54 protein-coding genes (2 of these 54 cut by a window edge) are annotated in these 57,671 nt (G+C 39.1%); 23 read left to right on the top strand and 31 right to left on the bottom strand.

The window, feature by feature from the left end:
* The 4 genes in view from H4O18_RS14415 to H4O18_RS14430 are tightly spaced (at most 1 nt apart) and all read left to right on the top strand, a layout consistent with a single transcriptional unit that may run on beyond the window.
* Positions 1-475, top strand: the 3' portion of a protein-coding gene (locus H4O18_RS14415; RefSeq protein WP_187585769.1) for an LUD domain-containing protein. It extends 137 nt beyond the left edge of the window; only the last 475 of its 612 coding nucleotides appear in the window; the start codon falls outside the window, past its left edge; its stop codon occupies positions 473-475.
* A gap of 1 nt (position 476) precedes the next feature.
* On the top strand, positions 477-1,280 hold the full coding sequence (locus tag H4O18_RS14420; RefSeq protein ID WP_187585771.1) for a phosphatidate cytidylyltransferase: 804 nt from the start codon (positions 477-479) through the stop codon (positions 1,278-1,280).
* Complete coding sequence (locus H4O18_RS14425; RefSeq protein ID WP_187585773.1) at positions 1,270-1,944, top strand: phosphatidylserine decarboxylase family protein; 675 nt, start codon at positions 1,270-1,272, stop codon at positions 1,942-1,944. Before H4O18_RS14420 ends, H4O18_RS14425 begins: the two co-directional genes overlap by 11 nt.
* Complete coding sequence (locus tag H4O18_RS14430) at positions 1,934-2,203, top strand: acyl-CoA-binding protein (RefSeq protein ID WP_187585775.1); 270 nt, start codon at positions 1,934-1,936, stop codon at positions 2,201-2,203. Before H4O18_RS14425 ends, H4O18_RS14430 begins: the two co-directional genes overlap by 11 nt.
* 63 nt (positions 2,204-2,266) lie before the next feature.
* On the opposite strand, the gene H4O18_RS14435 is transcribed toward H4O18_RS14430, so the two are convergent.
* On the bottom strand, positions 2,267-3,535 hold the full coding sequence (locus H4O18_RS14435) for a sterol desaturase family protein (RefSeq protein ID WP_187585777.1): 1,269 nt from the start codon (positions 3,533-3,535) through the stop codon (positions 2,267-2,269).
* 241 nt (positions 3,536-3,776) lie between these two features.
* On the opposite strand from H4O18_RS14435, the gene H4O18_RS14440 reads away from it, so the two are divergent.
* Positions 3,777-6,419 carry an ATP-binding protein gene (locus H4O18_RS14440; protein WP_187585779.1) on the top strand — a complete coding sequence of 881 codons (2,643 nt, stop codon included), beginning with the start codon at positions 3,777-3,779 and terminating at the stop codon, positions 6,417-6,419.
* Here the strand turns inward: H4O18_RS14440 and H4O18_RS14445 are convergent.
* The gene (locus H4O18_RS14445; RefSeq protein WP_187585781.1) at positions 6,394-7,080 is read right to left on the bottom strand and encodes a LytR/AlgR family response regulator transcription factor; all 687 of its coding nucleotides are present in this window, start codon (positions 7,078-7,080) and stop codon (positions 6,394-6,396) included. The genes H4O18_RS14440 and H4O18_RS14445 overlap by 26 nt on opposite strands.
* 111 nt (positions 7,081-7,191) lie before the next feature.
* On the opposite strand from H4O18_RS14445, the gene H4O18_RS14450 reads away from it, so the two are divergent.
* The 3 genes from H4O18_RS14450 (at position 7,192) to H4O18_RS14460 (ending at position 10,518) form a co-directional block, all read left to right on the top strand.
* Positions 7,192-8,703 (top strand): vanadium-dependent haloperoxidase, encoded by a 1,512-nt coding sequence (locus H4O18_RS14450; RefSeq protein WP_187585783.1) that lies wholly within the window; start codon positions 7,192-7,194, stop codon positions 8,701-8,703.
* 101 nt (positions 8,704-8,804) lie between these two features.
* Positions 8,805-9,194, top strand: a complete 390-nt coding sequence (locus H4O18_RS14455) for a doxx family protein (RefSeq protein WP_222942420.1) — start codon at positions 8,805-8,807, stop codon at positions 9,192-9,194.
* Positions 9,195-9,369: 175 nt separating this feature from the next.
* Entirely contained in the window at positions 9,370-10,518 is a 1,149-nt protein-coding gene (locus H4O18_RS14460; protein ID WP_187585787.1) for a hypothetical protein, read from the top strand.
* An 8-nt stretch (positions 10,519-10,526) separates the two neighbouring features.
* On the opposite strand, the gene H4O18_RS14465 is transcribed toward H4O18_RS14460, so the two are convergent.
* Together H4O18_RS14465 and H4O18_RS14470 are read right to left on the bottom strand one after the other, a co-directional pair.
* Positions 10,527-12,098 (bottom strand): SDR family NAD(P)-dependent oxidoreductase, encoded by a 1,572-nt coding sequence (locus H4O18_RS14465; protein WP_187585789.1) that lies wholly within the window; start codon positions 12,096-12,098, stop codon positions 10,527-10,529.
* A gap of 224 nt (positions 12,099-12,322) precedes the next feature.
* Positions 12,323-12,916 (bottom strand): hypothetical protein, encoded by a 594-nt coding sequence (locus H4O18_RS14470; RefSeq protein WP_187585791.1) that lies wholly within the window; start codon positions 12,914-12,916, stop codon positions 12,323-12,325.
* Between the two features lie 213 nt (positions 12,917-13,129).
* On the opposite strand from H4O18_RS14470, the gene H4O18_RS14475 reads away from it, so the two are divergent.
* Positions 13,130-13,474, top strand: a complete 345-nt coding sequence (locus tag H4O18_RS14475; RefSeq protein ID WP_187585792.1) for a HopJ type III effector protein — start codon at positions 13,130-13,132, stop codon at positions 13,472-13,474.
* Positions 13,475-13,541: 67 nt separating this feature from the next.
* Here the strand turns inward: H4O18_RS14475 and H4O18_RS14480 are convergent, their stop codons facing one another.
* From H4O18_RS14480 to H4O18_RS14550, 15 genes are all read right to left on the bottom strand, one after another.
* Positions 13,542-14,303, bottom strand: coding sequence for a glucosamine-6-phosphate deaminase (locus tag H4O18_RS14480; protein ID WP_187585794.1), 762 nt, complete (start codon positions 14,301-14,303; stop codon positions 13,542-13,544).
* A 10-nt stretch (positions 14,304-14,313) separates the two neighbouring features.
* A complete protein-coding gene (locus H4O18_RS14485) occupies positions 14,314-15,555 on the bottom strand; it encodes an Nramp family divalent metal transporter (RefSeq protein WP_187585796.1) in 1,242 nt (413 codons plus the stop codon).
* 74 nt (positions 15,556-15,629) lie between these two features.
* Positions 15,630-16,799 (bottom strand): N-acetylglucosamine-6-phosphate deacetylase, encoded by a 1,170-nt coding sequence (locus tag H4O18_RS14490; RefSeq protein ID WP_187585798.1) that lies wholly within the window; start codon positions 16,797-16,799, stop codon positions 15,630-15,632.
* A 101-nt stretch (positions 16,800-16,900) separates the two neighbouring features.
* Entirely contained in the window at positions 16,901-17,731 is an 831-nt protein-coding gene (locus tag H4O18_RS14495; RefSeq protein ID WP_187585800.1) for a 3-keto-disaccharide hydrolase, read from the bottom strand.
* On the bottom strand, positions 17,728-18,720 hold the full coding sequence (locus H4O18_RS14500; protein WP_187585802.1) for a Gfo/Idh/MocA family protein: 993 nt from the start codon (positions 18,718-18,720) through the stop codon (positions 17,728-17,730). Before H4O18_RS14500 ends, H4O18_RS14495 begins: the two co-directional genes overlap by 4 nt.
* Before the next feature lie 9 nt (positions 18,721-18,729).
* Positions 18,730-20,082: a Gfo/Idh/MocA family protein gene (locus tag H4O18_RS14505; RefSeq protein WP_187585804.1), complete on the bottom strand. Its 1,353-nt coding sequence runs from the start codon at positions 20,080-20,082 to the stop codon at positions 18,730-18,732.
* Between the two features lie 57 nt (positions 20,083-20,139).
* Entirely contained in the window at positions 20,140-21,225 is a 1,086-nt protein-coding gene (locus tag H4O18_RS14510; protein ID WP_187585806.1) for a DUF6807 domain-containing protein, read from the bottom strand.
* A gap of 9 nt (positions 21,226-21,234) precedes the next feature.
* Positions 21,235-22,302, bottom strand: a complete 1,068-nt coding sequence (locus H4O18_RS14515; RefSeq protein WP_187585808.1) for a LacI family DNA-binding transcriptional regulator — start codon at positions 22,300-22,302, stop codon at positions 21,235-21,237.
* A gap of 189 nt (positions 22,303-22,491) precedes the next feature.
* Positions 22,492-23,253: a CDP-alcohol phosphatidyltransferase family protein gene (locus H4O18_RS14520; RefSeq protein ID WP_187585810.1), complete on the bottom strand. Its 762-nt coding sequence runs from the start codon at positions 23,251-23,253 to the stop codon at positions 22,492-22,494.
* 209 nt (positions 23,254-23,462) lie between these two features.
* Positions 23,463-24,467, bottom strand: a complete 1,005-nt coding sequence (locus H4O18_RS14525) for a Gfo/Idh/MocA family oxidoreductase (RefSeq protein WP_187585812.1) — start codon at positions 24,465-24,467, stop codon at positions 23,463-23,465.
* 178 nt (positions 24,468-24,645) lie between these two features.
* Positions 24,646-25,932 carry a PAS domain-containing sensor histidine kinase gene (locus tag H4O18_RS14530; protein WP_187585814.1) on the bottom strand — a complete coding sequence of 429 codons (1,287 nt, stop codon included), beginning with the start codon at positions 25,930-25,932 and terminating at the stop codon, positions 24,646-24,648.
* Positions 25,932-26,246: a circadian clock KaiB family protein gene (locus H4O18_RS14535; protein WP_187585816.1), complete on the bottom strand. Its 315-nt coding sequence runs from the start codon at positions 26,244-26,246 to the stop codon at positions 25,932-25,934. Before H4O18_RS14535 ends, H4O18_RS14530 begins: the two co-directional genes overlap by 1 nt.
* Complete coding sequence (locus H4O18_RS14540) at positions 26,243-26,551, bottom strand: circadian clock KaiB family protein (protein ID WP_187585818.1); 309 nt, start codon at positions 26,549-26,551, stop codon at positions 26,243-26,245. Before H4O18_RS14540 ends, H4O18_RS14535 begins: the two co-directional genes overlap by 4 nt.
* Before the next feature lie 26 nt (positions 26,552-26,577).
* Positions 26,578-28,005: a circadian clock protein KaiC gene (kaiC, locus tag H4O18_RS14545; RefSeq protein WP_187585820.1), complete on the bottom strand. Its 1,428-nt coding sequence runs from the start codon at positions 28,003-28,005 to the stop codon at positions 26,578-26,580.
* 635 nt (positions 28,006-28,640) lie between these two features.
* On the bottom strand, positions 28,641-31,271 hold the full coding sequence (locus tag H4O18_RS14550; RefSeq protein WP_187585822.1) for a valine--tRNA ligase: 2,631 nt from the start codon (positions 31,269-31,271) through the stop codon (positions 28,641-28,643).
* Between the two features lie 198 nt (positions 31,272-31,469).
* Here H4O18_RS14550 and H4O18_RS14555 point away from each other — a divergent pair, with 198 nt between their 5' ends.
* Positions 31,470-31,856 carry a DUF1573 domain-containing protein gene (locus tag H4O18_RS14555; RefSeq protein ID WP_187585824.1) on the top strand — a complete coding sequence of 129 codons (387 nt, stop codon included), beginning with the start codon at positions 31,470-31,472 and terminating at the stop codon, positions 31,854-31,856.
* A 201-nt stretch (positions 31,857-32,057) separates the two neighbouring features.
* On the opposite strand, the gene H4O18_RS14560 is transcribed toward H4O18_RS14555, so the two are convergent.
* Positions 32,058-33,395: an aspartyl protease family protein gene (locus H4O18_RS14560; RefSeq protein ID WP_246474302.1), complete on the bottom strand. Its 1,338-nt coding sequence runs from the start codon at positions 33,393-33,395 to the stop codon at positions 32,058-32,060.
* Positions 33,396-33,546: 151 nt separating this feature from the next.
* On the opposite strand from H4O18_RS14560, the gene H4O18_RS14565 reads away from it, so the two are divergent.
* The 9 genes from H4O18_RS14565 (at position 33,547) to H4O18_RS14605 (ending at position 42,507) form a co-directional block, all read left to right on the top strand.
* Positions 33,547-34,737 carry a pyridoxal phosphate-dependent aminotransferase gene (locus H4O18_RS14565; protein WP_187585826.1) on the top strand — a complete coding sequence of 397 codons (1,191 nt, stop codon included), beginning with the start codon at positions 33,547-33,549 and terminating at the stop codon, positions 34,735-34,737.
* Entirely contained in the window at positions 34,737-35,753 is a 1,017-nt protein-coding gene (murB, locus tag H4O18_RS14570) for a UDP-N-acetylmuramate dehydrogenase (protein ID WP_187585828.1), read from the top strand. The genes H4O18_RS14565 and murB overlap by 1 nt, the downstream gene beginning before the upstream one ends.
* Before the next feature lie 197 nt (positions 35,754-35,950).
* On the top strand, positions 35,951-36,520 hold the full coding sequence (locus H4O18_RS14575) for an RNA polymerase sigma factor (RefSeq protein ID WP_187585830.1): 570 nt from the start codon (positions 35,951-35,953) through the stop codon (positions 36,518-36,520).
* Between the two features lie 84 nt (positions 36,521-36,604).
* A complete protein-coding gene (locus H4O18_RS14580) occupies positions 36,605-37,363 on the top strand; it encodes an anti-sigma factor (protein ID WP_187585832.1) in 759 nt (252 codons plus the stop codon).
* 79 nt (positions 37,364-37,442) lie between these two features.
* Positions 37,443-37,646 carry a membrane or secreted protein gene (locus H4O18_RS14585; RefSeq protein ID WP_187585834.1) on the top strand — a complete coding sequence of 68 codons (204 nt, stop codon included), beginning with the start codon at positions 37,443-37,445 and terminating at the stop codon, positions 37,644-37,646.
* Between the two features lie 33 nt (positions 37,647-37,679).
* Positions 37,680-38,246 (top strand): RNA polymerase sigma factor, encoded by a 567-nt coding sequence (locus H4O18_RS14590; protein WP_187585836.1) that lies wholly within the window; start codon positions 37,680-37,682, stop codon positions 38,244-38,246.
* 82 nt (positions 38,247-38,328) lie between these two features.
* On the top strand, positions 38,329-39,204 hold the full coding sequence (gene lipA / locus H4O18_RS14595) for a lipoyl synthase (protein ID WP_187585838.1): 876 nt from the start codon (positions 38,329-38,331) through the stop codon (positions 39,202-39,204).
* Between the two features lie 70 nt (positions 39,205-39,274).
* Positions 39,275-40,285: a type I glyceraldehyde-3-phosphate dehydrogenase gene (gene gap, locus H4O18_RS14600; RefSeq protein ID WP_187585840.1), complete on the top strand. Its 1,011-nt coding sequence runs from the start codon at positions 39,275-39,277 to the stop codon at positions 40,283-40,285.
* A 23-nt stretch (positions 40,286-40,308) separates the two neighbouring features.
* Entirely contained in the window at positions 40,309-42,507 is a 2,199-nt protein-coding gene (locus H4O18_RS14605; RefSeq protein ID WP_246474304.1) for a tetratricopeptide repeat-containing hybrid sensor histidine kinase/response regulator, read from the top strand.
* On the opposite strand, the gene lpxK is transcribed toward H4O18_RS14605, so the two are convergent.
* Entirely contained in the window at positions 42,504-43,508 is a 1,005-nt protein-coding gene (lpxK, locus tag H4O18_RS14610; RefSeq protein WP_187585842.1) for a tetraacyldisaccharide 4'-kinase, read from the bottom strand. The genes H4O18_RS14605 and lpxK overlap by 4 nt on opposite strands.
* Before the next feature lie 49 nt (positions 43,509-43,557).
* Between lpxK and H4O18_RS14615 the strand changes: the two genes are divergently transcribed.
* Together H4O18_RS14615 and H4O18_RS14620 are read left to right on the top strand one after the other, a co-directional pair.
* Positions 43,558-44,652 carry a Nif3-like dinuclear metal center hexameric protein gene (locus H4O18_RS14615; protein ID WP_187585844.1) on the top strand — a complete coding sequence of 365 codons (1,095 nt, stop codon included), beginning with the start codon at positions 43,558-43,560 and terminating at the stop codon, positions 44,650-44,652.
* 2 nt (positions 44,653-44,654) lie between these two features.
* Positions 44,655-45,434: a zinc ribbon domain-containing protein gene (locus H4O18_RS14620; RefSeq protein ID WP_187585846.1), complete on the top strand. Its 780-nt coding sequence runs from the start codon at positions 44,655-44,657 to the stop codon at positions 45,432-45,434.
* A gap of 74 nt (positions 45,435-45,508) precedes the next feature.
* Here the strand turns inward: H4O18_RS14620 and H4O18_RS14625 are convergent, their stop codons facing one another.
* Together H4O18_RS14625 and H4O18_RS14630 are read right to left on the bottom strand one after the other, a co-directional pair.
* Positions 45,509-46,849, bottom strand: a complete 1,341-nt coding sequence (locus tag H4O18_RS14625) for an FAD-dependent oxidoreductase (protein WP_187585848.1) — start codon at positions 46,847-46,849, stop codon at positions 45,509-45,511.
* 320 nt (positions 46,850-47,169) lie between these two features.
* Positions 47,170-47,718, bottom strand: coding sequence for a ClpP family protease (locus H4O18_RS14630; RefSeq protein ID WP_187585850.1), 549 nt, complete (start codon positions 47,716-47,718; stop codon positions 47,170-47,172).
* Between the two features lie 287 nt (positions 47,719-48,005).
* Here H4O18_RS14630 and H4O18_RS14635 point away from each other — a divergent pair, with 287 nt between their 5' ends.
* On the top strand, positions 48,006-48,692 hold the full coding sequence (locus H4O18_RS14635) for a hypothetical protein (protein ID WP_187585852.1): 687 nt from the start codon (positions 48,006-48,008) through the stop codon (positions 48,690-48,692).
* A gap of 10 nt (positions 48,693-48,702) precedes the next feature.
* Here H4O18_RS14635 and H4O18_RS14640 read toward each other — a convergent pair whose 3' ends face one another.
* The 3 genes from H4O18_RS14640 to H4O18_RS14650 form a co-directional block, all read right to left on the bottom strand.
* On the bottom strand, positions 48,703-49,851 hold the full coding sequence (locus H4O18_RS14640) for an MFS transporter (RefSeq protein WP_187585854.1): 1,149 nt from the start codon (positions 49,849-49,851) through the stop codon (positions 48,703-48,705).
* Positions 49,852-49,881: 30 nt separating this feature from the next.
* The gene (kynU, locus tag H4O18_RS14645) at positions 49,882-51,153 is read right to left on the bottom strand and encodes a kynureninase (RefSeq protein ID WP_187585856.1); all 1,272 of its coding nucleotides are present in this window, start codon (positions 51,151-51,153) and stop codon (positions 49,882-49,884) included.
* A gap of 66 nt (positions 51,154-51,219) precedes the next feature.
* A complete protein-coding gene (locus H4O18_RS14650; protein WP_187585859.1) occupies positions 51,220-51,684 on the bottom strand; it encodes a GNAT family N-acetyltransferase in 465 nt (154 codons plus the stop codon).
* A gap of 41 nt (positions 51,685-51,725) precedes the next feature.
* Between H4O18_RS14650 and H4O18_RS14655 the strand changes: the two genes are divergently transcribed.
* Positions 51,726-52,367: an O-methyltransferase gene (locus tag H4O18_RS14655; RefSeq protein ID WP_187585861.1), complete on the top strand. Its 642-nt coding sequence runs from the start codon at positions 51,726-51,728 to the stop codon at positions 52,365-52,367.
* A gap of 599 nt (positions 52,368-52,966) precedes the next feature.
* Here the strand turns inward: H4O18_RS14655 and H4O18_RS14660 are convergent.
* The 5 genes from H4O18_RS14660 to H4O18_RS14680 all read right to left on the bottom strand — a co-directional run.
* Complete coding sequence (locus H4O18_RS14660; RefSeq protein ID WP_187585863.1) at positions 52,967-53,521, bottom strand: phosphatase PAP2 family protein; 555 nt, start codon at positions 53,519-53,521, stop codon at positions 52,967-52,969.
* A gap of 1 nt (position 53,522) precedes the next feature.
* The gene (locus H4O18_RS14665; protein WP_187585865.1) at positions 53,523-53,804 is read right to left on the bottom strand and encodes a Sec-independent protein translocase subunit TatA/TatB; all 282 of its coding nucleotides are present in this window, start codon (positions 53,802-53,804) and stop codon (positions 53,523-53,525) included.
* A 311-nt stretch (positions 53,805-54,115) separates the two neighbouring features.
* Positions 54,116-56,425: a M1 family metallopeptidase gene (locus H4O18_RS14670; RefSeq protein WP_187585866.1), complete on the bottom strand. Its 2,310-nt coding sequence runs from the start codon at positions 56,423-56,425 to the stop codon at positions 54,116-54,118.
* 59 nt (positions 56,426-56,484) lie between these two features.
* Positions 56,485-56,994, bottom strand: a complete 510-nt coding sequence (locus H4O18_RS14675) for a DUF6702 family protein (RefSeq protein ID WP_187585868.1) — start codon at positions 56,992-56,994, stop codon at positions 56,485-56,487.
* 287 nt (positions 56,995-57,281) lie between these two features.
* Positions 57,282-57,671, bottom strand: the 3' portion of a protein-coding gene (locus H4O18_RS14680) for a carboxypeptidase-like regulatory domain-containing protein (RefSeq protein WP_343065466.1). The gene runs 414 nt beyond the window's last position; only the last 390 of its 804 coding nucleotides appear in the window; the start codon falls outside the window, past its right edge — the gene reads right to left on this strand; its stop codon occupies positions 57,282-57,284.

Raw genomic sequence — 57,671 nt, forward strand, 5'->3', positions numbered from 1 at the left:
TGGAAAGTTCTTGTATTGCGATTCGATCAATGAGGTATTTACCAATTTGGACAATATAATTATTGAGAATGAATGGCAGGACCAGACCTTTTTTTCGATGGATAAAAGGTTGGAAGATAAATTTTCAAAACAAGAAATAAATTTCACCGATCACCCCAATAAGAGCGAAATATTCTTTACCACCTGTGAACATTTGATTGCCCAGAACGGCTCCATCTTAGTTTGCTCCAATCAATTAAAAGAAAGAAAACTTCACGAATTACCTGCAAATGTTATTGTTTTTGCCACCACCAGCCAAATGGTAGAATCTATTGGGGAGGGACTTAAAACAATAAAAAAGAAGTATAAAAATGTAATTCCGGCCAACATTACCACCATAAAACATTTTCAACCAACGGCTGAAAATTCTGACGATTTCTTAACTTACGGAAGTAGTTCTAAAAATCTTTACCTTTTACTTCTGGAAGACTTATAACATGAGAGAAATTTTAAGGCGCTTACTTACAGGTGCGGTCTATGTAATTTTACTACTTTCCGCCGTATTTCTAAGCACCGATGCGTTTGACTTTTTGTTTATGACTTTTGGTCTCGCCTGTCTCTACGAGTACAAACGCATGATCAAACTTCCTGGCTACCACATTTTTATTGCTTATTTGGCACTCTGGTGGACATATATATATCTGATTAATGATAAGATTCTCATTAATATTTTGATGTTCATTACAATATCCATTAATTTTATACTGTTGTACTACCTCTTTTCAGGAAAGGAAAAATTGTTCAACTCTTTGCAAAAATTTATAATTGGTTTGTTTTATATAGGGGGAGGTTGTATTTTCCTAACTATGATTCCCTATAAGGATAATGAATTTGCACAGTTTCTGATCATGGGAGTATTTATCCTTATTTGGGTAAACGATACTTTTGCCTACTTGGTTGGCAAAAGTATAGGTCGTAATAAATTGTTCCCTTCCATTTCCCCCAAAAAAACAATAGAGGGAGCAGTAGGAGGTTTTGTTTTTGCATTGGCAGCATCATATTTTTTGTCGAAATATGAAACCAATATTTCGCTGGTGCAATGGTTAATTCTGGCATCGGTCATTGTATTGACAGGAAGTTTGGGCGACCTTATAGAATCTAAATTTAAAAGAGCCGCAGGCGTCAAAGATAGTGGAGCCATTTTGCCGGGACATGGTGGAATGCTGGATAGATTGGACAGTTTAGTGTTTGCTGCACCTTTTGCATATTTAACTTTAATTATTTTTTCGCATGTTTCATAGAGAAGGACAAAAAATCATTATAACAACCTTTATTATAGTTTGTTCCATTATAATATTGGCCAATTTTTTCGTGTACATCACGTGGCTAAAATTTGTTCTTCAAATTACCTCACTGGTAATACTTATTCTAATCCTACAGTTCTTTAGAAATCCCAAACGAAATGCATCCAAAAGTTTTGATGAAATATTAGCGCCTGTAGATGGTAAAGTGGTTGTTATTGAAGAAGTGGAGGAAACAGAATATTTTAAGGACAAACGTATCCAGGTATCAATTTTTATGTCTCCGATTAATGTGCATGTTACTAGATACCCGGTAAGTGGACTTATTAAATTCTCCAAATATCATGCTGGAAAATATCTAGTAGCCTGGCACCCTAAGTCCAGTGAGGAGAATGAAAGAACTACAGTAGTCATAAATACCCCAAAGTTTGGGGACATACTATACCGCCAAATCGCCGGCGCTATGGCCCGCCGTATTGTTAACTATGCGGAAGTTGGGGAAAGTGTTCATCAGGGCGAAGATGCTGGATTTATTAAATTTGGCTCTAGAGTAGATTTGTTCTTACCTTTGAATAGTGCAATTACCGTAAAACTGCACCAAAAAGTAACAGGGGCAAAAACATGTATTGCAACTACAAGGGTTCAAAAAGAAAATGAAGACTGATAAACTAAATAAAGAATTTATAGCAGCGGTCGATTTCATTAATGATTACAACGACCCCCTCCCTGCTGATCTTCTATTAAAATTATATGCCTATTTTAAAATTGCAAACCGCAATTTCAGCCATCCGGGAAGCAGGACTCCTCTGATAAATGCTTTTAAAGCCAATGCCCTTATCCAGGCCAAAAACGTAAGTATAGAACAAGCCATGGAACGTTATATAGAATTGGTGGACAAAGAAGTTCGAAAGATCAAGAAATAGGGAATTAACTTTAAAAGACCCCTTTGCTAAACCTTTAAATACAAATAATAATACTTACAAGCCTTAAGAAACCATATTCAATTGGTTTTCCTTATTTTCAAAATAGGTAAAGTATATTCCGCCAATAATTGTAACAAGGAAATAAGCACCTACCCATAGATTTCCCCATGGAAGGTAAGTATTTAACCCAAACCAATCCCCAAAATAGGCTAGCCATAAAATTCCTGCCATTCCCCTAAGCAACTCTATCATAACCGCATACTTTTTCCTATCCATAAGAGTGGTATACCCATAGATTCCTACAAAAATAAAACCACTGAAAACCAATAGACCATTAAAACCTATTTCGGTATAATTAAAGAACATAAACATCATTAAGCCCAAACTGGCCAGCATTTGAAAAATAGCATATTGCTTCAACCTATTGGTTGCATATGATTCATATCTTTTAAAGTCGTAAACATCCTCAATAATAGCAATAGGATACCGCTCCTTAACATCATTCGGTCTCCAGCCCGTGGGCATAAACCAAATGCGTAATTTATCCCTTAAACTTCTCGTTCGCCATGCATCCTGCATTATCCTCCATAGATGTTGAAAATTTATAATTACTGGATTCCAGGTTCCGACAGGCTTCAACACTCCGAATTGGGGAGGAACCTCGTCCAATTCCTCCTGAAATGTACCAAACATACGATCCCAAACGCAAAGTATTTGTCCTAGGTTTTTATCTATGTATTCCGGATTTATGGCGTGATGTACCCGGTGCTGTGATGGGGTAACCAATATATATTCCAACCAACCCATCTTTCCAATATGCCTGGTATGGTACCAAAACTGGGCAAACAAATGTATAGGGGCCAAAATGGCTATTATTAAATGCGGAACTCCCAAAATTGCCGCTGGGATTAGGAACAAGGAAAAAAAGCCTATCAGATTACTAATAGGTTGTCTAAGGGCACAGGCCAAATTAAACTCCTCACTGCTGTGGTGAATTACATGCTGATTCCAAAAAATATTTATATTATGGCTTAACCTATGATTCCAGTAACCGGCAAAATCGAGAACTATAAAAGCTAGGAGCCAAACCAGCCATGTAGCCTTAATTTCGGTAATTGCCAAATGTTCCAGCAAGTAAGGATAGGAAACTACGACCAAAGCAAGCCCCAATGTATCCTTTATTATATTGGTAAGTCCAGAACTAATACTGGAAACCGTGTCCATAACCTTATGCATCTGTTTCTTTACAAAATAGCCATAGGTTATTTCTATAGTCAAAAGGATTACAAAAAATGGGATGGCGTATAGAAGTGCCGTCGCGTAGGTTTCCATTGATCAAAGTTAATTGTATAGGCTCCAACAAATATAGCGAAAATGGTTGTTCCTTTATTCTATATGGTACTACTCCCCTACACAAACCACTCATAATGTTACTTTTAAATCCATAAAGTTGATCTAAGTATGGACCAAACAGAACTCCCCCATCTTAGAACTAAAGGATCCTTGACAAAAGCTTTTGTTTTCAATCCAATAAAGAATAAATTAGTCCTATATACTTTATATTGGCCTTTAAATGAATTTAAGACATTCCATAGTAACGCGTTTTGCCCTATTCTTTACCGGACTAATCATTTTCTCAATTCTTCTGTCAGGGTATTTGGTTTTCCGAAAGGCATCCCAAGTTATAACGGAACACTCAAAAGAACGCATGATGCAGGCCTCCGAATTGGCGGAACAATCGTTCTATGCATTACTTAATGAAGTAACCAATGACATTGCAGTAATTGCCTTGAGTCCCACAATACAAGAGCATATACACCGTCCCTCAGTAAAAACTACCAGCGATATAGATCAACTGTTCAGGATTATACTTGAAAACAAAGAAACCTATTTCCAAATAAGATTGCTCGACGCCCATGAAAATGGCAAAGAAATTATTCGCTTTGATAAGGAAAAGGGCATAGTACGGAAGTCCAATAACCTGCAACAAAAAGGAGACCGTGAATATTTTAGGGAGGCCATCCAAATAAATAAAGGGGAACATTATTTTTCCAATATCAATTTAAACGAGGAATACGGTGTAATCAGTTTTCCTTACACCCCTACCCTACGTGTTGCAAGTCCAATTTTTAATAGTGAAAATAAAAAAGTGGGTATCCTAATTATCAACATTAACCTAAATCCGTTATATCGCAACTTAGATCGTATAGCCGGCAACGACAGTAAATTTTATTTAATAGATTCCAAGGGCCAGTATTTATATTCCCATGACAGGTCCGAGCAGTTTGGTCTACAGACCAAAAAATATAAAAATTTTTTTTCCGATTTCAATATTGACGAAAATTCCAATGAACCACCAAAAGAAGGTTTCCAACAACTGGTACATCAACCCAATGGCAATTATTTAAGCTATTTTAAAGAGTTGCCCTATTTCGATGGAAAACGAAAAATATATCTGATTTCCAATATGGAACAGAATGTATTACTAAAAAATGCACTTACTGTACGTTCGGAAAGTTTACAAACCTTGTTGTGGGTATGTTTAATTTCCATTCTGCTATCGTGGTTTTTCACCAATCTATTTTCAAAAAAAATCACCAAAATAACCAAAGCCATCAGCAATTATGACAAGGGTATTCCAGATGAAAATGCCTTACCAACCAATAGAAAGGACGAAATAGGAATTCTTGCCAATACTTTCTCCAAAATGAAAGTAAAAATAGATCAAAATGTGCTTGAATTGAACACGGCACTGGAAAAGGAGCATCTCGCTAGAAATCAGCGGGATGAATTTTTGCAGAATATGAGCCATGAAATGCGCACTCCCCTTAATGCCATATTAGGCCTTACCAAACTGTTGTATAAAAATGCTTCCGATTCACAATTGCCCATAATCCATGCCTTGGAAAGAAGCTCTAGTAATTTGGCCGGGTTGGTTTACGACGTTTTGGACCATCAAAAATTAGTAGAAGGCAAACTTCAAATTCAATTGGAGCCAACCAATATTTCGGAGCTCTTGAGGGATATTCATTCTACTTATTTATATGAAGCAGTTCAAAAAGGCTTAACATTCAACTTACAAATTGACGATAAACTTGAGACTGGGCAATTTCAGACCGATCCCTTGAGATTAACACAAATCGTTACAAATCTGGTGGTAAATGCCATAAAATACACTAAAAAGGGTACAATTGGACTCTCGGCCCATATCAATGGTACTGAGTCCCAAGTATTAAATATAAAAGTAAATGATACTGGTGTAGGGGTACTTCCCAATAACCTTAGCAAGATCAATGACCGTTTTTTTATGGAAAAAAATGAATTGTCCGGAAGATATGGTAGCTATGGTCTTGGCCTGTCCATTGTTAAACAATTAACAACACTATTCGGAGGTACATTAAGGGCTTCTTCTCAAAAAGGAATTGGCTCTGAATTTTGGGTGAGTCTGCCAACCATTTCCACTTCATCCCGTAAATTGCCGAAACCTGTTCCTACCTCAACATTTCCCCTGCCACAACTAAATGGTACATATAAAATCCTACATATAGAGGACGATGTATCAACTTCAGAATTAATAAAGTATGTTCTTAATTCCGACAACATTAATCTACTGCAGACCAACTCTTTGGAAGGGGCTTCAAATATAATTATGGTAGATTCTCCAGATTTAATAATCAGTGATCTCATGCTTGAGAATGAAAAAACTCAGGACCATTTGTACGACTGGATCAAAACTAAAAAAATAAATTGTCCACTTATTGTAGTTTCGGCCCTAGGCCCCGGTGAAGCAGAGGTTTTAAAATGTGAATATTTTCAGAAACCCTTCCATCTGGACCACTTTAAGGATACCGTTTATAAACTTTTGGGCAGCAATGAATTTGAACCCCCTGATTTTTCCAATATCTATAAAAATTATGACCATGACACTGTTAAAGTGGATAGAGTACTAAAATTACTGGAGGAAGAGTTTAATATCTATCTCAAGAAAATAAACACAATTGTTAAGGCCAAAGACCAGGTTATATGGGAATCCATAATTCACAAACTAATAGCCCATATCAATAATCTTGGATTAATTACACTTTCGAAGGTACTTCCAGAAAAAATTATTTCCTTAAATAGCGATAAACTGAGTAAAATAAATAATGCCTTTGCCTATTATTTATGTTGCCTTAGGGTAGAGATACAACTTAATTTAAAAGATCGATCTTCCTGAGTAGCTCCGGAGCGTAGCGTTGACTTACGGGTATATGATCGTTATTTATTTCTACAGCACCTGTATGTATCACGTCTATCATATTGAGATTTAAGATATAGGAGCGATGCGCACGTTGAAAAAAATCGGGAAGCTTTGACTCCAGGTCCTTCATGGCCATTAAGGTCAATATTTTCTTGTTTTTAAAGACAATGGATATGTAATTGGCCTCTGATTTAAAATAAAGTACCTCCTTCAATTTTATCTTTACCAATTTCCCACCTTCCCTTATAAATAGACGGGCATCTTTTTCAGGCAGTTTCCTATTGACAGAAATATAATCCTTGGCTCTTAGGAATCCCTTATAAAACCTCGGGAAATCAATCGGTTTTACCAAATAATCCACAATTTTTGGGTAATTATAGGAATCCAGTGCAAATTCCTTGTTGGAGGTAACCATAATCACCGCAGAGTTGGGATTCAGGTCCAAAATATCCTTACCAGTAATATCCGGTAAATTAAAGTCCAAAAAAATAAGATCAAATGATGAACTATTAATAAGGTTAATGGATTCGAAACCGGATACTGTTGTGGTTACACTTTTAATTTCATCGATCTTACCACAAAAGTGCTCGAGTAAATCACAAATCAACGGATCATCATCAACAATTAAACACTTCATGGTTTTATCCATTAAATTACCTATTTCATCAAGCAATATAATGAATTCGTATAAAAAATAATTTTTACACTATCTAAAATTCTACTATTGTTATGACTAAAACCAACTAACATGAACTTTAGATTACTTTTCATACCGATACTTTCCATTTTATTTTTTGGATTGATGGGCTGTAAAGACCAGTCCAAGCATTCCAAAACCATGGCTGACAATCAGATGACCATGGCCGATGAACCGCGTGGAAAAGATAACATTGCATACCAATGGGCCTATATGGCCCTAGAAGGAACCGCAAACGATACCGATCGCTTTAAACCTAGACCAACAATAACCTCAAGATATCTGGGATTGATCTTCACTGCTATGTTTGATGCCTGGTCTCGCTATGATGATAAGTCGCAACCATTGTACCTTAAAAATGTAGAACGTTTACCAGTGAACGATAGAACATTGAAAAACAAGGAAATAGCGGTGAGTTATGCGGCATATGGAGCTTTAAAGGAGTATTACTATTCGGATAGTACCATGTTCAGAAAAAAAATGGTCCAACTGGGCCTTGACCCTGACAACGAGTCCAGAGACCCAGCCACACCTGAGGGAATTGGGAACTTAGCGGCAGATATGGTCATAGAGGCTCGCCGAAATGACGGGTCCAACCAATATGGAAAAGTAGAAGGTTCCGATGGCCAGCCATACTTTGATTATACCCATTATCAGCCCGTAAATGATATTGATAAAAATATTGACCTTAACAGATGGCAACCAAAGTACTTCATAGATGAAGAAGGCAATAAATACAATCCAGGCTGTCTAACCCCATATTGGCAAGAGGTAAAACCCTTGTTATTGGAGACTGCCGATCAATTTAGACCAGGACCTCCCCCTATGGTGGGTTCCGAACAATTGGAAAAAGAAGTGCAAGAGGTAATTGACCTTCAGGCAAATTTAACCCCGGAAAATAAGGCGTTGGTCGAATTCATGAGGGATGGACCCAAATCTGTACAACAGGCAGGGCATTGGTTAAAATTTGCACAGGATGTATCCCTGAGGGATAACAATACCTTGGACCAAGACGTTAAAATGTATTTTTTAGTGGAATCCGTGGCCATGGATGCCTTTATCTCCTGCTGGGATTCCAAAATGTTTTATGATTATACACGCCCTTATGCTTTGGTACACGATTACTATCAGGACAAGGTCATTAAAGCTTGGGGCGGTCCCGAGAAAGGCATGGTTGAAATGAAAGGAAAGGATTGGAGACCATATTCCCCGGATGCTTTTCTTTGTCCTCCATTCCCAAGTTACGTTTCGGGCCATAGTACCATTAGTGGTGGCTGCGCAGAGGCCTTGAGGTTATTCACCGGTGACGAGCATTTTGGCGCAGAAGTTGAATTGGTTCCAGGAGCCCTTACCGAACCCAATAATCTAGACGACCCAGTTGTCATAAAATTCCCAACTTTTACCGAAACTGCCGAAATGGCGGGTATATCTAGAGTTATGGGAGGATATCATATACAGGCAGATAATGTTGCAGGGTTGGAACTGGGCAGACAAGTAGCAAGGCATCACTATAAAAAATATCTTCAGCTTATAGGTGAAGGTGGAACTACGGTGAACCAATAAGCCCAGCTTACAAAACCTCTTTATTCTTACTAAGGACATTCATAATCTATCTGGAAACCAACAAACTGTAATAAATGGTCCGATTAACCCAAAATGGTAGAATGCTAAGTATAAGCATAGGTATCGTACACCTTTGGTTTGGACTCCTTAAATTTTTCCTCGGATTGAGTCCAGCGGATTTGCTTGCCAAACAAACTATTTCATTATTGACATTTAATCTCGTTCCAGAAAATGTGGGGATTTTATTACTTGCTTTAATTGAAGTTGCAATTGGACTTTGCTTGATTTTCAATTTTCAACTCAAAAGAATTATCGTAATGGCCATAATACATCTCGTCCTCACTTTTATTCCGGTAGTGTTTTTCCCTGAAATTTCCTTTTCCAAAGCACCATTTTCACTCACCTTGGTAGGACAGTACATAATTAAGAATATCGTAATTATCAGCGCCCTACTTTTGATATATCAAAGGCCGTACAATAAGGTTTCCTGATGCGAGGAAAGAGGCTTCGGAACCAAACATTTTGAGCAGTATTATATTTACATTGGTCCTAGGGGCACGTTTTAGAGGATGACAAAATACTTATAAAATTCCCTTTATTAATTAGCTCTATCCATATGGAAACATTAAGACTTTTTGAAGAAAACCATTCATTAAATTCCGTTCTATGGGACCAAAATATTTAAACCTAATAATAAACATTCTTTTAGTTGCTCTTGTATTTAGTACCTCAAGTTCAAGTGCCCAAGGATGTGTAGCTATTAGACACTTTTCCTCCTGTGTGGGAAACAGTCTGGAAAATAATCTTTTAGGCAAGGGCGACCTTCAGATTGGCATGAATTATAGATATTTCAAATCCTTCCGGCATTTTAGGGGCACTGAGGAAGAGGCCGATAGGGTAGCTAACAATACCGAAGTAATTAATCATTCCCATGCGTGGGACTTTTTTCTAACCTACGGCATCTCCGATCGGTTATACACCAGTATTACCATACCAACGGTAATAAATGCGAGGTCTTCGCTTTATGAGCACGGAAGGGAAGAAAGAAACAGTACTTTTTCGAGGGGATTGGCTGATATAAGGGCAGGTGTGGGATATTGGATCATGGACCCCCAAACCAACTCCAATGGAAACATTGCAGTTGGTTTAGGATTAAAACTGCCCACTGGTAATTACAATGCAACCGACGTATTTTACAATGTAGGGCCAGAAGGCAGCCCTGAAGTACGCCCTGTTGACCAGTCCATTCAACCTGGGGACGGTGGTTTCGGACTCACAATAGATTTTCAATTTTACCAGAAAATAGCCACAGGTCTATTTGCCTATGGTGGTGGCTTTTACCTGTTCAACCCTAGGGAAACCAATGGAATCAGGACCTTTAGGGAGACACTTAGCCCTATTTTGGAAAATGAGGCCATAATGGCCGTACCGGACCAATATTCGGTTCGCACAGGCCTTAGTTATAGTTTGTCCAATATTATTTCTACTTCCTTGGGTGCCCGGTTTGACGCAGTACCAGTGAAGGACATTATTGGCGGTAATGAAGGCTTTCGAAGACCAGGAAATGTCTTGTCCATAGAACCCGGCATAGCCTATATGTCTCAGAATTTCACCTTAAATTTAAATGTACCTTTTGCCGTTCGCAGAGATAGACCACAAAGTGTAACGGATAGGCAAACCGAAATAAGTACCGGAAGTCCCAGAAATGGGGATGCCGCATTCGCCGATTATTTAATAAATTTTGGAGTATCCTACCGCTTCGCCAAAAGCAAAACAGTGGAAATAGCCCCTTTATTGAGGGATACCTTTGATTAAAAAACGGATTACCAGTCTATGGGACGATAATCCTTTAGAAACTTACCGCACCAATGTTTACCAGTATTAATACCGTCGATCAACGGATCTAACACCCTAGCGGCCCCATCAACAATATCCAATGGAGGTTGAAAGTCATGGATTTCTTCCTTTCTTTTGGATAATTCTATAGGGTCCTCGTCTGTTACCCAACCCGTATCCACAGCATTCATAAATACCCCGTCCTTGGCAAAATCCAGTGCGGAAGTATGTGTCATCATGTTCAGTGCTGCCTTGGCCATATTGGTATGGGGGTGGCGATCCTCCTTATAAAACCTATGGAATTTACCTTCCATGGCAGATACGTTTATAATATGTTTCTTACCCGTATTTTCCTGGCGCATAAGCCTAGACAAGCGGTTACAGAGTACAAAGGGTGCAATGGCATTTACCAGTTGCACTTCTATCATTTCCGGGGTTTCTATCTCCCCCAATTTTAATCTCCAGCTATTGGTCTTGCGCAGGTCTACCTGCTGTAGATCCGCATCCAATTCTCCTTCGGGGAAAACTTCCTTTGCAGAAAGGGAACTATCAAAACTATAGGGGATTTGGGATAGCTTGGCAGAAGCCCTAATTCCAATTCCTGGCTCAGGTGCATGCCAATTAACCGGCAAGGCATTATTTTGGACGCTTGCGGTTCCTTTGGTTAGGCTATTAAGTTCCTGTAAGCAAAAATCGTGGTCGGACAATACTTCTTGCGCCCTTGGGGGTAACTCCTGTAACGGAACCTCCTCATTCTTCATCAGGTGCTGGTAAAACCCGGCAGGCCTTCTTACCGTTTGGGCAGCGTTATTGATCAGAATATCCAAACGGTCGTATTGTTGTTCTATAAAATTGCAAAAGATTTCAACACTTGGTATATGTCTTAGATCTAAGCCATGTATTTTTAATCTGTGCCCCCATTCGTGAAAATCCTCCTCTTTGGAGAAACGCAATGCGGAATCCACTGGAAACCTTGTAGTGGCAACCACAGTTGCTCCCGCCCTTAACAATATTAAAGTGATATGATAGCCTATTTTTAATCTAGACCCGGTAACTATGGCAACCTGCCCGCTAAGGTCGGCCGTCTGAAAACGTTTTGCATAGTTATAATCGCCACATTCTGGGCACATGGCATCATAGAAATGATGTAGCTTTGTATATACAGTTTTACATACATAGCAATTTCTTGGGGATTCCAATTCCAGCTCATCCAAGGTCTCCTTAATGGGAGCAGCCAGTAATTTTGGGGCTACAAAAACGGCGGCTTCCCGGGCACTTCTAATACCTGTTTCCTTACGCGCATGCTTATCGCGCTCGATCATTTTACGCTTGGCCGCCTTGGCAGCGTCTTTCTTGCGTTGTTTAAATTCATTCTTGGCCGGCCTGGATAATTGGCCAGCTGCCTTTAGCAAAGCCACTCTTTTCTCCTCTGGAAGTTCAAAAACAGTATGCCCATTTTCCACCAGCTTCTCAAGTAGAAATATACACTGATCGATCTCTTCCAAACTTAGCTTGTCCAAGACATTCTCCTGCCTATCTACCAGATTATTACTACCCATTTCCCTGAAATTTTCTGAAAATTAAAACCGTGCAAATGTAAGGTTTAAATTAGATTGCACAAACAGAACGCTTTAGCGAAAAAACAAGTCTAAAACAAGACTGTTCAGACTCGATCAATCTTGTCCAAACACCAGCTGATATAGGTAGTTTTATTGGACAGCATTAAAGAAAATATATCCAAAACATGAGCATTGACCTGAAATGTTTTGAAAGAAGTACAACTTTAATCAAAAGGCCCCACCATAATATGTGCCCTATGGGTACCTGGATCCATTAACCATGGCATTCCAGGAGCGTGTGGTTTGTCCGGTAATCCCGTAGATTCCGTGGTTGCAAAAGGGGTGTAAATAACATATCTGAATTTACCATTTTGCAATTCCCCGGTAGTGGTATTATAGTCTTCGGATTTTCCATAGTATATATACATCATGCTGGGTTCTTTGGGCATTTTCAATTTTCCCGAAGCTACTTCCTTAGCACGAATTTTCTCCCTCTCGTCTCCCGCCAGATCCTTTGCCGAGAGTTCCCTGCCACGGGCCATAAACGGTTCCAACTTTTTGGAATAACAGGCCACATTAATTCCGTCCTTATTGGGATTGTCCCCAATGCATATCAAATTATTGGTTCCCTTCCGCAATACCACCAATTTCCCAGACTTATCATAACCATACACCATCGCTCCATCTTTCTTTTCCTCGGGAGCTGGTAAAACAGCAGTTTTAATCTGAATATCGCTTGGGAGAACTTCTATTTTATGCCCTTGGCACATTGCAGGAAAAACTGATAACAGCAACATACCTATAATTAGATGTTTCATGTGTTAATATTTAGTGTTGTGATTAATTATTTATTATCTATATAATCGATTTATAATGGACCAACAAAATTGAATATTATTCCATTTCCTTAAAGATAAAAAATATGGATCTAACCCATTCCACAAATATGGAATAATTAACTTCAGGAAGTAGCTCGGTTTCTTGTAAGGATAATATAAATTTACGAGCTAAAACTAAAATCACACTCAACTATGACCGTTTACGAATTTCTAAACAAACTTAGAAGAACTCCGGAAGAAATAGCATTTGGAGACACTATAAATATCATAGATACCTATTATAACTTTTCACCTTCAAAATTTACCAACGGGGATGTGATAAACGAGGCCGGCCAAAATTCTGGTTCCTGCAAGGTATTCTCATTTGCACAACATCATAAACTAAACAAAGAAGAAACCTTGGCATGCTTTGGCTCCTACTATAGAAAAGATGTCTTGGAAAATCCAAACGGTACAGATCACCAAAACATTCGCAACTTTATGGTTACGGGTTGGGAAGGTATTTCTTTCGACGATGAGGCCCTGAGTATCAAATAATTTGTAACCAAGCGCATCCAATATGTCTGAGCCTTGGATATTTGCTTGATAAAATACCCAAGACAAATTATTTAACTAGGGATGCTGAGGCCTTATCCAAAAACAAGACAGTCTCCTTATGGGTCCTCAGTATGGAACCGGGACAGGCAGTACTAATATCCCCATACAGGGTATTGTAAACGGCCTGGGCCTTTCTTTCGTCCGGCACCACACAACTAATGGCCTCACAGTTCAATATAGCGGTAATGGTCAGTGTAAGGGCCTCTTTAGGCACATCGTTAAAGGTTGGAAACCACCCCTCTCCAAGTTGCTGATTTCTACAGGCCTCATCCAACTCCACCACTTTTACTAATTTGGGATCTTTAAAATCGGCCACTGCGGGATCATTAAAGGCTATATGCCCATTCTCGCCAATTCCAATACAGGCAATGTCTATTGGATGGACTTTCAGGGCTTCTTCATAACTCCTTAACTCCCCCTCCAAATCTTCAGCATCACCATTTAAAAAATACACCTTTTTAGGTACCACACTATTCAGGATGCGTTCTTTAAGATACTTTCTAAAACTAGCGGGATGGGATTCCGATAGCCCCTTGTATTCATCCAAATGAAAAACAGTTATTTTTTTCCAGTCGATTTCCTTGGTCTGTAGTGCCTCTAAAAACGAAAATTGAGATGCACCCGTAGCCAATATGAGGTTGGCAGCACCTTTTTTGCTTATGGCCGTCTGTAATTTACTGGCTACATAATCGGCCGCCGCCTCTCCCATGGCCTTTGTCTCCCCATAGGTTTTTACTGCCAAATTTTCGATTTGAAATGATTTTTCCATTGTTTCTTTTTTAAATAAATTCTGCAATTGCAAACCATGTGGTAAGCAGGGAAAATAGAATTACGGCCACTAGGCCAAAATTAAGTTTAGCCCCAGCCTTATTATCCCCCATCAATTGATGCCTGTTGATTAAAATAAACATAGGTACCGCTACGGCTGGCAGGATACAGGCCTGAAAAGCCTGGGAAAACACCATAAGTGCAGGAGGTCTTTCCTCTAAAAACACGGTCCCGAAAGCAAATATCAAAGCTCCGAATATCAGAACTCTGGAAGTGGTGGAATGTATATTTCTTGGAGTTCCCCTATAATCGGCAAGTAACCAGGGAGCTATTAGCACAATCGGAAATATAGTGGAGAGTCCAGCCCCTGTAATCCCTATAATAAGCACAAAGGCGGCCAATTTGCCACCCAAAGGCTCAAACAGGGATATCATCTCTACTGTATTGTCCAGTTTCATCCCGGAAATATGCAAAGTTCCTGCGGCAACGGCCATAATAACACCGCTCAATAAAAGCATCATAAAGGCGGACACAAAAGCATCTGTCTTTTCCTTTTTTAAATCGTTTATGCCCCATCCCTTTTCCGCCACTACGGTACTTCTCATAACAAAAACAGCAGCCGAACAGGTTGTCCCTGTAATGGCGGCAATAAGTCCCAGGGCACCTGGTGTGTCCGGAATACTTGGAACCATACCGGACATGATATCTGCCATATCGGGACGGACCATGATAAAAACAACTAAAAAGGACAGTCCCATCAAGATAACCAAAACCGTCAATACTTTTTCAAAGGCCTTATAACGGCCAAACCACAAAAAGAATGCAAGTATTACAACAAAAAACAGGATGATCCACGCCCTTTGGACCACTACTCCATTATACGCCAAGCGTACCCCTTCCTGAACCAAATCGGCCACTATTCCCATTACGCCCATAAGCGCCAATAATTCTCCAATAATAAGTACTAAAATAATATAGAGGGAAAGTATCCAACCCCATTTAAATTCCTGTTTAAAATTAAACAGGGCAGTCCTTCCTGTTACCAAGGTCACCTTGCCATAAGCTACCATTAATATATAGGTGAAAATACAGGATAGTACCAATGCCCAAAAAAGGCTCATACCGTATTCCGCACCAGTTTTGGCCATTGTGGTAACACTACCCGTTCCAATATTGTAACCAATAAGAAAAAGCCCCGGACCTACCGCGCTTAGTCCCAATAATATTTTTTTGATTAATGATTTATTGCCCATAACCCGTTTAACACCTTTTAATTTTTAACCCTATGCTTTATTTTTCGCTTATTTAAGTTCTCAAGACGCTATAACTACTCTTTAGAATAAACCAATTGACCCGACACAAATGTTTTATGAATAACCACCTTATTATTTTCCAATTGAAAAAGAATAAGGTCTGCCCTTTTTCCTTGTCCTATTTCTCCCAATTCATTTAACGAGAACATTTTTGCAGGATTGGTACTTGCCATTTGTATGGCATCCTTAAGAGTACATTGAGTATAATCCATAATTACACCCACACAGGCACTAATAGGTGATGCTGCCCCGGCCAGAACATTTTCCTTGGGTAATTTTACCACGTTGGGGGTCAGCAATAAGGTACGTTCCCCACGGGTATATTCTCCCGGTGGCAAGCCTGCCAAATCCAAGGCATCTGACACCAAAATAGTTTTATCCGGTCCTTTTACCTTATAAAAACTTCGGACCTCCTCCTTGGTCAAATGAAATCCGTCCGCTATAATGCTAGGCGTAATCCTATCATCGGCCAACTGTGGCCAAAGCGGATTATAGTGCCTATTAATTTCGTTGGCACATCCGTTACCCAAGTGGGTAGCCATTTTTGCCCCTGCATCTATAGCACGTTCTATATCTTCTGCGCTACCATTGTGATGACCAAGTGCCACTGTTATGCCATTGGCCACACAATTGCGGATAAAGGGGATGGCACCGTCCAACTCAGGTGCCAAGGTTATTAACTTTATACCGTTGTTTGCCGCCCGTTGCAACTCCTGAAATTCTTCCCAGTCCGGATTTTTAATATATTTCTCCAAATGCGCCCCCCTGAAGCCTGGTAATGGTGATATATAAGGACCTTCCAAATGGAATCCGGGAATGGATTTTCCTATTTCCGGATCTTTTTGTGCTTGGGCCAAAATGGCAAAATTCTTTTTCATTCTTTTGAAATCACTGGTAATAATGGTGGGGAAATAAGTTGTTACCCCAGCCTTCCACAAAGCCTTCGTAGCTTTTCTGATTCCCTCCACAGTAAGCTCGGGCCCTGAAAAATCTACGCCCATGTAGCCATTAATCTGGACATCTATCAAGCCTGGAGCTACATATGTTTTCGAAACGTTATTCCCCGTGGCAAGGCGGTTAATTCCCGAAATTTTGCCGCTTGTAGTGGAAAGGGAGACCCATCCCTCATCGGAATACAAAACGCCTTCTATCCCGTTAATATCATTGGACTGTGATGTTGCCATATTACAAAAAAATAATAGTGCTATAATTGATCTACATTTTAATATCATAATAAATTATTGATTTTACATTCAGCTGACCAGAATCAATTTTATCAAAAAAATTAATCACCCAATTTAATTCTACGAATCTTAATATTCCTAAACCAGGCATCGTCCTTATGGTTTTGCAGAACTATATGGCCATTTCTCTTTTCCAAAAATCCTGGTATATCCACATATTTGCTCTTTTTAAACAGGGAATCCAAATGCCTGGAACCAAATTCATATGTAACTACCTTTTTCCCGTTTAGCCAATGCTCCACGTGTTTGCCATTGATTAATATGCGACTTGAGTTAAACATCCCAATTGGCCTAAGAGTTGCATTTTCAGCCGCAATCATATCGTAAAGGCTCCCCGTATACTGCGAAGGTTTTAGTTTGCCCGCATAAAGGGTATCGGAATCATCCAATAACTGGTATTCAAATCCCAATGCAGAATATTCGGATCCGAACTTTTGGGAGATTTCCTCGGACACATTGTACTTCAACCCTGTATTGCCCGCCTTTAATATTTTCCATTCAAAATACAATTCATAATTATCAAAAGTATCTATGGTCATTAAATCGCCGCCCTCCATGGGTTGGCCATCGGGCATTGATGGTACCTCGCCACTATTCAGTTTTCGTATGGTTCCCTCCTCAATTTTCCACAGTTCTTTTTGAACATCTTTTCTGCCCAAACCTCGCCATCCATTGAACGACACCCCATCAAAAAGTAGTTCCCAACCCTGCTGCTTCTCCAGATCGGTCAGCCTGTTGTTCATTTCTACCGTGGCCTTCAATTCTTGCACGTTCTTTTCCTCTTTATTCTTGCACCCATGTGATACCAGAACAATCATAAAGGCAATGGCACAAAACCAAGGATTCAGCTTCTTATTACACTTCTCGATCATGCTACAACGGATTCCCAATTACCTGAAATTATAGATTTTTGAAGCGCTTCCAGTATGGCAATTCCGTGTATAATGCTCTCATGGCTGCGGGGTTCCTTACCGGTACTGAACATGGTGACCATATCCACATAGTTTTTATCCGGACCAACGGTCTCAACTCTGGACTTTAATTCAACCACTCCTTCGTCCGTTTCAACAAAGGTCTGCCACCCGTACTTTTTACTGGTTATTACCAAGGTAGCCATCCTGCCGTTTTCAAATATCAAACTGGCAGTACTGTTTAGATTTTCCTTTTCATTTTTGTTGAACCTAGCGGAAACAATTTTTTCATCAAAAAGATAAATAAGGGGTTCTACCATATGCACTCCATAAAAGAAAAAGCCTCCATAAATAGAATTGATATCGGCCTTGCCATAACAGGTAACTTGATTAATTTCCTTCATTTCCGCCAATTGTTTCCTCATATCCACAGTGGCATTGCTGTGGGCAATGGAACTGTAGGAAGTAACGGGAGTACCGACTTCTTTTGCCATTTCCAAAAATATTTTTGCGGCCTTGCTACTATAGCAAAAGGGTTTATCGATAAAGGTGGGTATCCCAGCTTGCACAAACGGTAATGCTGCATCAAGGTGAAGATCGCCATGCCTATGATCTACAATCAATGCATCGATCTTGCCCATCATTTCCGATGGTTCTTTTACAATAACGGGAATGCCGGCTTCGTCCTTGGCCAATTGGGCAAATTCTTCCTTTTCGCCCCAAATGTATTTAACCTCCCAACCTGGAAACTTCTTATCCAAATTGAACATTTTCCCAAAACCCCTGCTGTGGGAGTTTTCGGCACCTATGATACCAATAATCTTGGTTTTCATTACCGACTTTTTCCTTGATTTCAGTTGAGAAAATAAGGGTGACGGTAAGGACAGTGCCAATGTTGAAAAGGCAGCCCCTTTGCCTAGTTTTTCCAAAAACGATCTTCTATTTGCCATATATTTATATTATAATTTCATTTCCCATCCTTTTTCATAAGAACGGCTCCATAATTTTTGAGCATCATTATCCCCTAAAATATGTCCATTTTGAGGGTCAATATTCAATGATCTACCACTACGCTGTGCAATATTTCCCAGTTGCACCAACAAGGTACTTTTATGTCCCGAGTCTATGTCTGCATTTAGGGCTGTGCCGTTTAAAATGGCATCGAACATATTCTGTATATGTAAGGCGTCCAGAAGTTCGGCCGGATTGGATTTATTCCTTGGGTCTATTTCTTGGTTGTTTTTCACCTCCTTTACAATTTTACCCTCCAAATCGAAAATGGTATAGCTATTTCCACTAGGTATAAGCATACTGCCGTTTTCCCCATAGAACATTACACCTACAGCACTTCCCTCAATGGGCTTTCCATTACAGCTCCTTCCCTCCCAGGACATAGACATCCCATCTGCGAAATCCAAATTAATTACCTGGGTATCCGGTGTCTCCCAATCGTCCTGATATCTATATCTGCCACCATTTGAACTCACCTTTACAGGATAGTCTACCTGCATGCCCCAGCGCAGTAGATCGATCATATGGGTGCCATTATTTAAGGCTTCGCCAGTACCCCAATGCCATAACCAGTGCCAATTATAGTGCACAATATTGTCCTTATAATTTTTTCTGGGTGCCGGACCTTGCCAAAGGTCCCAATCCAACCACTTAGGAACCTCAACTTCCTTACCTATTCCAATAGATTGCCGATTGTTGGTATACCACCCCTTGCCAAAATATACCCGTCCAATGGCACCAGACTTCAAAGCTTTTATTCCTTCAACTACATTGGGCCAGGAGCGGCGCTGGTTGCCCATCTGTATGACCTTGCCATATTTTTTTGCAGCCTGCACCAAAATTTCTCCCTCATTTGGGTTGTGACTACATGGTTTTTCCACATATACGTGCTTTCCGGCTTCCATGGCCAGAAGCGATGCCGGAGCATGCCAATGATCTGGAGCGGCTATTACCATGGCGTCCACATCCTTACTTTCCAAAGACTTGCGGAAATCGGTATAAGATTTTGGCACCCTGCCTTGTCGCTCTTTTACGACAGACAGACAATTCGCTATTGCTCTGCTATCCACATCACAAACATGGATTACCTCAGAGTTCTTTTGACTCGCAAAATTTTGGGCCAAGGCCTTCCCCCTACTATTTACCCCCATCATGGAAACATTGATCCGATCGTTGGCACCTAGAATTCGGGCATAACTTTTAGCGCTAAATTGTGGGAGCATCCCAGTAGCGGCAATTAAGGCCGAACTGGCGGCGGTTTTTTTAATAAAACTTCTTCTTGAGTTTGAATTTGATCCCATACTATCCAAGTTTGAACGTTAATTGTATTTTTTATCTCCTATATTCTATATAAAAGCCTAGTACAGATTCGAAAAATCCTGCCCCAGTTTAGTGATTTCCTCGTCAGAGACTTCCCCCGAACATATTAGGGTACGAAAAGCGAAACGAACAGAATCTCCCTTTTTTAATTTCAGGTTCATAGATTCTTTACCGTCCGAAAATACATTCTGCCCTAATGGATTTACTGCAAAAAGACCATAACCTCGAGCGTGCCAATAGGCCGGATAACCAGGGTTCTTCTTATGGTCAAGAATCACCACAGCAACTTTCTCATCCTTGTATTTTCCGAAAAGCTTCATCCATTTGGCTCGGGTGCCCCAAACATCCTCTCCTGTAATTCCTTCACTGCTTAGATAATCCCCAGAAACCGCATCATTATTAATTACTTTTATCGTTTCTGGATTTCCGTGTGCATCCGTTAGCGTTAGTGGATCATCTGATGGCAATTCCAGTTCTCGACTCACCCTAATGGCAAACATACCTTCCTTGGTATCCTTGAATAAAATGTCCTCTTGGGCCGTTAAAGTACTTATCCAATCAATGATTCTGACCTTGTCCTTATCCATAAAATGAAGCTCTATTTCTTCTGTAATTTGGGTACGCCCTCCTGCTTCCCAATTGGTTTTTACGCGAATTGTCCCTTGTTCATCATCAGCTTTGGCCTCAACTACCTCTTGATGCCTAATTACACCACTAAATGCCTTCCTATCTTCCGGGGTTGCCTCTGAATGCCCCCAATAGTCAATACCATTTACATCCCCATAATTCATCCACATTCCTATATGGTGCGGATGATCTGCACGCTCACCGGCCACAGTCTTCAATGGGTATTTACGTGTAATTTCCGTCCCTTCCGAGGTCACTATAGGCCATAAACACGGCTTCATAATATTATCCGGATAGATGTATGAAGTAAATAATTCATCCCCGAAGTAGACATCCACTTTTTGTTCCGACTCTTTATTTTCTATCCTAATATCCTGTTTTTCCGCTACTTGTGCAGGATTTACCTTATTCTTATTGGACTTGCCATTTCCACAAGAACTCAGAATTAGTAGCAAAAGAGTGCAAACAGGTAATCCTAATTTAATTCCTTTATTCATTTATTACGTTTATTGAAAATTAATATAATAATCTACGTTTTCCTTAATAATTATATCCAAAGGCACAAACTGCACAGCGGCCGGTGATTTTTTATAAACAAAAAAATCGAACAAGGTCTTTACCGCGGTTACTCCTTGAAATACTGGTCTTTGGGAAATAATATAATCGATATTTCCGTTCTTCAATTCAGTCACATTTCCGGGAACAATATCAAACCCCACCACTTTTATGTCCAGTTCGTGCAACGCGTGATACCTAGAAATTAAATGAGCCCTGGAATTACTAACAAACACCCCTTTGGTACCTCGATTTTTAATATAGTATTTGGTCAGTTCCCTGCTTACCTCTGACTCGAGGGTAGAGGGTATGGTAATGGAATCTATTTTCCTATTGGACAATGCTGCGTTGCTTTTAAAGAATTCCTTAAATCCCTTTTCCACAATTCCAGTGTGGGCACTATTCTCAAGGCCCTTTACCAGATTTACAACAAGAATATCGTCCGAAGGACCCAAAATTGAGTTCAATAATTTGCCAGCAATATAACCGCTACCTTTTAAGTCAGGCCCAATATAACTGAGGTTTCTCTTATTCGGGATGTTGGCATCAATAAAGACATAAGGAATATTCCTTTCCTCAAGCTTTTTCATGAAGCTTAAACTTTCCTTCTCAAAAAGGGGTGCCAAAATTACACCACTTGGATTCTTCCCTAGAATAACATCGGCATTTTTAATAAAACTAGATTCATCAAACAAACTGTATTCATAGGAATCCAGCTCCAACCCAAAATCCCTATGGACTTCCATTGCCTGATCCACACCAATTCTTGGTAAGGTCCAATAACTTTGGGAGGTGGTCGCTTCCGGAAAAAGGGTGCAAACCGTAAACTGCTTTCCCAAAGCCAATGTTCTTGCCAACAGATTGGGATTAAAATTCAACTTTTCAATGGCCTCTTCCACTTTTTTCCTTTTGGCGACGGAGACCTTACCCCTATTGTGCAATACCCTATCAATGGTTCCAATGGAAACATTGGCATAGTCCGCCAGATCTTGAATAGTGGTTTTTTTATTTTTTACCATTGAAAACTAAACCTTACAAATACATGATATTTAATAATTTACAAAAGTGTGTAGGTACACAAATATAAAAATTATAAGGAAATTTCAGTTATTTATTATAAAAATTACGGTGGATTGTAGAATAAATTAATGAAAGTGTGTAAGCACACACTCATTGAAAAATAAAAAAATCGATGATTTCAGCTTACCCTACAATGACCTCCTAATCGCGATAAACAAGAAAATAAATATGGAGTAAATAATAAAAAAAGGAATTATATAATTAACCCATCCCAAAACAAGCATAACACTAATAATCAAAAGTTGAAACCCAAGTCCAAAGGTAGAAACTGCAGTCATGAGCCAATTGGGAAGTCTCCTGCCATTGGCGGCCTCGGCATCCAGTTTATAAATAATGAGGTCAAAGCTGCCATAAAGAATTTTATACCACCAAAAAAGGATGTTCACATTTCGTTGATGCTCTCCTACCATGGCTACAGGAGTCCCGGATTCAAAGATTCGACTAGTAACATCACCATGAAATTTATTCCTCAAGATTACATAGTAGTAGTTATAAAGTGTCCCTTGCAACTGAAGCCCTAAAAATGCCAGTAGTGTTAAAGCAAAATCAGTATTGGTAATTCGCCAGAGCACCAAGAATATTAAGATATTCAATACAATATCGGATACAGAATCAAAATATCGACCTGTATATGATGGCGTATCCTTTAACCTTGCCAACTCACCATCAGCAGCATCCAAAATTGATTTTAAAATAAAAAACAAGGCAGCGTACCAATAATAACCATAATACATACACCAAATAGCGATAACACCTGAGATGAGGAATCCAAAAGTAACATGAATAGGGGTAACGGCCGTTGACTTAAGTGCGTTCGCGATAAGCCTAGCTATTGGCCTCCCATAATCCGAAAGGTCTAAAAATTTATGGTCTTCCGGCAATTTAGACATTCTTAGCTTTTTTTATGGAGCATTTTTAATGACTTAGTTACCTAAATTTTAAAACAGCACACTATTTAACAGTTACCTAAATATACGATTAAATAAGAAGGAAATTATTTACATCGTTCAAAAACAAAGGGGTGATCACTCAGGTTTTCACTGAAAATAGTGAGATTTCTAAAAGAATTTGGCAAACACCAAACGCATCCAAAACTTATTTACCCCTCCAGAATCTCTAATTGTAATATAATATCCTTTTCGGTAATGGGATATGGAATTCCATCCGCAAGGGACTTATAGACATCTTCAAATAAATTAAGATAGGACGATTTTGCAGATTCTATTTTTTCGATTTGTTTTTCACCATCCTCTGTAATCGTAGTGAGTACACCAAATTTATCGGATTCCTCGATTCCAAATAAAGGATCACCAGGACTCATTCCGGCCAACAATTGCTGCTCCTGAATATCCGTTCGAGGCTTAACAAAGGTACCCTTGGTGCCATTAAGAACAAATGAAGCTTGCGGTTGCACCACCAACATGCTCATAGTTATAAACACCTGCACACCCTTGGGATACAACAGATGTATATGAGCATAGTCGTCCACTTGGGTTTTTGGTCTGAATTGACCCGTGTACTTACTCCATTCCAATGGATATCCAAAAAGCGCTATCGTCGCGTCCAATAAATGCGGACCAAGATCGTACAAGAGGCCGCTACCAGGCACTGGGGTTTCCTTGGCAATTTTAGGGCCTATATGATGTCGGTATCGATCGTACCGCATATGCGCCTCTACCAAGGATCCAAGCTTACCGGACTCCAGTACACTTTTAACGGAAAGAAAATCACTGTCATACCTTCTATTCTGATAAGGCAAAATACTGCGATCAACCTTTTTTGCCTCTGTAAAAAGCTCCTTGGCCTCAGAGCTGGTAACGCAAAACGGTTTTTCTACCAAAACGTGCTTTTTTGCTTTGAGCGCCTTAAGTGCAAATTCGAAATGTGTGAAATTAGGCGTATTTACCACCACCAGATCTATGTCCTTATCCGCTAAAAGCTGGTCCACGGAATCATAACTTTTGATTTTGGGATAACTCTTGTGAGCTAATTTTTTACTTCTCTCAACCACTGCCGTCAACTGGAATCCAGGATGCTCATTTAAAAAAGGGGCATGAAATAACGTGCCCGACATTCCAAAAGAAAGAATACCTGTTTTAATCATCTTTAACGCCTTAGGAAGAATTATTTAAATCTTTAATTTTTCTGTATCAAAATCAACTACCAATTTAACAATTGGACTATATAAATTGGTTTTCTATATGCTCTATGTTATTGATTTTTATTGCTTGTAATAGTCCCTACCCTTTTATAACCCTTCATCTGTAAAATTAAAATCTTCACTATATGTCATGGCGGTTTTCCGGGATATAAATGTTGAAGGTAGCTCCCTTGTTCTGTCCTGAGGAAGCGGTAATATACCCATTGTGGTTTTCCACAATCTTTTTTACAATTGCGAGGCCAATACCGGTACCAGTATATTCAGACTTACCGTGTAATCGCTGAAAAAGTTCGAATATCCTTTCATGGTACTGTTGCTCAAAGCCTATGCCGTTATCAACAACGGTAATTTGGCAGTATTTTTTCGCGCCAGATTTTTTGGTTGTACCGAAATCCAATTCTGTAGTCAATTTACTCGTAATTACAATATGAGGGGCCCGATCGGATCTACTAAATTTTATTGAGTTACTAATTAGATTATACATCAATTGCCGAAATTGAAAGGGAATAATTTGAACCTTACAAGGGGTATTAAATTCAAATATCGCCTGGCGTTGTTCCAACTCCTCCAAAAGCTCCAATTTAACATCTTCCAAAATTGCAGTTAAATCTACCAGTTCAAAATTTCCTTTCTGCGTATCAGTTCGGGAATAGGCCAACAAGTCCTGAATTAAATCCTGCATCCTCCTTGCAGCGCTTTGAATCCTAGCAAAATAGTCGATTCCTGTTTCTGAAATATTCCCTTGTTCTTTATCGATTAGCCTAGAGGCAAAAGTTTGAATTTTACGCAAGGGTTCTTGCAAATCATGGGAAGCAACGTAGGCGAAGGAAGCCAGTTCCTTATTATTTTTACTTAATTCAACATTTTTTCTTTCCAAATCATCCTGATAATCCTGAATAACCTCTTCATTACGCTTCTTTTCACTCAAATCGGAAATAATAACACCTACAGTTGCAATATTCGGTCTTAAGGAAGTTAGGGAGATGTAAACGGGAATTATCGAATTATTGACATTTAAATTAATCTCTCCTTTACTCTTTTTATAGAAGGAATTTTTGAACAACTCCTTAAATTTACCATGAGAATCCGCATCCACAAAATTCAATAATGATGTCCCAATTACTTGATCATAAGTAGAATTTAACAACTCACAGAAATAGGGATTGGTATAAACGATCATGCCTTCTTCTGTGACATTTATAGCACCTTCCCCAAATTCCTCGATCAATACTCTGTACGCATAATCCCCACTTTGAAGAGTATATACTTCAGATCGATTGTCTATGTTGACAGCAAAAGCATCAACCTCGCCCTTTTGAATTGCGTTGACAAGCTGCTCCGAATCTTCCAACCGACTTTCGAGTTCTTCAATCTTTTTTAATAAACTTTCTTTGGATACCTGCGTCATTAGCTTCCATTAAATTGAATACCTAGGGCTTTAACCACTTTTTCTGTATCGGCCAAAGTACCGATCAAGGTTTTCCTAGGCAATGGCAATTGTTTAATCAATGAGGGACTAAAAATAATATGTTGCTCCGCTGCCACTTCAGGGTGTTTGTAGATATCAATAATTTCCAGTTCGAACGCACCTGCCAAATGCTCCTCACTTAAGCGTTTTATGTTTTCGATAGCCTCCATTGATTTTGGGGACATTCCTGAAACATAAAGCTGAAGAACTAATTTATCTTCTGAAATAACCCTAACGGTGTCTTTATTTTTCATGTCACAATTTTCTTCTCCTTATCCAAGGTACGAATATTCAAACCCACCAAGACCCTTTCCTCATTGGAAAGATCGCCTATGATTTTTCTCAAAGGTTCAGGAAATTTTCTCACCAAGGTAGGAATAGCAAATATTTGATCGCCCTCAGCTAATTGTGGATTTTTCAATAAATCTATTACCTCAATGGTATAATTCCCTTCCAAATGTTCCTTGCAATATTTGTTTATGTTCTGCAGGGCTGTAATAGACTTAGGAGTCTGTCCAGCTATGTACAATCTTAATTCGTATTTTTTTGATGTTGACATCCTATTTCAAATTTAGCAAATTGTATTTATAAGTTATCTTCCTTAAATTTAAAGCCCTTATTGGAAATTGCAAACTCCTTTTTTCCATTAAAATGCCCCATACCCCTAGCTTTCACCACTAATAAACTCCGTTCCCTAGTCCCTTTTCGATTTTCATTTCTAACATTAATCCAATTATCTGCCAGTGATGATACGGCATCTACAGTAGGGTCCGAATGTACATTATCATTATTATGGGTCAAAGAGGTAAATAACGCATTAATTTGATTAGTCTTTAAAGTGTCCATTAACCTCACCAACATCCCCCTTACTTCACTACTGCTTCCAATTGTAATTAGACTACTAATTGGATCTATTATCACAGTCTTTGGCCTCAATTCAGACATCAATTTATGAAGTAGCAATAAATGCATTTCCAACCCTTGTAAGGAAGGCCTTGAAGCGTGAATATGAAGCAACCCCGCCTCAACCGCAGGCCTTAAATTTAATCCTATCGAATCCATATTACGAAGCAATTGTTCCGGAGATTCCTCGAATGAAAAATACAGTACAGGTTCATTCCGCTTATAACTTGCCATAGCAAAATAAGAAGCCAAAATGGTTTTTGATGTACCGGCAGTACCGGTAATTAATGTACTACTTCCTCGATACAGTCCATTAAGAGTAAATAAGCTATCCAGATCCGATAACCCATACGAAATGACATCCGTAGGAGATTCGTAATCCAACTTTAAAGAAGTTACAGGGATAACGGAAATACCGCTTTCATCTATAATAAATGGGTATTCATTGGTACCATGTGTAGATCCACGATATTTTACAACACGAAGTCTTCGGGTCGCAATTTGATCAATTACCCTAAAATCCAATAAAATTACACAATCCGACACATATTCCTCCAAACCTTGTCTGGTAAGGGAATTTTCTCCTCTTTCTCCAGTTATTACCGCTGTTACCCCTTTATCTTTCAAAAACCTAAATAAGCGACGTATTTCCGACCGTAATATGGACAAATTATCCATTCCGATGAACAAAGATTCAATTGTGTCCAACACCACCCTTTTAGCTCCTATAGCATCAATGGCATAGCCCAATCTTATGAACAAACCTTCCAAATCATATTCTCCAGTTTCCTCAATTTCCGAACGTTCTATATGCACATGGTCAATTCGAAGTTTATTTTCGGACTTTAACTGCTCTAGGTCAAATCCCAAGGAACGTACATTCTTACCAAGGTCACTAGCGGACTCTTCAAAACTCATAAATACTCCCGGTTCATTGTACTCTGTAATCCCTTTTACCAAGAATTGCATTGCAAAAAGGGTTTTACCACACCCAGCACTACCACAAATTAAAACAGGTCTTCCCTTGGGAAACCCCCCCGTAGTTATTTCATCCAAACCACTAACCCCAGATGGGGTTTTAGGCAAGCTATTATTTTTAACCATTGTCATTCAAAAACTATTAAATATATAATTACTGAATAATAAAATTACCCATTTTTTTTTGAATCAATCGAAATTGATTCAATTTAAAGGAGTCGAAATTTTCTCTTCAATAAGAATGGATTAAAGTTTTAAATTGATATGACCCAATGAAGTCATTTTCTGCTAATCCAATTTTATTTTTTGAAAGTCCTGCAATTCAGCTAAGAATTACTGGAATATCCCTTATGTTCGAATTTGTCTAATGCCCTTCAACATTTACAATAGCCTTTGCAAGGCATACTTAAATCAATCATTGAAAATTAAGGGTAAGTGAAGCTTTTACACATATAGAGCGTTTTATAAATACTACCCGCCTTCAAACAGGGGGATAAATCCCTAATAATAGGTAACACCTCCAAAGCCCCCTGTAAACGAATAACTCTTGGAATCCTCGTCTACAGGCAATTATTTGTTGGGCATATTTTTTGGAACAAAAATATTTGTGTTGATCAGCAATGATTATCTCAATCGATAAAAACCTTAACCCATAACTAATGAAGAGCTTTTATTTTACAGGAATAGTTAAAGCTTAAAAAAGAATAAAGAGCCTATTTACCCTATATACATACACGCAACCAATTCGCTGAATTAGCCAGCATATATTAACGTATATTTTCCAAGCTTTTCTCCAAAGTATCTATCTTGGCAAGCGCATCTGCTTCCTTCTGCCTTTCCAAGGCAATAACTGGTTCAGGAGCATTACTCACAAAACGATCGTTGGAAAGCTTCTTTCTTACCGAAACCAAAAAGCCCTTTGTATACTCCAATTCTTCCTCTAATTTTTTAATTTCCGCCTCAATGTCAATCGCGCCGATCATTGGCACAAAATACTCGTTGGACTTCACCCTAAACGTCAAGGCGCCCTCCACCGCATTGTCTACATAATCGATCGCCGATAAATTGGTCAACTTGGCAATAACAACATCCCAATCCCGAGAAATATCCCCATCATTCAATACCGACAATTGAAGCGTATCTTTCATGGGAATGTTCTTTTCCTTTCGAATAGTTCGGACTCCGGCAATTACCTCCGAGGCAAAATTAAAACCTTCAATCAACTCCTCATCAACAGCCTGTATTTTTGGCCATTTAGCAATTACCAATGCCTGTTCGGGGCTTCGTTCTGCAATATGCTGCCAAACCTCCTCGGTTAGGAAAGGCATAAATGGGTGCAATAATTTTAAGTTTTCTTCAAAAATATGGATTACCGCGTCAAATGTAATTCTATCTATTGGCTGCTGATAGGCGGGTTTTATAATTTCCAATAACCAGGAACTATAATCATCCCAAACCAATTTATAAATAGCCATTAATGCATCCGAGATACGGTATTTACTAAAATGATCTTCAATTTCAGCAAGAGTTTTGTTGAATTTTGCGGTATACCACTCAATTCCCAACTTGGAAGCCTCTGGTTGTGGCAGGTCGGCAACCTCCCATCCCTTAACCAAACGGAATCCGTTCCAGATTTTATTGGCAAAGTTTTTTCCTTGTTGACACAATGCCTCATCGAACATTAAATCATTACCTGCCGCAGAACTCAACAAAAGTCCAACACGAACCCCATCTGCACCGTAATCTTCAATTAATTTCAGGGCATCAGGCGAATTTCCGAGCGACTTTGACATCTTGCGTCTTTGCTTATCGCGCACCAATCCAGTAAGATATACGTTTTCAAAAGGCTTTTCCTGACGATATTCATAGCCGGAAATAATCATTCTTGCCACCCAAAAAAACAGGATATCCGGTCCGGTCACCAAATCATTGGTAGGATAGTAATATTCTATTTCCTTGTTATTGGGCTCCAAAATCCCATTAAAAACACTTATTGGCCATATCCAAGAAGAAAACCAGGTATCCAGAGCATCCACATCCTGCCTAAGGCCATCCATGGTCAACGCCGAATTTCCGGATTTTTTCTTGGCCAATTCCAAAGCTGCTTCCTTGCTCTCAGCAACAACAAAATCGTCCTGTCCGTCCCCAAAATAATAGGCCGGAATTTGTTGTCCCCACCATAATTGTCTGGAAATATTCCAGTCGCGGATGTTTTCCATCCAATGGCGATAGGTGTTTTCGAATTTTTTAGGGAACAACTTAATATCTTCATCCTCTAAAACCGACTTTATTGCAGGCTTCGCCAATTGTTCCATACTTAAAAACCACTGGTCGGACAATCTTGGCTCTATAACCGCTTTGGTTCTTTCCGAGGTACCAATTTTATTAAGATGTTGCTCGGTCTTTACCAAAAACCCCTTTTCTTCCAATTCCTTGGAAATGGCCTTCCTGACCACAAAACGATCCTGGCCTTCATAATAGAGCCCAAAACTATTTAAACTGGCATCCTCATTAAAGATATCTATGGTCTCCAAATTATGTTTCTCTCCCAAGGCCTTATCGTTGACATCATGCGCAGGTGTCACCTTAAGACAACCCGTTCCAAATTCCACATCAACATATTCATCCTCAATAATAGGGATTACCCTATTACAAATGGGTACGATAGCATTTTTACCTCTCAAATGGGCATAACGTTCATCATTGGGATTAATACAGATAGCAGTATCCCCTAAAATGGTCTCCGGCCTAGTAGTGGCAATGGTCACCATTTCGTCAGAACCCTCTATTTTATAAGCCAAATAGTACAACAGCCCCTGTCTTTCCTCATAAATCACCTCTTCATCGGACAAGGTAGTTTTCGCCTCTGGATCCCAATTTACCATGCGGTAACCCCTATATATCAACCCTTTGTTAAACAGATCCACAAAGACTTTTATAACGGAAGCGGACATATTGTCATCCATGGTAAACTTGGTGCGGTCCCAATCGCAGGAACAGCCCAATTTCTTTAGTTGTTCCAAAATCACCCCACCGTATTCATGCGTCCAATCCCAGGCATGCTTTAAAAATTCTTCTCGGGTAATATCTTTTTTATCTATTCCCTGTTCTTTTAATTTGGCAACCACTTTAGCCTCCGTAGCAATGGAAGCGTGATCGGTTCCTGGCACCCAACAGGCATTTTTCCCCATTAAACGGGCCCTACGAATCAATACATCCTGTATGGTGTTGTTCAACATATGCCCCATATGCAGCACTCCGGTAACATTTGGTGGCGGTATTACAATGGTATATGGCTCCCTATTATCCGGGGTGGAATGAAAATAATTATGCTTTGTCCAATAGTCGTACCATTGGCCCTCTATCTTCTGAGGCTCATATTTTGAAGGAATTTCCATTATTTGGAACAGTTTTTGCTAACCCTTAACGGGCGATTACTAATTGAGTGCAAATTTAATGTTAAACATGAAGTAATTCTAAGGTTTTTGCCCAAATAGAAATACGAAACAAAAATAACTAACGTTATTACATAACAAAAGAATTTTGGAGGTTCATTAAAAACATTTACTTTTGAAATTCACCAAAAACTAAAAATAATGAAAAAAATAGTACTAGTTCTATTTATTGGTCTCTTAGGTTTTGGCCTAACCGCTCAAGAAAATGTAGCGAAAATTAAATTCAAAGCAGAAACCGTTGATTATGGTGAAATCGCTAAAGGAAGCGATGGTGTAAGGATATTTGAATTTACGAATACAGGGGATGCTCCACTTGTCATAAGTAAAGTTAGCTCTAGCTGTGGATGTACCATTCCAAAAAAACCGGATGCACCAATCTTACCAGGTAAAACCGGTGAGATCCAAGTAAAATATGACACCAACAGAGTAGGTCCCATTGCAAAGGCAATTACAGTAATTTCCAATGCTGACACCCCTACGAAAGTGTTAAAAATAAAAGGAAAAGTATTGCCTCCAGAAGGCAAATAAACTCTTCCCTACAAACAAAAAGCTTGTTAGTACTTTATAAAGTATTTAACAAGCTTTTTTTATTCCCGAGACCCGCCTTTCTAAAGCCACAGGCATATTGAAAGTCGATAGTCGAACCAATCGAATCCCGCCATTCTGAGGCGGTTCCTGTTTAATTCCATACTTCCAAAGACCAGGGTCTGCCTTGGGGCTTAACACCATTTATTTAAAAACATCTTTCAGGACATAGGTAAGCAGCATGTCCTTTTGGTAACGCTCTATTAGGACCTTTATCCTTTTGCCCTCCTTCTCATTGAGCAAATGCAAGATTTGTTGTAGTTTGTAATTGTGTACCTTTTTTCCATTGACTGCGAGAATAACATCCCCTTCCTGCAAACCCGCTTTATGACCTGGACTTCCAGCACGTATTCCCGATACTACTATCTCTGGCACAACACTAAGTCTTGTTCTATTTTCGAAGAGTAGTTGCACATTCCCAAAAGATTGCCCATCGTCCTTTATCACTACTCCTCTGGCATCTGCTAAGCTTTCGGAAATATAGCGAACGCCATTATGTTGAAGGTCGATCCCGCTCAAATTAAAATCGAATGGGCGATTAAAAAGAGCATTTTTACGTAAACTTAGCGTACCGGCATCATAATTGAACACTAGGGTAAACCTCTTTAAGACCTCACCTCCCAAACTACCATTTCTATCCCCAAAGGAAGTTATGGATTTAAAATACTGTAGATCCGGAAATGCCACTTTGGCGTCCTTTAGTTGGAAATTACCCAAACTAATTCGGTCTATTTTTGTTCTCTTTCCAAAAATGCTGCCACTGAGTCCTTGGCCTAAAAAATCCTCATAATTGTTTTTGGGGATACCCAGCCCTTTTTCTATATTTTCAAAAAGCCAAATAGCATCAGAACTTCCGGAATCTATTAAAAGTTTAACGGGAATGCTGTGCTTATTTTCCAAAAATACCTTCCCTTGAACATAAGCCTTATTTTTAACAATATGCAAAGGAAGTATTTGTGTCCTGGCGTTCTTTTGGGTCCTATATAAATTGTGGGAATGAAGTTTTAGATATTTTGAGGTGTAATTAACCTCAACAACAAAATCCCTAAAAAGGTCATACCCTATTATTCCATGAACCGGTATACCCAGCCTGGGCGAGAGATTAAGCTCCCTATCCATGACCACATACAACAATTGATCATAATTGACGGCTTTACCAATTTTAAAAATGTTGGCACTAGAACTCAAAGCATCAATGGCTTCACCATCTCCCAAACCTTTTATGGCAATTTCAGATACATTGTTTATTTGAATGGAATCCTTATCCGATAAATTAAAAAGTATGGGCTTATTAACCCCTGAATCCAAAATAAATGAAAGTTTTGTCCCATTCACCTCTACTGGAACAATAATGAGATTGTTGACCAGTTTAAACTTTACCTTTTGGTACTTTTCCCCTGTAGGCAATTCGTAATTCTGGGAAAACAATAAAACTGGGCAACACCAAATAAGGAAAACCATATGTCTTAAAAAAGCCACCATTTTTCCATTTTTTAAGTAACCTATTCCTTTAAATTTACAAACAATTAATTATGCAACAGAACGATTTAACATATTAATATGGAATCAAATAAGACCGTTTTATTGTTTTGTCCATATTGATTTCCCATTTTTGCTTAAAATTTCAACTCATATGCCATCAATTTCACGGAGAGGCGCAACAATGCCGGAATCTCCCATTAGAAAATTAGTACCATTTGCTGAAGCTGCCATAAAAAGGGGAATTAAAATAATTCACCTAAATATTGGCCAGCCCGATATAAAGACCCCTAAAATTGCCCTGGATGCCGTTAGGAACAATACCTTGGAGGTATTGGCCTATAGCCGAACCGAAGGTGCTGAAACCTATAGGGAAAAAATTGCCGGATATTACGCCAAGAACGATATACATGTTGCGGCCGACGATATTATAGTTACCACTGGAGGCTCTGAAGCGCTTTTCTTTTCAATGGGAACTATTGCGGACACTGGTGACGAAATTATTATCCCGGAACCCTTTTATGCCAATTATAACGGATTCGCGAACGAAACCGGAATTAAGGTAGTCCCGATCGTGTCGCATATCGAAGATAATTTTGCATTACCTCCCATTGAGGAATTTGAAAAATTAATTACACCTAGAACCAAAGCAATCTTAATATGCAACCCTGGTAATCCTACCGGCTATTTATATAGTAAGGAAGAAATTAAAAAACTTGCCTCTATTGTAAAAAAGCACAATCTGTTCTTGGTTGCCGATGAGGTGTACCGTGAATTTACCTATGACAATAGGGAGCATTATTCCATACTACAGGAAAGTGGATTGGCTGAAAACGCCATTATTGTAGATTCGGTTTCCAAAAGATATAGTATGTGCGGAGCCAGAATTGGGTACCTGGTATCTAAAAACAAGGAAGTAATCCAGACTGCCTTAAAATTTGGTCAGGCGCGCCTATCACCACCAACATACGCACAGATTGCAAGTGAAGCGGCCCTGGACACCCCACAGAGCTATTTTGATGACGTAAAAAAGGAATATGAGGAACGCAGGAACATCCTTATCTCTGAACTTAGCGAAATTAAAGGGGCTGTAGTAGCCAGGCCTCAGGGTGCGTTTTATTGTATAGTGGAACTACCCATTGAAAATGCCGACACTTTTGCCAAATGGTTATTGGAAGATTTTAATCTGGATGGGGAGACCGTAATGGTGGCTCCTGCGGCGGGTTTCTATGCCACTGAAGGTTTGGGCACCAACCAGATAAGAATTGCCTATGTACTTGAAAAAGAAGAGCTAAAAAGAGCGGTTCACATTCTAAAGGAAGCCTTAAAGGTATATGCCAATTAATGGAAATACAACAAGACATATCCCTTAAAGAATACAATACCTTCGGAATAGATGCAAAGGCAAAATTCTTTTGTGAAATAAACTCGATCGAAGGGCTTAAAGAAATACTTGCAATCAAGGATTACCCTGATTTTTTTGTTCTGGGGGGCGGAAGTAATATGTTGATCACAAGGGATTTGGAAAATCTGGTGCTGTACATCAACTTAAAAGGCATTGATATAATATGGGAAAACTCTGATGAGGTCTGCATAAAGGTCAATGCCGGTGAAAATTGGCATCAAATGGTGTTGTGGACCTTGGATCAAAATTATGGAGGATTGGAAAATTTATCCCTCATCCCGGGAAACACCGGTACCGCACCAATACAGAACATTGGTGCCTATGGAGTTGAACTCAAGGATACCTTTGTAAGTTGCGACGCATTGGAAATAGCCACCCAAAAACTGAAGACCTTCACTAAGGAAGAGTGCCAGTTTGGATATCGGGATTCTTATTTTAAAAATGAAGGGCTTGGAAAATATATAATCACTTCGGTCAATTTTAAATTATCCAAAAGAAATCATAATCTACATGTAGGTTATGGGGCCATTGTTTCCGAATTACAAAATAACGGTATCACCGACCCCAGTATTAGGGACGTCTCCAATGCGGTTATTGCCATCAGGAAAAGCAAGTTACCGGACCCCAAAGAATTGGGCAACGGCGGAAGTTTCTTCAAAAATCCTGTAATAAGCAAGCAGGAATTCGATAAATTTACCAAGATATACCCAGATGCCCCCTTTTATAAGGTGTCTGAAAAAGAATTCAAGATTCCTGCAGGTTGGCTAATAGAGCAATGTGGATTTAAAGGGAAGCGATTTGGAGATGCCGGAGTTCATAAGCATCAAGCATTGGTATTGGTTAACTACGGTAATGCGTCGGGCAAGGAGATAATAGATCTTGCAGAAAAGATTATAGAAAGTGTACTGGAAAGGTTTGGGATTAGAATCACCCCTGAAGTCAATATCATAAAATAGCCCCTGACACATAATGACAGGGGCTATACCAAACCAAACTAACCAAAAATTAAATGAACAGTTACCAGCTGTCCATTTATCCAATAAAACGCTAAGTATAACAATCAATTTTATAATTTAGCGTTTGTGTATATACGAGGAGAAATACGGTATTGGATGATTACCAAGAAACTTTTTTTTGAGAACACACCTATTATATGAGCATACTACTGGAAAATCATATTGTTGAGCTCCTTCAAGAGCGAAATGACAAAGCCATTTCACTCCTTTACGAACATTATGGGGATACCTTATATGGTGTAGCCTACAAAGTAGTGCGCGATGAGGATTTGGCCCAGGACGTAGTACAGGAAAGTTTTGTTAAAATATGGAAGAAATCGGATTCCTACGACCCCACAAAAGCAAAATTATTCACTTGGCTTTTTAGGATTACCCGCAATACGGCCATAGATAAACTAAGAAGTGCCAACAACAAATCCGACAAAGAAATCCAAATGGATGTTTCCGACGTATATAAACTAGGAACTGAAGGAATAATTCCCGAGTTGATGGACGTTCAGGATAATTTGGATAAAATAGATTCAAAATATCAGATTGTATTGGACGCCTTATTTTTTCAAGGAATGACCCAACAGGAGGCAAGCGATGAATTGGACATACCGTTAGGCACTATTAAATCTAGATTAAAAATAGGACTAAGGGAATTAAAGAAAATATATGGTTCAAGCATGGTGCTAGCATATTTACTAAGTTTATTTATGAATTAAAGCACAAAGTTGATAAGACAAAGGCCAACAATCTAGCTGACTTAAAAGCATATCCAACCCAATGGTGCTACAAAAACAAAAGCCATGAAAGAGAAAATTAAAATCTTTTTAGAAACAGACCTCCTGGAGAAATATCTCTTGGGAACAACCACGCACGAAGAAGCGTTGCAGGTAGAAAGATACATTGCCATGTATCCCGAAGTTAGGAACACATACCTTGAACTACAGGAAAACCTTGAAATATTTGCTAAGTTACATGCCCTTAAAACTCCGGACGGTCTAAAAGAAAGGATTCAAAATAGGGTTAAAGCGGAGAATTCCATAAAATCAAAATTCTTCAGGTACGCCATTGCGGCCAGTTTTGCTGCCCTGATATTTGCAGGAGCATCGTATTTCTTCTATAACCAGAACCAAAATTTACAAGAGGAAAATGTTATTGTGAACAATAAGATTCAAAACTTGGAAGAGAATATGCGTTTACAGTTGGAAGATGTTAGAAATCAATTTATTGTCCTTAACAACCCTAAAACAAAGCGACTAACAGTAAAAGGAAACAATAAGGCCAAAGAACTTAAGGCTGTGGCCTACGTTAATCCTGTAAAAAAACTGTCCTATATTAATGTGAGCAAATTACCCAACTTACCGGAAAACCAATGCTACCAAATGTGGGCAGAGGTCAACGGTCAAATGCTTAACCTGGGGGTAATACAAGAAGCGAGCAACAGTGAAAAATTAATGGCGCTACCTTATGGTGAGAATGCTGTTGGATATATCACCATAGAACAAAAAGGTGGTAATTCCAGTCCCACAATAGAAAATATCGTGGCCAATATCTCCTATTAGGAACCAAGATTTAAAGTAATCCAAATCCTTCCAAGTAAGGTTATAAATTTCATATCTTTGCATAAAATAATGTAGGGATATGAAATTTTTACTTTTAACTATAGGGCTACTTGCACTTGCTTTTGCCGGTATCGCAATAAAAATATGGTCTAAAAAAGATGGAAAATTTGCAGGAACATGCGCCAGTCAAAGTCCATTTTTAAACAAAGAAGGTGAAGCATGCGGCTATTGTGGCAAACTTCCAACCGAACAGGACTGCAAAAAAGATTCCGTAACGCAATAGCCTTCTGGATTGCACTTTATATAAAACCTCATCTTGGATAAAACCGAAGAACCACTTCCCCAACTTATTGAAAAGGCCAAATTAGGCAATCAGATCGCCTTCAGTGCATTATTAAATAGCTTTTGGAACGACGTTTACGGATTTCAATTGATCCGGACCAAAAATGAGAACGATGCCGAGGATATCACCATCCAGACATTTTCCAAAGCTTTTGATAAGATACACACCTTTGATGATTCCTACCAATTTAAGACGTGGCTGATCGCCATCTCCAAAAATCTACACATAGATTTAATCCGAAAAAGCAAAAGAAACGTTTTACAAGTCAACCAGGAAGGCAGCAATGAAGCCATAAAGAAGGTTTTGGATGACGGCCCTTCCCCTGAAGACAGTTTGATCACAGAACAAAATTTGGCTGCTTTATTGGAATACATAAAAAGGTTAAAGCCACATTACCAAGAAGTAATAAACCTTAGATATTTTCAGGAGCTCCCATATGCAGAAATAGCAGAAAAACTAGGGGAACCCGTTAATAATGTTAAAGTAAAATTATTACGGGCCAAAAGACTGCTGGCCGAAATTATTAAAAACAAACAATAGGCAGTTTTATCCATCATTATACTTTGCCCCCAATTGGCATTTTAACTATATCCCATTTCGTATATTTGCACAAAATCATAGTATGAGCATCGAAACTATAGACAGTGTGATTCCTCCAAAAGGCAAACCCAAATGGTTACGGGTAAAACTTCCGACAGGTAAAAAATATACCCAATTAAGGGGATTGGTGGATAAATACAATCTACACACCATATGTACCTCAGGTAGTTGTCCAAATATGGGCGAATGTTGGGGAGAAGGCACCGCCACATTTATGATTCTAGGAAACGTTTGTACTCGTTCCTGTGGATTTTGCGGTGTAAAAACGGGAAGGCCGGAAGATGTGGATTGGGAAGAACCGGAAAAAGTGGCCAGGTCCATTAAGATTATGGACATTAAACACGCCGTAATCACTTCAGTGGATCGTGACGACCTTAAGGATATGGGATCCATAATATGGGCTGAAACCGTGAAAGCCATTAGGCGAATGAACCCCACCACCACCTTGGAAACTTTGATTCCTGACTTTCAGGGAATTACCACCCATTTGAATCGCATACTTGCCGTTGGCCCGGAAGTGATTTCCCACAACATGGAGACGGTAAAAAGATTAACGAGGGAAGTCCGCATACAGGCGAAATACGAAAGAAGTCTGGGAGTCCTTGCTTACTTAAAAGAAAACGGCGCCAACCGTACCAAGTCAGGAATAATGTTGGGATTGGGCGAACGGGAGGAAGAGGTAATCCAAACCATGGAAGACCTCAGGGCGGCGAATGTTGACGTGGTTACCATTGGACAATATCTACAGCCATCAAAAAAACATTTACCCGTAAAGGAATTTATTTTGCCGGATCAATTTAAAAAATATGAGGAAATAGGGCTTCAACTTGGTTTTAGACATGTTGAAAGCGGGGCTTTGGTCCGTTCTTCCTACAAAGCGCACAAGCACATTATGTAGGTTATTCCTACACCCCAATATCTAAAATATAATTCCGTATTTATACGGATAAAATGGCTTACCACTTTTTATGAAACGGATTAACATTGGTATAAACGGCTTCGGTAGAATTGGTCGCACCCTATTTAGACTTCTTAGCGAACAACCCCATTTAAGGGTGGTGGCAATAAATGACTTGGCGGATGCGCGTACCTTGTCACATTTATTAAAGTACGATAGCATACACGGTGTATTTCAGAAAGAAGTCTCCCACAGTGAAAATCATATTATTGTAGGTGATAATAAGGTAGCCTTGTTAAACCACAATTCACCAAAAGATATTCCTTGGTCCAATCATAAGGTTGATATCGTAGTTGAAGCCACCGGAAGGTTTAAGGACAGATCGATCTTAACCCAGCATTTAAAAAACGGGGCGAAAAAAGTTATTCTTAGCGTACCACCAACGGAAGACGATATAAAAATGGTGGTTTATGGTATAAACCATGAAACCTTGGAGCAAACGGATGACATTATTTCCAATGCTTCCTGTACCACAAACAATGCCGCGCCTATGATCAAGGTAATCCAAGACCTATGTGGCATAGAACAAGCCTACATCACCACCATACATTCCTACACAACAGACCAAAGTCTGCACGACCAGCCCCATAAGGACCTGAGAAGGGCCAGGGCGGCCTCACAATCCATAGTGCCAACGACCACTGGAGCAGCCAAGGCATTGACAAGAATATTCCCCGAATTATCAGATGTAATTGGAGGCTGTGGAATACGCGTACCAGTACCCAATTGTTCCTTGACCGACATTACTTTTAACGTAAAAAGGGAAACCTCCATTGAGGAAATAAATGAAGCTTTTTTTAAAATATCGCAGAAAGAGCTTAAAAACATTCTATATTACACAAAAGATCCCATAGTTTCTATAGATATAAACAATACTTATTACTCTTGTACGTTTGATTCTCTGATGACCTCGGTAATCGGCAAAATGGTGAAGATCATTGGATGGTATGACAACGAAACCGGGTATAGTAGTAGAATTGTAGATTTAATTAACTTTATAATACGTAAACAATACGTTTGAGACCTTTATTCTTACATATAAATTTGAACAGAAAATTATGGCTCCTTACGGTTCTATTGTTTTTTTACTTTAGTCATTCCTATACACAAGAAACCAAGGCTGTTGAAACTGATATTGAATATTATTTTGACAAAGCGAGGGAATTGGGTAATAAAAATAAAATTGAACCGGCACTTGAGGACTTGAATACGGCCATGGAAATTGCCTTCAAGAATAACGACCAAAAGGCACTTATAGACACCTATCACAAATTTGCAGTTTTATATTTAAGATTGGGAAAAGATGATAGTGCAGAATATTACGCAGACAGATCAAAATCGCTTTTAAAGGATATTTCCTATCCCTACGGAGAGGCCACGCACAAGTACATAGACGCCATTATTTCATACAGGGACGGCAAAAACTTCTTGGCCATTTCCATGCTCAACGAGGCAAAACAAATAAACAATGACCGGAATTTACTGAACAATATCCTTTTTGTTGAGGGAAATATTTTTCTAAACTTGGAAAAATATGAGAGTGCCACAAAAAATTTCAATGCCCTGGCTGTTAATACGGACATTTATGAAAAGGAATATCTGGCCGCCAAGTCCCATATTAAATTAGCCGAAATTTATTTCAGGACCGAAAATTACGAGGAAAGTATAAAAAATGCGCTGAGCGCTTTAAAATTGGCCAAGGCGAATAACTTTTATGTTGAAAGATTGGAGGCCAATGAGCTACTCACCCGGTCCAATGCTAAACTTGGCCTTTTTGAATCTGCCTTGTTTTACAATAAGAACATAGTGAATATTAAGGATTCTATCTTTACTATTGAAAAAACTCTAGGAGAAACAAAGACAGCTGATAAGATTCAAACCGATTTTATGCGCGATGAAATTGGTAGGCAGGAAGCCAAGATCGAAGAACTTAGTCAGTCCAAAAATAGAACTGAAATTACAGCCATTTTAACTTCAGCCTTTTTAATTGTAATTTCCATACTGGCCGTTTCACTTTATAGAAACAACCAAATTAAGCTAAAGACCAACGATCTTCTGCATACCAAGAACAATGAGTTACAGGCAGCAAGGGATGCGGCGGTAATGGCCATGGATGCCAAAACCAACTTCTTGTCAACTGTTAGCCACGAATTGCGAACACCGCTTTATGCAGTAACAGGTCTAACCCATTTATTGCTGGAAGAGAACCCAAGTGAAAGCCAAAAAGAGCATTTAAAATCTTTAAAATTTTCTGGCGACTATTTACTGAATTTTATTAATGACATCCTTCAGATCAATAAAATAGATGCCGACAAACTGGAAGCCCTTCAAATAGATTTCAATCTTAAAAAGATACTTTCGGAAGTTATTAATTCATTGAATCAGAGTGCGAAGGCGAACAAAACTAAAATTGTTTTGGAGTTTGATGAGGATATTCCATCGCATTTGTTGGGCGACCCATTAAAACTTTCCCAAATATTTATAAACCTTATTGGCAATGGCATAAAGTTTACCAAGGAAGGCCAAGTTACCGTTATTGCAAAACTTGCTAAAAAAGTTGAGGAAAATTTGACCATTTATTTTGAGGTGAAGGATAATGGAATTGGAATAGACCCAGAAAGACAACTCACTATTTTTGATAGTTTTGAACAAGGCTCTATCCAAATCAACAGGGAATACGGAGGTACTGGCCTAGGACTGACCATTGTAAAAAGCTTGTTAGGTCTATTTGGCAGTAAAATTCAGCTAAAGAGCGAACTGGGCAAAGGAAGTTCCTTTTTCTTTGAGGTGGATTTAAAAAGTAAGGATGATCTTATTGATGACATCCCATTCGAAATTACCGAAGTGGAATACGATTTTACCGGACTTCATATATTGATTGTGGAGGACAATAAAATTAACCAGGTCATTACCAAGAAAATGTTGAACAAAAAGGAAATTACCTGTGATATTGCCAACAATGGTCTGGAAGCTGTGGCCATGGTAAGAAAAACAGATTACGACTGTATCTTAATGGATATCCATATGCCTGGTATTAGTGGGGAAGAAGCCACTATAGAAATAAGAAAATTTAATAGATTGGTCCCTATAATCGCCCTTACCGCGATTTCCTTGGATGACAGTTTGGAAAGTTTTTATGCCGCAGGATGTAATGATGTGGTTACCAAACCATTTAAACCAGAAGTATTCTACTCTAAAATTGGAGAGAACATCTTTGATATTAAAAAAAAAATTGAAGCCTAAGGATTAGATAGGCTATCATTCAGCAAACTTACCAATACCTTTTCTCCCTCATTCAAAAATTTGTGCTGTATCCCTATATAATGCAGGTTTTTTATTTTGCCTTCCAGCCGCACATAATCCTTTTCGGTGGTAAGTACCATTTCCTTCGTATTGAACAATGCAATTTCCTTCTCAGAGAAAAAGTGATGGTCCTGGTAGGCCAAATGCTCAAGCACTATTCCCTGATCCGTCAAGAAACTTACCAAGGGCTTTGGATTGGCTATACCGGTCACCAAAGTCACTTTTTTATTCTTTAGCTGCTCCAGACCTATTTCTCCAGAACCACCTTTTAAGCTGGTATCATAATCCAAATAGCTAAAAATAACCTTCTGGCTTGGGGCGGGAGCTATTTTTTTTAGAATGTCCTGCTGTTGCTTTCCTGTCAAATTCGGTGGGCATTTGGTAACAACAATGATATTCGCCCGTCTGGCTTCGCGTTTGCTATCCCTCAAATTACCGGTAGGCAAATACCAATCATCAACATACAAATTAGCGTAGGAAGTCAACAGTACATAATGATCACATCTTACTTTTCTATGTTGAAAGGCATCATCCAACAGAACAACATCGGGCCCAATGGTTTTCTCCAAAGTAGAAATTCCATGTTGCCGATCAGCATCAACGGCAACATAGGCGTTCGGAAATTTTTTGTAGATCTGGTAAGGCTCGTCACCAAGGCTTTCTACATCCATCCCTGATTCGGCCAGCAAATACCCTTTTGATCGTCTACCATATCCCCTACTCAGTACGGCTATTTTACAACGCTCCTTTATGTGGGAGATCAAAAATTCTATCATTGGAGTTTTCCCGGTACCGCCTACACTAAGATTACCAACACATATGGTTTTGGTATTGAATGATCTGGAAGGAAAAACACCGGTGTCATAAAAATAATTACGCAGGTATACTACAATTGCGTATATCAGTGAAATGGGAAAACCTAATTTTCTTAGTAGCTGCATTAGAACGAAAATATAATATTTTATCTTTGGAAGACCATAAATTTGAAAAATGATCATAAAACAAGTTATCGATACCCTTGAAGAGTTGGCGCCACTGAATTATGCTGAAGATTTTGACAATGTAGGACTATTGGTGGGGAACGCAAATAATGAGGTAAAGGGTATCCTTGTAACATTGGACACTTTGGAAAATGTGGTGGATGAGGCCATTGCAAAAAAATGTAATCTCATTGTTAGTTTTCACCCTATTATTTTTGGTGGACTAAAGAAAATTACCGGTGCCAATTATGTCCAAAGAGTAGTTATTAAGGCCATTCAGCATGATATTGCCATTTACAGCATGCACACTGCTTTGGACAATAGCCATAAAGGGGTAAATGCCAAAATATGTGAAATATTGGGCTTGAAAAATACAAGTATTTTAATCCCCCAGGCGGGCACCATTAAAAAATTGACAACCTATGTTCCCAAAGAGCATACGGACGCCCTTAAAACAGCTCTATTTAGTGCTGGGGCAGGAAATATAGGCAATTATAGCAATTGCAGCTTTAGCATGGATGGCACCGGAAGTTACCAGGCCAATACAGGAGCCAATCCTTATTTGGGAAAAATTGGAGAAACACATTATGAGAACGAATCCCAAATTAGCCTTACCTATGCCAAGGCGAATGAACCAAAAGTTCTTGCTGCACTTTTTGGCAATCATCCCTATGAAGAGGTTGCCTATGAAATACAAACTTTGGAAAATAAAAACCAAAATATTGGCATGGGCATGGTCGGAAATCTTGAAAAATCGATGCGTGAAGAAGAATTTTTTGAATTTCTGAAGGAAAAAATGAATGTTTCCTGCATTAGACACTCCGATTTTCTAGGAAAAAAAATAACCAAAGTTGCCGTTTTGGGAGGAAGTGGTTCTTTTGCCATTTCTTCGGCAATGTCCGCCAATGCTGACGTTTTTGTAACTTCAGACCTAAAATACCATCAATTCTATGAAGCTGAAGGCAAAATACTTTTGGCAGATATTGGGCACTATGAAACAGAGCAGTTTACAAAAAATCTCTTAGTTGATTATCTTACGAAAAAAATTCCTAATTTTGCAATCTCTTTATCGGAGAGCAAAACAAATCCCATCAAGTATTTTTAAATATGGCAACAAAGACAGAAGCAACGGTAGAAGAAAAGTTAAGAGCACTATATGATTTGCAATTAATTGATTCTAGAGTTGATGAGATAAGAAATGTTAGAGGAGAACTTCCTCTAGAAGTAGAAGATTTGGAAGACGAGGTACTTGGCCTTAAAACAAGAATGGATAAGCTTAAAACCGATCTTGAAACCATTAACTACGAAATAGGTGCCAAGAAAAATCTTATTGATGAAGCCAAAACCTTGATCAAAAAATACGCGGAACAACAAAAGAATGTCCGTAACAGTAGAGAATTCAATTCATTGACCAAGGAAGTTGAGTTCCAGGAACTTGAAATTCAATTGGCTGAAAAGAACATTAAGGAGTTCAAGGCCCAGATAGACCAGAAAAAAGAAGTTATAGCTTCTACCAAGGAGCGTTTAAGTGAAAGGGAATCACACCTTAAACACAAGAAAGGTGAGTTGAACGCTATTTTGGCTGAAACTGAGAAGGAAGAAAAGGCTCTTTTGAAAAAATCCGAAGAATACCAATCCCAAATTGAGGAGCGTTTGGTAAAGGCCTACAATAGAATCCGTAATAATGTAAAAAACGGTTTGGCAGTAGTTCCGATCGAAAGAGGTGCTTCCGGCGGTTCTTTCTTTACAATTCCACCACAAGTACAGGTGGAGATTGCTTCCCGAAAGAAAATTATTAGCGACGAACACAGTGGAAGAATTTTAGTAGACCCTGTTTTGGCCGAAGAAGAACAAGAAAAAATGCAAAAGCTGTTCTCTAAATTATAGAACTATCAGCTTATAAGAAAAATAAAGCCATCTTTTTAAGATGGCTTTATTTTTTTCTATCCCTAATGTCCGTTTTACAAAAGACTTAGGATTTTCCGATCAACTTCTTCAGTATCCCAAATTTCCTCTATATTGGGAATTTGCATTATTTGCTTCATTATCTCTTCCTGTGCATCCCCATTGGCCAAAGCTTCTACATAGGGCTTATCTGAAAATGTAACCCTGGAATAGGCCGGAATCCACTTATCGGGATATTTTTTGGCAAAACGCTTTTCAATCTTTTTCTGTAATATAAAATTAGGATCGGCCGTCATAGTGCTCATCTCCACAAAATTACGATAACTTAGTTCCGCTATAGCATCTGCATTGGGCTTACGTTCTGTCTGGTAGGTATTAAAAATTTGCGCCCAATCATCCCCAAACTGGGCAATAATCTTATTCAGGGCATAAATATCCTCAAAGCCTGCATTCATTCCCTGCCCGTAAAACGGCACAATGGCATGGGCGGAGTCGCCCACAAGCGCCACCTTATCCCAGTAGGTCCATGGATAGCATTTAATGGTTACCAATGCACTTGTTGGATTTTTAAAGAAATCTGTTGTAAGATCTTCTATGACCGGGGCAACATCGGGAAAATAAGTATTAAAGAAACCTTTGGCCTCATCCTTGGTTTTTATTTTCTCAAAGGAAACCTCCCCTTCAAAGGGAAGGAACAAGGTACAGGTAAAACTTCCATCCAAATTAGGCATGGCAATAAACATAAACTTCCCTCTGGGCCAGATATGGAAAGAATGTTTTTCCAGTTTATGGGTACCATCGTCATTTGCCGGAATAGTAAGCTCCTTGTAACCCACATCTATAAATTCTTGATGGTAATTAAATCTACTACGGCGCTGCATTTTGTGCCTAACTCGCGAAAAAGCACCGTCACAGCCAAAAACAATGTCATAGTCATACTCCTTCCACTCCCCTTTCTCCGTTGCGCCCGTATATATTTTTCCTTCGGGCAGGTCTACATCCCACACCTTTTCTTCAAAATGAAATTCAACCCCTGCCTCTTCGGCAAGGTCTATCATTCTACGATTTAATATGCCCCGTGAAATAGACCAGATGGCTTCTCCTTCCTTTCCATATTTTTGGTAATACTCCGGTTCCCCCGCAAGATGAATAGCACGCTTGTCCAAAGGAATTGCAATTTTCTTCACTTCATCCTCAATTCCCACCTCCCTGAGGGCCTTCCAACCCCTATTACTCATTGCCAAGTTTATGGATCTGCCGGAAAATTCAACATTTCTAATATCGGGTCTACGATCATAAACCGTTATTTCGTGTCCTAACTTCCGAAGGTAAATTGCCAATAAGGATCCGACCAATCCTGAACCGATTATGGCAATTTTTTTAGGAGTTTGTGTCATACTAATGCAAATAGGGAAAAGTAATTGTTAAAGTAATAAATGTAGTAAAATAAAGTAACTTGTATAAAATAGATGTAATATCGTCACAAAACGCCCAAAGACGTCGTATTTCCGTAATCTGCAGTACCGCCCACCTAGAAAAATATTCTTTTTTATTTTTTTACATTCCAGGACATCCAAACCCTATGTTTAATACGTATATAAAACACATACCGCTTAGGCGTCCATATATAAAAAAGTCCTTCACATTAAGTTTGCGAAGGACTTTTCCTTTTCTGTATAATTCGTACTAAAATATATTTTAAACAAATTAAGAGCGGTTATTCCAAAATTCCGTCCACTATTCCATAGGTTATGGACTCTTCAGCGTTCATCCAATAATCCCGGTCAAAATCCTTCATTACCTTTTCAAAATCCTGACCGCAATTCTCAGCCAATATTTTGGCACTAAGTTCACGTGTCTTAATTATCTCTTTTGCTTGAATCTCTATATTGGAAGCCTGTCCCCTGGCACCACCACTCGGTTGATGGATCATTACCTGTGCATGCGGCTGTATAAAACGTCTACCTTTCTTGCCTACGGATAACAAAATAGACCCCATTGAAGCTGCCAAGCCAGAGCAGATCGTAGAAACCGGACTCTTCAATGATTTAATGGTGTCGTACATGGCAAAACCAGAAGTAACATAACCCCCTGGGCTATTTATATACAATTGAATTTCTTTGTTATTCTGCATATCCAAATACAATAAACGATCAATAACATGTTTAGCTGTATCATCATCTACCATTCCCCATAGAAATACTTTTCTTTCTTCTAGCAATTTTTCATCAATTGCCTCTTGTATCTTACCTTTTTTTGAGCTCATTTTTAGAATTCTTGTTAAGTTTCAAAAATAATGAATTTATTGCGAAATATGGCAGGTAAATTATTGTAGGGAACATTCAATTTCTCATCAAAAAAACAAGGACACTAAATTCCCTAAAAAATAACAAGTATTGATTGAATTCCTTATGATGCACATTCAACACAAAATTGAAGACCATGCCACGGTAAAATCCCATCTTTTTAAAAAGAAAAATCAAAAATGTAATTAGGCATTCACAGCTATTCTGCCAAAAACCTATTATCTTTATGTTAGAAAAAAAACCAAAAATGAAAAAACCACTACTAATAATATTGTGTCTGACTTTGTTCCTTGCATCCTGCAAAACCGATAAAAAACAAAAGGTGGCCGATCTAAAAATGGATCTTTCCATTTTGGATAAAGTTGCCAATGCACATGGATTTGATCAATTTAGAAATGTAAAGGAAATTGCTTTTACTTTTAATGTAGATCGTCCTAACAGCCATTCTGAACGCAGCTGGGTATGGAACACCATCACCAATGACATCCGCTCCATTAACAAGGGAGATACCATTTCTTACAACCGCAGTAACATGGACAGTACGGCTATGAAGATAAATGGAGGTTTTATCAATGACAAATATTGGCTCATGGCACCTTTTAATCTGGCTTGGGACAAGAACAATATCACCTATGACCATGAAAGCGATGTGCCTGCGCCTATCAGTAAAAATCCTATGCAAAAATTGACCATAGTTTATGGGAACGAGGGAGGCTACACCCCTGGTGACGCCTACGATTTTTATTTTGGAAGTGATTACATGATAAAGGAATGGGTATTTAGAAAATCAAATCAACCAGAGCCATCGGTAACCACGACTTGGGAGAATTACGTGGATATTAACGGCCTCAAAATTGCAGAAATGCACAAAAATGAAGACGGTAGTTTTAAGTTGTACTTCACCAACATAAAAGTAACCTCTAAAAACCCCTAAAGTAATGCAATTACCTCCTTCTCCTATACAGACCATAGGTAGCACCGAGCACTATTATGGTGCATATTAATAATATAACAAAGGTATATTTTAAGGAAAAACTCTCGGCTACAAAGCCAAGGACCACAGGGCCCAGCAAGAAACCTGAATAGCCTGTACCGGCTATAAAGGATACTCCTTGTGAGGAATCTACCCCCTTGACCGTACCACCTATCCTAAAAAGCTCCGGAATAATTACCGAAAAGCCCAGTCCTATCAGCGCAAATCCTGCTATAGCCATATAGGTGTGTGTAGCTAGAACAAAAAGAAAGCCTATTATTGCTATTGAAGCTCCCAGGGCCACTATTTTAATGGAGCCTATAGAAGCACTAATACTATCTCCCAAAAACCTACCCAAGGTCATCATTACGGAAAATGCCAAAAACCCCGTTCCTATCAGTGTTTCCGGTGCCATACTTATCTCCTGCAAATAAAGCCCACTCCAATCTACAATGGCTCCTTCACCGCCCATTATTATGAATGATACAATTCCCAACACCAGGAGCGGTTTAAACAATTTTAGACTAAATGGTTCCTTCTCCACGGGCGCCGCTACAATATGCTTATAATGTTTATGGAAAATATAATTTACCACAAACACCAGAATAACAGCGTATAGCATATGCAAGGCTGGATTATTGATTGTAAATATCAAAAAGCTACCTAAGCCTGCAAACACGCCTCCAAGGCTAAAAAAACCATGTGAGGCCGACATAAAGTTCTGTTGATCCTCCTTTTCTATTTCCGTGACCAAGGTATTCATGGCGATGTCCGTAATGCCATTACTGGCCCCCAATAGAAAAAGAGCTCCCATTAAAGAATAATAATTAGGCGCCAACAAAGGTAGCAAGGCAGTCAAACAACTAAAAAGTATCCCATACCAAGTAGCTTTTCCTACCCCAAGCCAATTAATAATTTTGGCAGCCACGGGAAAAATAACGAATACTCCCAAGGAAAGAAAAAAGATAGCAATGCCCAAATCTGCCTTATCTATCCCCAATTTCTCTTTTACAGTGGGTATATAGATGGCCCAGGTACCAAACAAAATATTTATGCTGGCAAATACCCAGGAAGGCGCAAAATATCTGGGATTGGAAAGAATAAGACGAAGTGACTTCATAAATAGTTTGGCAGTTAGAGAGCAATAAACCTAGCCTTTGGACTGAATTCCAGATTTTAAAACTTGTCCAAAATTGTACATATCAGCAAAGGAACAATAAAAAGGTGCCGGTGCCAAGCGTATTACATTGGGCTCCCTCCAATCCGTTATTACCCCGTTTTCCATTAAATAATTGAACAGATCCTTACCATGCCCATGTAAAAAAACAGAGAGCTGACAGCCACGATCTTCAGGTGTGATAATTTCAAACGACCCGTCGGTCTCCTTATCTATCTCCTGGAGAATAAACTCCAAATAGGACACTATGAGTTTCCTTTTTGCAATAAGTGCCTCCATACCCACCTCATCGAACATTTCCAAAGAAGCCAAATATGGGGCCAGTGAGAGCACAGGAGGATTACTTACCTGCCAGGCATCGGCATTTGCCATGGGCTCGAACTCTGGCTTCATTAAAAATCTAGTCTCTTTCTTTGTTCCCCACCAGCCTTCAAAGCGGGGAATATCGCTCCTATTAAGATACTGCTCGTGCACAAAAATACCTGATGCATTCCCGGGACCACTATTCATATATTTATAACTGCACCAAGCGGCAAAGTCTACCCCCCAGTCATGCAATTTTAAGGCAACATTGCCCACCCCGTGAGCTAAATCCCAACCTACGAAAGCACCTTGTTCCTTGGCCGATTTTGTAATGGACTCCATATCAAAAACCTGACCGTTGTAGTAATTTACACCACCTATGAGGACTAGTGCAAGTTCATCGCCGACCTCATTAATTATATCAAGGACATCTTGGGTATGCCAAAAATCCTCACCTGGCCTTTTCTTTACTTCTACAATGGCCTTATCAGGATCTAAACCATGAAACTTAACCTGACTCTTCAACATATATTGATCGGAGGGGAATGCCTTTTCCTCACAAATAATTTTAAATCTTTTCTCGTTAGGCCTGTAAAAAGAGACCATGAGCATATGAAGATTTACGGTTAAGGTATTCATCACCGACACTTCTTCGGGCTTTGCACCAACTACTTTTGCCAATGGCGCAGCCAAGCGTTCGTGATAATCCCACCACGACTTTTCAGCATGGAAATGCCCCTCTACTGCCAAGTTTTTCCAGTCGTTCATAACATCATTCACAAACTTTTGGGTGCGTTTGGGTTCTAGCCCTAAGGAATTTCCGGTGAAATAAATAACATCCTTGCCCTTCACTTTTGGAAAATGGAATTCGTCACGGTATTTCCTCAGGGGATCTACTGCATCCAATTGCTGGGCAAACTCTAACGAATTTTGAAATTCCATATCCTAATTTTTATGCTAAAATACAACTTACCGATAGAAGGCAAATAGGTCAATTCTATAATTTCATCAATCCACATTTATCCTCATTTCCAAAATATGCTTTTTAAATCCCACTTTCTCATAGGCCCTTATGGCGGGCAGGTTGTTATTGTAGACCGTAAGTCTTACCTCGTGTATACCCCTGGATTTGGACCATTGGACCAAGGCATCTACAATTGCCTTATTAACGCCCTTACCTCGGTGGTCCCGATCGGTATACATAAACCCAAGATAAGTATATTTTTTATGATCCAAATAGGGCTTTGCATCCCTTATCAAGGCATAGCCGGAACCAATTATATTTTGATCCACCTCAGCAACCATAACTGCAGCCTCATCGGATAGGACCAATTGCCTAAGGTCATAATAACTGATCGGATCCTCATCCAATGTTTCATCAAAAGGCCTTTCGGCACTTATAATTTCCTGTTCAAAGGTCAACAGAGTTTTTAAATCGGCCAAAGTGGCCATTCTTACCGCAAATTGTTGCATGATTACTATATTTGAAGGCCTAAATATACAAAGTATAGCCCATGCATTTTTTATCCACTATTTTGGAACAATATATTGCCGACCATTCGCAATCGGAATCTAAATTACTTGAAAGACTTACACGGGAGACCCACCTAAAGGTAATTCAGCCAAGAATGATTACCGGACATTTTCAAGGCCGTGTATTAAGCCTTCTGTCCAAAATAATTAATCCCAAAAATATTTTGGAAATAGGCACCTATACCGGTTACTCTGCCCTATGCCTAGCCGAAGGCTTGCAAAAAGAGGGAACATTGCACACCATAGACATCAACGAAGAACTACATGCCATGCAAAGGAGATATTTTGACGAAAGTGGCTTTGGAAATCAAATTGTACAGCATACCGGTGATGCATTGGATATAATACCTCAACTTGATGTTGTGTTCGATATGGTTTTTATCGATGCCGAAAAAGTGAGTTACTACCACTATTTTGAAGCCGCCTTAAAAAAATGTCGTTCCGGAAGTGTTATTTTATCGGATAACGTGCTTTGGTCCGGTAAGGTGGTGGAGCCTTTGGACCCTAAGGACAAGGCAACAAAAATTTTACTGGATTACAACAAAAAATTAAAGGAAGACCATAGGGTAGAAACCGTACTTATGCCCATAAGGGACGGACTAACACTTAGTAGGGTGATATGATCTGATTATTTGAATACTTTACAATCCTTTAGTGCGGTAAAGTATTCATGACTATGGAGTCACTTCGACAGAGTCCAATTTCCAACGGCTCGGGCTTTCAATCCCTTCCGTCTCCTACGCCTAAAGCGAAGGGTCCACCTTGTCCTCCCGCGGAAAACTCGGGACAGGCTTAACCAAGGGAAGGAGCTTTTTTTATTCTGCCATCGGTTGAAGATCTACCACTAGAAAATGGCAGCCAAGTAATTTGTATATTCCTTTATAGACATTGCTTAGTCGTCAAAATTACTGATAACATGATTATTTCAAGTCATCCCAATTTTTGCATTTTGAAAAAATGTTACCTCCCGAAATGACTACCACAGTCACTTCGACAGAGTCCCTTTTCGGGACGACGAGAAGTCGCACAAGTTTAATTTTGGACAGCCACTAAATCAGTCTGTATTGTTAGCCGTTAGCCCAATAGTTGATTGCTCAATTCAAGTTCAGTATGAGCTACTTGTGTGATTTCTCCCTAAGGTCGAAATGACCACCACATTCATTTCAACGGAATCCAACTTCCAATTAGGAAAACCAAAATCGATTATAAATAAACAAGAACTCTACTTTGTCATACCCACTTTATGGTACAATCTGTAAAAGAGGATGGCAAAAGAAATGCCCACCGCTGCACCTACCAACAAATCCAAAGGATAATGAACACCCACATAAATTCGGCTCATTGCAAATAAAAGTGGCCAAAGAAAAAAGACCCAAGTCCATTTGAATCTATCCCTAACAAAAAGAAAAATACTGGTAGTAATACTAAAGGAACTGGATGAATGTCCAGAAAAAAAACTATATCCGTTAGGACTTTTAAGAATACGGATCAAGGTATTAATTTCCTCTGTGTTATTGGGACGCAGACGCGCCACCCATTCTTTGGTGACCCCTGTAAGTGCAGCAACCAGTGCCAAGGTCAGCAACACAGTTCCCAACACCCGAAATGCCTCCTGTTTAGGATAAGCCCTAAAAATAAGCACTACAAATAAAATAAATAAGGGAATCCAAGTAGCAAAATTGGTGACATAAGACCAAAAGACATCATAATCTTCGATGCCCAAACTGTTCAAATAGATAAAGGTATCTCGATCCCAGTTCAGCAATAACTCCAGCATTTTATTTTCTTTTCACTACGCCGGTTACTTCGTCAACGTTCTTCTTAACTTTACTGATCTCGTTCTTTATATCGTCGGTAAAACTAGTATCTATACCTTGTTTTTCCGCACTTTTCTGAATCTCTTTCTTTATATCCTCCGTGGCATCCTTTAGTTGTCTCATGCCCTTACCCAATCCCTTGGCTATTCCAGGAATTTTATCCGCGCCAAAAACCATTACCACGATAAACATGATAAAAAAGATTTCCGCACCACTAATAAATAGAATTATCGTACTTAACATAAGACAAATATAATGAGAAGTTTGACAGCTGCATAAAAAAATAGGTTAACTTTTTTTAGGCCATAAGAACCCCATGAAACTGGGCTAATGCCCAACGTTTAAAACATTTATAATCACACCCATACCCCTTAATTCAGGGATAATCATTTGCTTCCAAATATTAAAACCTCAGAAAAATAACCAACAAAAATAAAGCCCCGACACCCGTTTGGCCATTTGGCAATCCGGAATCGGGGCTTTTTTATAAATTCAAGGAGCAGCATCAATAAGGATGCTAGCCCTAAATAAGATCACTCAAATTGCAAAAAATCTTATTTCCCGTTTATCTTCTCTTTAAAAAGTTCGAAGTCGGACTTAACCTCTTTCATAGGCCATGAATTATTGGTGGTATCTATATCCGCCGTTTCAGCTTTAGGATCTACTTCAACACCCACCAACTCCTTACCAGAGGCAATGACTCGTTTTACCTCCTTATCATTTTTTCTCCATATTTCCGGAGGATAGGTAATATTTTCCTTGGAACCATCCGCATAGGTATATTCCACGATCAAAGGCATAGGAATTCCGCCTGGCTTGTTAAAGGTAATCTCATAGAAATATTTTGGTTCTACCACAGCATTTCGCTCTGCGGCCGACATATTGTCCATCATAAACTCCTTTAAGCTTTTGGAATTTTCCGTAGGCGTTTTTCCTTTTAAGTTGGGTTCGTAATCTTCACTATCCTCTTCCGCCAAAAAGACCAAAGGTGGCAAATCCTCTTCTTTTATATTCCTTTCCGCCATTAACGCACGCATTTGCTTGGTAGGCTTATCCGAAACATAATATTTTTTAACACCCTTTACACCTATATCAACGTAATCTGTAGTATAGAACCAACTTCTCCAATACCAATCCAGGTCAACTGCAGAGGCATCCTCCATAGTCCTAAAGAAATCTTCTGGGGACGGATGTTTAAACATCCATCGTTGGGCATAGGTCTTAAATGCATGATCGAACAATTCCCTACCCATTACGGTCTCCCTAAGAATATTTAGGGCAGTTGCCGGTTTTCCATAGGCATTGTTACCTAATTGGTACACATTTTCCGGATTGGACATAATTGGTGCTATGGTACTTTGATCTCCGGACATATAGGGTATGATCTTGGTAGGCTCTCCTCTACCGGATGGGTATTTACTATTTGGAGCAATGGCCTCGGGATAAGCTACCCCAAATTCCTGTTCGGCCATATACTGCATAAAAGTATCCAAACCTTCATCCATCCAACCCCATTGGCGTTCATCGGAATTTACGATCATGGGGAAAAAGTTATGTCCCACCTCATGGATAATTACAGAAATCATCCCGTATTTTACCCTATCCGAATAAGTGCCATCCTCGTTGGGTCTTCCATAATTCCAACAAATCATAGGATATTCCATTCCCTGATTTTTAGCATGTACCGATATTGCTTTGGGATAAGGATAATCAAAAGTATGGGCAGAATAGGACCTTAAGGTATGCGCTACGGCCTTGGTAGAATACTCCTCCCATAACGGATTCCCTTCCTTGGGATACATAGAAATGGCCATTACATCCCTGTTTCCTATTTTCACGGCCTGCATGTCATAAATGAACTTACGGGATGTTGCAAAACCAAAATCCCTCACATTTTCTGCTTTCAGCTTCCACGTTTTCTTCTTTTCAGAAAATCCCTTTTCGGCCTCTTCGGCTTCGGCCTGACTAACTATGATTACTGGTTTGTCATAAGATTTCTTTGCCTTTTCATATCGTTTTATCATTTCCTTGGAAAATACCTCCTTCATATTCTGAAGCTCTCCGGTACCATCCAAAATATGATCTGCAGGAACAGTAATATTAACCTCGTAATTGCCAAACGGAAGGGCAAATTCTCCACTGCCCCAGAACTGATGGTTCTGCCATCCTTCTATATCGCTATAGACGGCCATTCTAGGAAAAAATTGAGCTATAACATAAGCCCTATTCCCATCCTTTGGAAAATACTCGTATCCCGATCGGGCCCTATTTACGGTATGATCTGGAATATTGTACCACCATTTTATAGAAAACGAAACCTGTCCCTTACTTTTTAAAACTTCGGGGAGATCTATCCGCATCATGGTCTGGTTAATGGTATATGGCAAGGCTTTACCATTGGAATCCCGGACATATTCTATATTGAATCCACCATCGAATGTCGGGGTCATATATTTTTTTGCAAATCCGGCAACCGGCTCCGCCAAGGCTACTCCCTCACTATCACGCAAGGGCGATTTGGAGCTTTTGGAACGTACGTTCTGATCCAACTGTACCCATAAAAATGTAAGGTCATCCGGTGAATTATTGGTATAGGTTATGGTCTCTGAACCATAAATTTTTGCATTTTTATCATCGAGCTCAATATCCATTTTATAATCTGCCTGTTGCTGATAATAATCCGGGCCCGGTGCCCCAGAAGCCGACCTATAGGTGTTTGGGGTAGCAAATTCTTCATAAAGTTGCTTGAATTTACTTTGATTAAGGTGGCCTTGCTCCCTTTCCACTTTTACTTCATCCTGGGCAACAGCAAGAGCCGCAAACAGGAACAATACCGAAGCAAAAACATGTTTCATTTTACTCATATTTGAAATTGATTTTTTTAGCGCGGGAATTTAACAATTATATGACAGATTGTTATTAATTACTTTAAGTTTAACATACCTTTATTATTCTCCCGGATTAGTACGAAACTCTTTTTCTGTCCATTAAGTTTAAAATGGACCACATTTTTCTGTTCCTCGAACATATCCATTAATACTTCGTTCTGCACGGAAATAGTAGTAATGGAGTTGATATCAATTTTGGGAACTTCCAGGAAACTGACCATTATATCATTTTCGTATTTTTTACCCAAAAAGTTATAAGCCACATTCTTCCCGTTGATCTCAATGGCAAACTTGGCCTTTACATATTTTTCTATATACTCATTGGCCGCGGAAGACTCGTCCTTGGTGGCCAGATTACCCTTTAGACCATAACGTTCCAACAGCAATTTATCCATATCATCTATAAATATCCTGGTGGTAATCTGCAGTGCCTTGTCTTTATCCGAGTATTCAATACTGGTTACACTTAGGTAAAATTTATGTGCTACCGTAAACGCTAACAGCGGCAACAACAGTATTAAAAAGGTCTTTTTTAGATAGTGCATATTATTTTTATCACATTTTATTGAACAATCATTGTGCCGTTTTTTTTTTTGACCGTTCGGTCATAATTTTAGTTTTACATTATAAAGTGGTCAACCTATATCAGGGACGTACACAACTGCTTACTGCTTACTGACCACTGTTCACTACTTTGCACCTTGAACTTTGAACCTTGAACTTTCAACTGTTCACTGTTTACTGTTTACTGAAAGCTGCTCACTGAAAACTGTTCACTACCAACTGCCCACTCTTCATTGTTAATTGTTAACTGTTAATTGATCATTGTCCCTCACTCCATCCCATTATTCTTCCTGTAAACAAAGCTTTTCTGTTTAATAAAATCCCATATAGCGAATAGATCCTGGCTATCTATAATAGCATTAAAATTGGCATCGACTTCGCAGTAATACAAGAAATCGTCTATTTTTTCCATCGGAATTTTGAGTTGCAACACAAACAAGCTATCGGCAAATTCGGTTCTTAATTGCTGTGATTTATTGTAATTTACATCTCGTGCCACACGTTTTTTCAACATTTTGGTGCGACCAGATATAGCATTGATTATGGGATTGAACGGAATACTGGTGAGCATACCTATGGACAAGGGACCCATGGAGGCTTCCCTCAGCAACCTTTCACTCTGCATCAAGGGCTTAACATGGGCATTGGGCAGACCCAA

It is taken from the genome of Arenibacter arenosicollis, assembly GCF_014397245.1.
GTDB lineage: Bacteria > Bacteroidota > Bacteroidia > Flavobacteriales > Flavobacteriaceae > Arenibacter > Arenibacter arenosicollis.

Bases quoted from the DNA above. Each gene is read 5' to 3' on its own strand.
- H4O18_RS14465 (WP_187585789.1), bottom strand. From the start codon at position 12,098: ATGGGTAGTAATAATCTGGTAGATAGGCAGGAGAATGTCTTGGACAAG.
- H4O18_RS14660 (WP_187585863.1), bottom strand. From the start codon at position 53,521: ATGCTGGAGTTATTGCTGAACTGGGATCGAGATACCTTTATCTATTTG.
- H4O18_RS14670 (WP_187585866.1), bottom strand. From the start codon at position 56,425: ATGAGTAAAATGAAACATGTTTTTGCTTCGGTATTGTTCCTGTTTGCG.
- H4O18_RS14485 (WP_187585796.1), bottom strand. From the start codon at position 15,555: ATGGGCAATAAATCATTAATCAAAAAAATATTATTGGGACTAAGCGCG.
- H4O18_RS14435 (WP_187585777.1), bottom strand. From the start codon at position 3,535: ATGGAAACCTACGCGACGGCACTTCTATACGCCATCCCATTTTTTGTA.
- H4O18_RS14580 (WP_187585832.1), top strand. From the start codon at position 36,605: ATGAAAGAGAAAATTAAAATCTTTTTAGAAACAGACCTCCTGGAGAAA.
- H4O18_RS14490 (WP_187585798.1), bottom strand. From the start codon at position 16,799: ATGGCAACATCACAGTCCAATGATATTAACGGGATAGAAGGCGTTTTG.
- H4O18_RS14460 (WP_187585787.1), top strand. From the start codon at position 9,370: ATGGGACCAAAATATTTAAACCTAATAATAAACATTCTTTTAGTTGCT.
- H4O18_RS14655 (WP_187585861.1), top strand. From the start codon at position 51,726: ATGCATTTTTTATCCACTATTTTGGAACAATATATTGCCGACCATTCG.
- H4O18_RS14530 (WP_187585814.1), bottom strand. From the start codon at position 25,932: ATGACGCAGGTATCCAAAGAAAGTTTATTAAAAAAGATTGAAGAACTC.
- H4O18_RS14440 (WP_187585779.1), top strand. From the start codon at position 3,777: ATGAATTTAAGACATTCCATAGTAACGCGTTTTGCCCTATTCTTTACC.
- H4O18_RS14585 (WP_187585834.1), top strand. From the start codon at position 37,443: ATGAAATTTTTACTTTTAACTATAGGGCTACTTGCACTTGCTTTTGCC.
- H4O18_RS14625 (WP_187585848.1), bottom strand. From the start codon at position 46,849: ATGACACAAACTCCTAAAAAAATTGCCATAATCGGTTCAGGATTGGTC.
- H4O18_RS14450 (WP_187585783.1), top strand. From the start codon at position 7,192: ATGAACTTTAGATTACTTTTCATACCGATACTTTCCATTTTATTTTTT.
- lpxK (WP_187585842.1), bottom strand. From the start codon at position 43,508: ATGCAGCTACTAAGAAAATTAGGTTTTCCCATTTCACTGATATACGCA.
- H4O18_RS14565 (WP_187585826.1), top strand. From the start codon at position 33,547: ATGCCATCAATTTCACGGAGAGGCGCAACAATGCCGGAATCTCCCATT.
- H4O18_RS14500 (WP_187585802.1), bottom strand. From the start codon at position 18,720: ATGGCAAATAGAAGATCGTTTTTGGAAAAACTAGGCAAAGGGGCTGCC.
- H4O18_RS14665 (WP_187585865.1), bottom strand. From the start codon at position 53,804: ATGTTAAGTACGATAATTCTATTTATTAGTGGTGCGGAAATCTTTTTT.
- lipA (WP_187585838.1), top strand. From the start codon at position 38,329: ATGAGCATCGAAACTATAGACAGTGTGATTCCTCCAAAAGGCAAACCC.
- kynU (WP_187585856.1), bottom strand. From the start codon at position 51,153: ATGGAATTTCAAAATTCGTTAGAGTTTGCCCAGCAATTGGATGCAGTA.
- H4O18_RS14550 (WP_187585822.1), bottom strand. From the start codon at position 31,271: ATGGAAATTCCTTCAAAATATGAGCCTCAGAAGATAGAGGGCCAATGG.
- H4O18_RS14495 (WP_187585800.1), bottom strand. From the start codon at position 17,731: ATGATCGAGAAGTGTAATAAGAAGCTGAATCCTTGGTTTTGTGCCATT.
- H4O18_RS14615 (WP_187585844.1), top strand. From the start codon at position 43,558: ATGATCATAAAACAAGTTATCGATACCCTTGAAGAGTTGGCGCCACTG.
- H4O18_RS14445 (WP_187585781.1), bottom strand. From the start codon at position 7,080: ATGAAGTGTTTAATTGTTGATGATGATCCGTTGATTTGTGATTTACTC.
- H4O18_RS14480 (WP_187585794.1), bottom strand. From the start codon at position 14,303: ATGGAAAAATCATTTCAAATCGAAAATTTGGCAGTAAAAACCTATGGG.
- H4O18_RS14420 (WP_187585771.1), top strand. From the start codon at position 477: ATGAGAGAAATTTTAAGGCGCTTACTTACAGGTGCGGTCTATGTAATT.
- H4O18_RS14505 (WP_187585804.1), bottom strand. From the start codon at position 20,082: ATGGGATCAAATTCAAACTCAAGAAGAAGTTTTATTAAAAAAACCGCC.
- H4O18_RS14470 (WP_187585791.1), bottom strand. From the start codon at position 12,916: ATGAAACATCTAATTATAGGTATGTTGCTGTTATCAGTTTTTCCTGCA.
- H4O18_RS14425 (WP_187585773.1), top strand. From the start codon at position 1,270: ATGTTTCATAGAGAAGGACAAAAAATCATTATAACAACCTTTATTATA.
- gap (WP_187585840.1), top strand. From the start codon at position 39,275: ATGAAACGGATTAACATTGGTATAAACGGCTTCGGTAGAATTGGTCGC.
- H4O18_RS14535 (WP_187585816.1), bottom strand. From the start codon at position 26,246: ATGAAAAATAAAGACACCGTTAGGGTTATTTCAGAAGATAAATTAGTT.
- H4O18_RS14540 (WP_187585818.1), bottom strand. From the start codon at position 26,551: ATGTCAACATCAAAAAAATACGAATTAAGATTGTACATAGCTGGACAG.
- H4O18_RS14520 (WP_187585810.1), bottom strand. From the start codon at position 23,253: ATGTCTAAATTGCCGGAAGACCATAAATTTTTAGACCTTTCGGATTAT.
- murB (WP_187585828.1), top strand. From the start codon at position 34,737: ATGGAAATACAACAAGACATATCCCTTAAAGAATACAATACCTTCGGA.
- H4O18_RS14555 (WP_187585824.1), top strand. From the start codon at position 31,470: ATGAAAAAAATAGTACTAGTTCTATTTATTGGTCTCTTAGGTTTTGGC.
- H4O18_RS14560 (WP_246474302.1), bottom strand. From the start codon at position 33,395: ATGGTGGCTTTTTTAAGACATATGGTTTTCCTTATTTGGTGTTGCCCA.
- H4O18_RS14510 (WP_187585806.1), bottom strand. From the start codon at position 21,225: ATGAATAAAGGAATTAAATTAGGATTACCTGTTTGCACTCTTTTGCTA.
- H4O18_RS14675 (WP_187585868.1), bottom strand. From the start codon at position 56,994: ATGCACTATCTAAAAAAGACCTTTTTAATACTGTTGTTGCCGCTGTTA.
- H4O18_RS14475 (WP_187585792.1), top strand. From the start codon at position 13,130: ATGACCGTTTACGAATTTCTAAACAAACTTAGAAGAACTCCGGAAGAA.
- kaiC (WP_187585820.1), bottom strand. From the start codon at position 28,005: ATGACAATGGTTAAAAATAATAGCTTGCCTAAAACCCCATCTGGGGTT.
- H4O18_RS14575 (WP_187585830.1), top strand. From the start codon at position 35,951: ATGAGCATACTACTGGAAAATCATATTGTTGAGCTCCTTCAAGAGCGA.
- H4O18_RS14525 (WP_187585812.1), bottom strand. From the start codon at position 24,467: ATGATTAAAACAGGTATTCTTTCTTTTGGAATGTCGGGCACGTTATTT.
- H4O18_RS14455 (WP_222942420.1), top strand. From the start codon at position 8,805: ATGCTAAGTATAAGCATAGGTATCGTACACCTTTGGTTTGGACTCCTT.
- H4O18_RS14640 (WP_187585854.1), bottom strand. From the start codon at position 49,851: ATGAAGTCACTTCGTCTTATTCTTTCCAATCCCAGATATTTTGCGCCT.
- H4O18_RS14430 (WP_187585775.1), top strand. From the start codon at position 1,934: ATGAAGACTGATAAACTAAATAAAGAATTTATAGCAGCGGTCGATTTC.
- H4O18_RS14650 (WP_187585859.1), bottom strand. From the start codon at position 51,684: ATGCAACAATTTGCGGTAAGAATGGCCACTTTGGCCGATTTAAAAACT.
- H4O18_RS14630 (WP_187585850.1), bottom strand. From the start codon at position 47,718: ATGAGCTCAAAAAAAGGTAAGATACAAGAGGCAATTGATGAAAAATTG.
- H4O18_RS14635 (WP_187585852.1), top strand. From the start codon at position 48,006: ATGAAAAAACCACTACTAATAATATTGTGTCTGACTTTGTTCCTTGCA.
- H4O18_RS14515 (WP_187585808.1), bottom strand. From the start codon at position 22,302: ATGGTAAAAAATAAAAAAACCACTATTCAAGATCTGGCGGACTATGCC.
- H4O18_RS14620 (WP_187585846.1), top strand. From the start codon at position 44,655: ATGGCAACAAAGACAGAAGCAACGGTAGAAGAAAAGTTAAGAGCACTA.